This window comes from Actinomadura sp. NPDC000929, assembly GCF_040492065.1.
In the GTDB taxonomy this organism is placed as follows: domain Bacteria; phylum Actinomycetota; class Actinomycetes; order Streptosporangiales; family Streptosporangiaceae; genus Spirillospora; species Spirillospora verrucosospora.
This window is the reverse complement of sequence record NZ_JBEUPA010000012.1, coordinates 1-56,301: the sequence shown is the minus strand read 5'-3', so window position 1 is coordinate 56,301 and position 56,301 is coordinate 1. Positions and strand designations below refer to the sequence as shown.

The window sequence follows — 56,301 nt, the reverse complement described above, 5'->3', positions numbered from 1 at the left end:
GCTCGGGATCCGCACCGTGATCCGCGTCTGCCCGCTCTCCAGCTGCGGGACGACCTGGTCGATCGCCCGCCCGACCGAACCGCGCAGCTGGTCGTCGGCCCGTCCGACGAGGTACTGCCGCAGCACGGACGCGCCCGCCGCGCTCATCACCGTCATGCCGAGCGTGACCAGGACGAGCATCCCGGCGATCAGCTTGACGCGCAGCGACGTGCGGGACCACAGCCGCGCGAGGCCCCCCGCCGGGGCCGCGCCGGCGCCCCGCGCCGGGGGAGGGGCGGCCGCCGGAGGGACCCGCGTGGCCATCAGCCCGTTCTCGACGGCTCGCGCAGCACGTAGCCGACGCCGCGCAGCGTGTGGATCAGCCGGGGCTCGGTGTTGTCGACCTTGCGGCGCAGCGCGGAGACGTACGACTCGACGATGCCCGCGTCGCCGCGGAAGTCGTAGTTCCACACGTGGTCGAGGATCTGCGCCTTGGACACGACCCGGCCCGCGTTCGCCATGAAGTAGCGCAGCAGCTTGAACTCGGTCGGCGACAGCTGGACGGGCCGGCCGCCCCGCCACACCTCGTGGCTGTCCTCGTCCAGTTCGACGTCGGCGAAGACCATGCGCGGCGGCGGCTCGGTCACGCCGCCGCGGAACCGGCGCAGCACCGCCCGGATGCGGGCGATGACCTCCTCCAGGCTGAACGGCTTGGTGACGTAGTCGTCGCCGCCGATCGTCAGTCCCTTGATCCGGTCCTGGACGGCGTCCCGCGCGGTCAGGAACAGCACGGGGGTGTGGTTCCCGCCGGACCGCAGCCGCCGCGCGACGTCGAACCCGTCGATGTCGGGCAGCATCACGTCCAGCACGATCAGGTCGGGCCGGTGCCGGCGCGCCGACTGGACCGCGTCCGCGCCGTTGGTGGCGGTGATCACGTCGAATCCGGTGAAGCGCAGGCTGCCGGCGAGGAGCTCCAGGATGTTGGGCTCGTCCTCGACGACGAGCAGCGTCGCCTCAGCCGCCCTGCCGCCGTTCGCCGTACGTTCGACCACTGGCACAGTCCCCCTCCACATCATCGAGAGGTTGCCATCTCAACCTGAACGTCCCCTGAACGCGGGCAGGGTAAAGGTCGAGCGTCCGCGCCGGACGGGCGCCTACTCGCGGAGGGCGCGGATCGCCCGCATCGCCTTGCGCCGGGCGTCCCCGGACAGCACGTCGATGTAGACCGCGCCCGCCAGGTGCCCGCACTCGTGCTGGAGGCAGCGGGCGAAGTAGCCGGTCCCCTCGACGCGGACGGGCCTGCCCTTCACGTCCACGCCCTCGACGACGGCGTGGTGGTGGCGGGGGGTGTCGAAGCGCAGGCCGGGGACCGACAGGCAGCCCTCCGACTCGACCACCAGCTCGCCGTCGGCGGCCACCAGCCTCGGGTTGACGACGTGGCCGACGTGGCGGCGGCCCCGGTCGTCCTCGACGTCGTAGACGAAGATCTGCAGGCCGACGCCGATCTGGTTGCCGGCGAGGCCGGCGCCGTCCTCCTCGTACATGGTGACGAACATGTCGTCGACGAGGCGTTCCAGGGACGCGTCGAACGTCCGGACCGGGTCGCACTCGGTGCGCAGGACCGGGTCGCCGAGAAGCCTGACCGGGCGGGCGGTTCCGCGTGGATGGGTCCGTTTGCTCACGTCGAAGATCCTATAGAGGACGCCGGATCCCCGAGAACGCGAAGGGCGGTGCACCAGGCCTGCTCAGGGCCCGGCGCACCGCCCGGCGGCGTGCGTCGTCGCGCTGCTCGCTCCGCGACTCGGTCTCGCCCTACAACTCGATGGGGCCGCGCTGCTGCGGGGGGATGGGGGTGGTCGCGGGACCGCCGGAGTCGTCGGCCGGGCGGGCGGGCTTGGCCTGCGGCGGGGCCGGCGGCTTCGGGGCGTCGGCGGCCGGGGACGGCTCGGGCTTCTTGACCGGCGGCGCGGTCTGCGGCGGGCTCGCCTGCGGCGCCGCCGGCTGCGCCGGGGTCGTCTGAGCCGGGGCCGACGGCGCCGGACCGGCCGGTGCCGGGCTCGCCTGGGCGGGGCTCGCCGGTGCCGGAGCGGCGGGGGCGGGCTTGGCCGGGGCGGGCTTGGCGGCCGCGGGCTTGGCGGGAGCCTGCGGGGGCTTGGCTCCCGTCGTGGGCGCGGGCTGCGGCGGGGCCTGCTTGGCCTGGGCGCGGGGCGCGGGGCTCTGCCGGACGGCGTCCTCGACCATCTTCTCCAGCGGGCCGGCCTCGTTCTCGGCGGTCAGCAGCCGGTGCAGCGTGTCGCTGATCTCGGTGAGGCGCTGGAGGGCCTGGGTGTGGTTCTTGGTGAGCGCGGTGAGCCGCTGGGTCGCGCCCTCGTTGATCACGCTGGCGCGGCGCTCGGACGCGGTGAGGGTGCGCTCGGCCTCCAGCCGGGCGCTGGTCACCGTCTGTTCGGCCTCCTGCTTGGCGGACGACAGGACGCTGTCGGACTCCTTCTTGGCGGAGTCGAGCACGTGGTCGGCCTTCTCCTGCGCCTGGGCGAGGTTCCGTTCGGCGTGCGCGCGGGCCTCGTCGATGATCCGCTTGGACTCGTGCTCGGCGTCCTTGCGGATCTCGCCGCCCTTGGCCTCGGCCTCGGCCAGCTTTTCCCGGGCCTCGTCCTCGGCGAGGTTGATGATCTGCCGGAGCCGGTCGCTCAGGTCGTCGCCGGTCGGCTTGCGGGCCTCCCGGACCTCGGCCATCTCGCGGCGGATCCGCTCGACCTCGTCCTGCGCGCGGGCGAGCCGCGCCTCTAGTTCACGGTGCTTCTGCTGGGCGCGGGCGATGTAGTCGTCGACCTGGCGGCGGTTGTAGCCGCGCATGACGATCTCGAAGGACTCTTCTTGGAGGAGGTTCGGCAGGATTTCGGCTTCGTTGCTCATGATGCCTTGGGGGTCGTTGGCGGGGGTCGGCGCCCCGTCAGGGTCGGTTGAGTTGCGATCCTCACCCGCCGGTGAGCGGCCCACGGTGGGAAACGTCAGGACGACTCTTGTCCGGTCCACCCCATTCGCGCAACCGGAACGCACTTCTCGCTGTCGTTTCGTCACACGGGCGTGTGCGACAAACTATCCAATCTATGGAGAAATCGCTTCACCGGGGGCGGCTACCATCGGCGCCATGAGCTACCTGGGAGCGCTGGGCGAGGACCGGCCGGAGATCGACCCCACGGCGTGGGTCGCCCCCGGCGCGGTCGTGGTCGGACGGGTGACGCTGGGGCGCGCGTCCAGCGTCTGGTACGGCTCGGTGCTGCGCGGCGACGACGAGGAGATCGTCGTCGGCGAGGAGTGCAACATCCAGGATCTCAGCTGCCTGCACTCCGATCCCGGCATGCCGGCGGTCCTGGAGGACCGGGTCAGCCTCGGCCACAAGGCGATGGTGCACGGCGCCCACGTCGAGACCGGTTCGCTCATCGGCATCGGCGCCATCGTGCTCAACGGCGCCCGCATCGGATCCGGGACGCTCATCGCGGCCGGCGCGCTCGTCCCGCCCGGCAAGAAGATCCCGTCCGGGGTCCTCGTCGCGGGCACCCCCGGCAAGATCGTCCGGGAGTTGACCGACGACGACCGCGCCGTGCTGCGGTACACGCCCGAGGTCTACGTGCAGAAGGCCGAGCGGCACCGCACCGCCCAGTGGGACTGAACGGCGCGGTCCGAGGCGGCGGCGCGAGGCGGCGGCGCGGCCCGCGAGAACGGCGCGGCGCGGTCCGAAACGCGTGACGGGGTCGGCGCCAAAGTGCCGCGGCCTTACCCGGCACGGCTGTTTCCCTGCCTCTGATAATCCTTTGACCTGCGATAACGCGGAGAAAGGGGTGCTGGGGGGAGCCTCGGCCGGATTCTGCTGACTACGATGACCATCGTGGTGTGGGGACCGGGCTATGGCAGTGCTCCGCCGCCCAGCCCCCCGGCGGGGCACGATCCGTTCACGGTGGCAGAGCGCGACACGAGGGCGATGGTGGCCGCCGCGTGGTGGCCGTCGGCGCCTCCGCAGCAGCGCCATCACGCCATCGCCGGCCGCATGCTCGTCCTGCCGGACGGGACGTGGTGGCTGTTCGGCGCGTGGGCCCGCTGGTACCGGCTGCACCCGGCCGACGGCCAGTGGTACCTGTGCCCGCCGCCGCGCATCCCCTCCGTCCGCACGGCCGCGCGGCCCGCGCAGCAGGGGGCCGGCCAGGTCCCGGCGCTGCCGCCGCACGTCATCCCCGCCGGGCCCGACTTCTCCTACGACCCGCCGTCCGGGCTGCCCTTCGTCGCGCACGGGTTCGCCACCGAGTTGACCTCGCGGGTCCGCTCGACCGTCGAGTCCGCCGCCACGCTGGCGGCGCCCGACTACCCGCACTGGTGGCGGGAGTTCACGAGCGAGACGCCGTCCACCGTCGCCGTCGCCTGGGGCGTGATGCTCTGGTGCTCCGCCGCGCCCGCGTTCGACTCGCGGCTGGACGCCCAGATGCTCGACCTGTGGAAGCCCTACCGCGCCAGGCCCCTCCCCGACGTGGACGGCCCGCGCTGGCTCACCCCGCCCGCCCTGGAGTCGCTGGTCGCGCTCTACGCCGAGCGGCTGCGCGCCAGCCGGGTGGACGCCGCGGTGGTCGTCCTGCGGACGATGTGGGCCGTCGCCAGCGCGCTCCGCGACGACGTCCGGTTCCAGGTGAGGGCGGACGCGCTGCTCGCCATCCTCGGCGCCACCCTGTCCAACCCGACCGTCGACTACGGGGCGCTGCCCTACGGCGACCAGGCGATCGTCCAGCAGTGGCTGACGCGGTGCCCGCCGAACCTCGTGCCCGCGCTGAGGAACGAGAGCTCGCCGGGGGACAACTTCCGCCACGCCTTCTACACGCTCAGCGAGCTGATAGCCGAGCTGTCGGGCGATCCCGCCGAACCGGCCTACATCGAGCCCCGGCTCGTGGCCGCCGCCCTGCTCGCCGCCGATCTGGACGTCGTCCGCAAGGACATGGTCGGCACGATCGTGCCCTGGCTGGACCCGGAGATCCGCTACACCGTCCAGGCGGTGTCGCAGCAGAAGGGGCATCCGCTGCGCCGGCTGTGGCCGCAGGACATGCGGCTCCCGGAGCCGCTGCGGTCGGCCGCCGGGTCGGGGCCGGGAGCCGAGTCGCTGCTCGCCGCCATGTACGAGGTCGACCTGGCGTGGTGCCGGCTCGGCGGCATGCCCGCCCGTCCGCGCGGCTTCCCCGTCCCGACCGCGGTCGTCGCCGGGATCATCGGACGCAACCGGGCCCGTGCCACGGCCGCCGCGCCGACGGCCACGCCGCCGCCCAACCCGGCGCCGCCGCAGCCCGCGCCGTTCAACATGCCGGGCCAGCCCGGCCTCGCCCCTGGCGCGTCGCCGCAGGAGGCGTCCGGGGCGAACTTCGCGCCGTCCGAGCCCGACCGCCCGTTCGTCCAGCCGCCCGCGCAGCCCGGCTGGGAGAACGCCCCCGGCCCGGCCGCCGGGCACGCCCAGCCGCCCGCGCCCGGCCAGCAGGCGGCGTTCGCCTCCCCGCCCGCCCCGGGGTTCGCGTCCCCGGACCCGGTGATGGGCGGCCACTCGCCCGCCGAGGAGGACAAGGACGAGGGCAGCGTCGCGCCGCCGTACACCGAGCTGGGGTTCCAGCGCCCCGGGGCGGCGCCGCCCGCGCCCGCGCAGCACCAGGCGCCTCCGGCGCCGATGCAGAGCCCGGCGCCGCCCGCGCCCATGCAGAGTCCGGCGCCTCCGGCGCCGATGCAGAGCCAGCCCGCGCCTCCGCCCTCGCCGCCGGCTCAGCCCGCCGCGCCGGAGCCGGTCCAGCCGGGCCGTGCGCCGGTGCCCCCGCCGGAGCTCGGCGGCTTCTCTCCTCCGGAGGAGGAGCAGCAGGACGAGAACTTCGTGCCCCCGTACACGGTGCTGGGGTACCAGCCGGCGGGCTCCGCCCCGCCGCCCCAGCCGGGCGCGCAGCCGAACGTCCCGCCGGGCGTGCCGAACCCCGCGCCTCCCGTCCCCGAGCCGCAGGCGTTCGACCCGTACGCGACCCGCATGGAGGGCCAGGGCGGCCCCCCGCAGCAGCACCAGCAGGGCCCGCCGAATCCGCAGGGCCCGCCGAATCCGCAGGGCCCGCCGAATCCGCAGAGCCAGCCGGGGCAGCCTCCGGGGACGCGCATCCTCGGCCCGGGCGACCTCGAGGACGCCCCGCCCGGCCCCGTGCCGCCCGGCCCCGTGCCGCCCGGCCCGGGTGCGCCGGTTCCCGGGGGCGGGCCGGGGACGAAGGTCATGTCCGGCACGATGGTCGGCGGCTTCGACTTCCTGGACGACACGCCGTCGCCGGACCAGCCCGTCCACGAGATCCCGCCGCCGAGCGACCGCAGCACCCGCCGCGTCCTGGAGCGGTTCGGGTTCGGCTTCGTGTACGGCGAGCACGACGCGGCCGCGCTCCTCGGCGACCTGAAGGCGCGGGCCGAGCAGTGGAAGGCCGCGGCGGACGAGGACGTCGAGCAGACCCGCGTGGACGGCGCGCCCAGCTCGATCAGGTCCGGCGTGCCCGGCGTGCTGCTGGTCGGCGCCCCGCACTCGGGGCAGCGGCGGCTCGCCCGGATGATCGCGCTGACGCTGGCCAACGCGGGCCTCGGCGACGGGTCGATCCGCGCGCACGACGCCGAGGACGTCCGGAACGCGCCGCCGGAGGAGCTCGGGCGGCTGCTCGGGCGGCCGGGCCCGGTGATCCTCTTCGAGCGGCTGGACGTGGCGGTCGCCGGCGCGTCCGACCCGGCCGCGCTCGTCGGCGCGGTGCGCCGCGCCCGCCGCGACCCGGTGAACACCACGCCGGTGATCGCGACCTGTGAACCGCGCGCCTACAAGCGGCTGCTGCAGGACCACCCGAAGCTCGTGCAGTCGTTCCGCGTCCACCGGCTGCCCGACTTCGGCGACCTCGACAACCGGATGACGCTGCTGCACCTGCTGGCGGAGGAGCGGCGCGTCACGATCGGCGCGGCGGCCCTGGAGACGGTCCGCGCCGACCTGGAGCGGCTGCGCGGGCCCGGCGACCTGGTCAACGCGCGGCTGGTCGAGGCGTACCTGGACCAGGCGGCCCAGCGGAACATGGAGCGCGCCGGGGCGTCCCACGACCGGCTCGTGCTGACCCCCGACGACCTCGCGGGCGTCGCCGAGGGGATCGAGCCGGCGCTGCGCCCGCCCGGCGACATCGACGGCTACCTGCACCGGCTCGACCAGCTCACCGGCCTGGAGGACGTCAAGGCCGCCGTGGCGGAGCTGGCCGAGGAGGCGGGGCTCGCGGCCGACCGGGCCCGGTACGGGATGTCCGGCGGCGACGCGCGGCACCTGGTCTTCACCGGGCCGCCCGGCACCGGCAAGACGACCGTCGCCGGACTCGTCGGCGGCATCTACGCGGCGCTCGGGCTGCTGAACTCCGGGCACGTGGTCGCCTGCCGCCCCGTCCACCTGGCGGGACGCGACCGGGTCGACACCGAGAACCGGGTCGCGGGCATGGTCGAGCAGGCGCTCGGCGGCGTGCTGCTCATCCAGGAGGCGTACCTGCTCGACCGCTCCCCGGCCGTGGTGGCGGAGCTGCTGCGGCACATGAAGCGCGGCGCGGAGGGCCAGGGCAGGGCCAGGTTCATGGTGGTCTGCTCCAGCCCGGCGGCGGAGATGGAGGGCTTCCTCGCGGGGAACCCCGCCTTCCGCGCCGAGTTCGGGCGGACGCTGGAGTTCACCGGGATGGGCGACCGCGACATGGTCCAGCTCTTCCAGAGCTACGCCGAACGCGACCTCTACATGCTGGACGAGGAACTGCGCGTCGAGCTGCTCAACCGTTTCTCGCGCCTGCGGGACGACCCGCAGTTCGCCTACGCCCGGACGGTCCGCGCGCTGTTCGAGCAGACGGTGGCGCGGCAGGCGGCGCGGCTCGCCGGGGCCGACGTCAACGCCGCGACCGTGGCCCGGCTGACGGTCCGCGACCTGCCCGAATCGCCGCTGGAGCAGATGCTCGGCGGCTTCCACCAGGGGCCGGGGCAGGGCTTCCAGTAGGAGCGGTGACCGCCCGTTCGTCCCATGGGGCATGGGTCATGCGCATCAGACGGGCATCAGACGGGCATCACCTGGGAAGGCTAGCCAGTCCGGGGTGCGGCTCCCGAAACCGGTGCGTGCGGCCGTCCGGCGGCGCGTGCGGACCTCCCCCGGACGGACGGGGCCGAGGTGGCCCTCGAATGGCCCTCTTGGGTCATGTGCCCGCCGCGGCGAGACGCGTAGCCTCGACGACGGGTGTGGGGAACGAACGGAGGTGGACGCGGTGCGCCAGAACCTCGATCTGCGCGTCCACGACCGCGTCGCGCTCGACGAGATCGAACTCTATGCCGAGATGCTCGGTGCGGTGGCGGCGGCGGAGCGGCCGCTGACCGTGGCCGAGATCGACGTGGTACTGGGAGTGCGGTCCGGCGACGCCGGTCGACGTGAGCTGACGCCACGAGATTGAGCACCGTAACCGGGGACGCCGTTTCGGGGCGTCCCCGGTTCGTCATTTCAGCCCGCCGAAGCTCGCCGCCCAGGTCGCGGCACTGTAACGAATCTCACTCGCGGTCACCGCCGTCGGCGCGCTCGGAGCGCCCGCAGGGCCCGAAACGGCGAACGTTCCTCCAGATAGGGCCCTTCTCGCGGGGTATGTACCTCCTGATCTAGGGCAGTCTTGTAGGTGAGAGGATGGCGGACAGCAGCCGAAGCCGGGGCAAAGGTTCTTTTTACGGCTGGTTGCGCCTACGATCCTCAGCGGACTGTTCCGGCACATCAGGAGAACGACGTGCGCTTGCGTCTCACGCCGCGTGAGGACAGCTTCTACGACATGTTCGCCGACTCGGCGAACAACCTGGTCACCGGCGCCAGGCTGCTCGTGGAACTCATCAGCGACGGCGCCGACCGGGCGGCGATCGCGGAGAAGATGCGCGCCTGCGAACACGCAGGCGACGAAAACACCCATGCGATCATGCGACGGTTGAACGAAACGTTCATCACGCCCTTCGACCGTGAGGACATCTACCGGCTGGCCTCCACGATCGACGACGTCATGGACGAGATGGAGGAGGCCGCGGACCTCGTCGTCCTCTACAAGATCGACGAGTTCCCGAAGGGCATCGTCCACATGGTCGAGGTTCTGGAGCGCGCCGCCGAACTGACCGCCGAGGCCATGCCCCGGCTGCGGTCGATGAAGGAGCTCAACGAGTACTGGATCGAGATCAACCGGCTGGAGAACCAGGGCGACCAGGTCTACCGCAAGCTGCTGGCCCAGCTGTTCAGCGGTGAGTACGACACCCTGACCGTGCTGAAGCTCAAGCAGATCATCGACCGGCTGGAGGACGCCGCCGACGCCTTCGAGCATGTGGCGAACACGGTCGAGACCATCGCGGTCAAGGAATCATGAGCGCTGCCGAGGACCCCGGCGCCACCCTCACCCGAGAGTCCCCGGCCAACGCCGAGACGCTGGGGGAGCAGGCGACCCGCCGGGTATCCGGACGCGCCTGGCTGCTCCTGCTGGCGGGCGTGCTGGTCGTCATGATCGCGGGCGCGCTGGGCCTTCGCTCGGGCGCGCAGACGGCGGTGCTGATCCTCGTCGTCGTGGTGGCCCTGGTGTTCGACTACACCAACGGGTTCCACGACGCGGCCAACGCGATCGCCACGGCGGTCTCGACCCGGGCGCTCACCCCGCGGGTGGCGCTCGGCATGGCGGCCGCGATGAACATGATCGGTGCCCTGCTCGGCGTCGGCGTCGCCAAGACGATCAGCGAGGTGATCACGCCGCCGACCGGCCTGCACGGCCTCACCGTCGTCGCAGCGGGGGTACTGGGCGCGATCACCTGGAACCTGATCACCTGGTACTTCGGGCTGCCGTCGTCGTCCTCGCACGCGCTGATCGGCGGGGTCGTCGGCGCCGGGCTGGCCTCGCTGTCGGAGGTCAACTGGTCCAGCGTCATCGACAAGGTCGCGGTGCCGATGGTGCTGTCCCCGGTGGTCGGGTTCTGTCTCGCCTACCTGGTCATGGTCGCGATCCTGTGGATCTTCCGGCGGTCCAACCCGAGCAGGGTCGGCCGCCGGTTCCGCATCGCGCAGACGATGTCCGCGGCGTCCCTCGCGCTCGGCCACGGGCTGCAGGACGCCCAGAAGACGATGGGCATCATCGTCCTCGCGCTGGTCACGACCGGGCACTCGGACGGCAAGTCCGTGCCCTGGTGGGTGATCATCGCGTGTGCGGGCGCGCTGTCGGCCGGGACCTACGCGGGCGGCTGGCGCATCATGCGCACGCTGGGCCGCAAGGTGATCGAGGTCGATCCGCCGAAGGGGTTCGCCGCCGAAGCGACCGCCTCGGTCGTCCTGTACGCGACCGCCTTCATCTGGCACGCTCCAATCTCCACCACCCACACGATCACCTCGGCGATCATGGGGTCGGGCGCCACCAAGCGGCTCTCCGCGGTCCGCTGGGGCGTCGCCGGCAACATCCTCGTCGCGTGGGTGCTGACGATGCCCGCCGCCGCGGCGGTCGCGGCGATCGTCTACTACGTCGTCCACTTCTTCGGCGCGTGATCCCGGGGCCCTCGCCCCTGGTCGAACGCCGGACCGGCATGCGCGCGGCCCGTGCGCCCGGACGCCCTGAGCGTCCCGGCACACGGGCCGCGCCCGTGCTCACCGGCCCGGAAGGGTGCTCACTTGCCCGAGATGCGGTTCAGCGCGGGCGGGGAGACCGTCCCCTGGGCGGTGAAGTAGGCGACGAACGCGTCCAGGTCGATGGGGCCGAGGACCTGGTCCTTGCCCTGGGTGAAGACGGAGAAGCCGTCACCGCCGCCCAGGAGGAAGTTGTTCGCCGCGACCTTGTAGACGGCGGCGGGGTCGACCGGGGTCCCGTCGATGGTGATCGCCGAGACGCGGTCGCCGACGGGCTTGGCGCGGTCGATGGCGAAGTGCAGATTCGCCGACGGCTGGAGGATCTTCTCGCCCGCCGACGTCCACTGCTGTTCCAGCAGGGCGTCGATCTGCGCGCCGGTCAGCGACGTCACGCCCATCACGTTGCTGAACGGCTGCACGGCGAACGCCTCGCCGTAGGTGACGATCCCGTCCTCACTCTCCGAGCCGCTCTTCTTGTAGACGAGGTCGGTGCGCACGCCGCCCGGGTTCATCAGCGCGACCTGGGCGCCGAGGTCCCTGGTCCCGGCGAGCTGGCCGTCGGCGATGACGTCGCCGAGCGCGGTCTCGCCCGCGGCGGACGGGGCGCGGGTCAGATCAGCGGTGATCTTGCCGATGGGCTTGTCGGCGATCGTGGAGACCCGGTCCTTCCAGGTCTGCACGAACGTCTGCGTCGCCGGGTCCGGCGGGACGTCCCGCGTGACGACGTGGTTGTCGGCCCTGACCGAGGACCGCACGATGTCGCCGGTCCGCCGGTTCACCCTGAGGTTCACCTCGGTGATGACGCGGCCGAAGGACGAGCCGGAGGAGAACAGTCGCGGGTTGCCCGCCGGGTCCTGGACCGAGCAGAGGTACTGCTGGTGGGTGTGCCCCGACAGCACCATGTCGATCTCCGGGTCGGCCTGCTGCGCGATGCGCGTCCCGGCGCCCGGCACGACGCCGCACTCGTCCGGCCGCTCGCCCGACTTGACCTGGTCGCCCTCGTGCACGAGCACGACCATCGCGCGGACGCGGCGGCGCTTCAGCTCGCGCGCGGCCCGGTTCGCGGCGTCCACCTCGTCCTGGAACTTCAGGTCCTTGATGCCCTCGGCCGTGACGATGCTCGGGGTGGTCTTGGTGACGAGGCCGATGAAGCCGATCCGGACGCCGTTGACGCGGCGGATCGTCCAGGGCTTGACGGCGGGCCGGTCGTTCTTCTTCAGCAGGACGTTGGCGCCGAGGTAGTCGAACTTCGCGCCGCGCCACCGTCCCGCCGGGGAGCAGCCGTCGACGGGGTGGCAGCCGCCGTTCTGGATGCGCAGCAGCTCCTGGTAGCCCTCGTCGAACTCGTGGTTGCCGACCGCCGACGCGGTGACGCCGGCGTCGCCGAGGAACTGCACGGACGGTTCGTCGTGGTAGGCGGCCGAGATCAGGGGCGAGGCGCCGATCAGGTCGCCCTGCGCGACGGTGAGGGTGTCGCGGTCGCGCAGCCGCTTGAGGTGGGCGGCGACGTAGGCGGCGCCGCCCGCGGGCACGGCGTCGCCGTTCTCGTCGATGGCCGTCCCGGAGCTGCCGGACGGGGGTTCGAGGTTGCCGTGGAAGTCGTTCAGCGCGAGCAGCCGCACGGACGCGGTGGGCGCGGGGCGCGCGGCGGCGGGTTGCGCGGCCACGCCCACGACCGTCACCCCCGCCGCGGCGCAGGCCAGTAAGGTCCGTCGTCGAATCATTCTGAGGACGCTAGGTTCGCTCGGCATACGGTTCCCGGCGGCCCGATGACGTTTTCATGACGAATCGATCAGGAGCTGAGTCGATCATGGGGGAGGCGGATCGGGCGTCCGTGTGGCGGCCGGCGGCGTCGGCATAGGGTGTGGACCGTGAGTGAGCTGCGGGCGCGCGGGACGCTGGGGGACGACGAGGTGGCCGGGGCGCTGGAGTCGGCCAGGGCCGCGACCGAGGCCGACGGGGTGGGGCCGCTGTCGGAGCACGCTCTGCTGGCCCTGCGGGGCGGCCGGTCCGGGCTCGCGGTGACCGACGGCGGGACCGTCGTCGCCTACGCCCACTTCGATCCGGCGTCCGGGGAGGAACCCGCGGCGGGCGAGCTGGTCGTCCATCCGGAGCACCGGCGCCGGGGGTACGGGCGGGCGCTGCTGCGCGCCCTGAAGAACGAGGCCGGAGGGCCGCTGCGGGTGTGGGCGCACGGTGATCTCCCGGCGGCCGCCGCGCTCGCGTCCGCCGAGGGGATGGGGCGGGCCCGCGCGCTGTTCCAGATGCGGCGCCCGGCGGCCGATCCGCTGCCGGAGGCGCGCGTCGCCGGGGGCGTGACGATCCGCGCCTTCGAGCCGGGGCGGGACGAGGGCGCCTGGCTGGAGGTGAACGCCCGCGCGTTCGCCGACCACCCGGAGCAGGGCGCCTGGACGATGGACGACGTCCGCGAGCGCGAGGCCGAGGACTGGTTCGACCCGGGCGGCTTCTTCCTCGCCGAGCGGGACGGCCGGCTCGCCGGCTTCCACTGGACGAAGGTGCACCCGGGCGGCGTCGGCGAGGTCTACGTCGTGGGCGTCGACCCGTCCGCGCAGGGCCTCGGGCTCGGCCGCACGCTCACCCTGCGGGGCCTGCACCACCTGCGCGACATCGGCATGGACCAGATCATGCTTTACGTGGACGAGTCGAACACCGCGGCCGTCCGCCTGTACGAGTCACTGGGCTTCACCCGCCACGCCGTTGACGTCATGTACGCCGCCACCGCGTAGCGCCCGTCACCGTCTGGCGCCCGCCACCCCGTAGCGGTTCGGGCGCCGGATGAGGCCCGCTCCCCGGGGCGCTCCGCGGGGGTGCCCGGCCCGCCTCGTGAACGCCCGCGACCTCGGGAAATCCGTGGTTCCCCGGATGCCGGTCGGCCAACCCTCCCTGGAGGCGTCTCGACCGGGATTTTGGGGCGATGAGCTGCGATGTTAACCCGGTGTCCACGGCAAATCGGGGCATTCTTCGCAACTGTGCTCGTCTGCGTTCATTTGCCGTTCACCTGGATCGGGGCGGCTGGTCACCTCGCCTGCCTAGCGTCGCACTCGACGGCGAACCCGTCGTCCGGTCGACATGGGCCGGGGCGGCTCGGGGGACCCGCCCGACGAAACTCAAGGAGACCCTCCGGTGAAGAACGGTTCCCGACTCGCTGCTCTGGGCGGTGTGGTCGTAGCGGGGGCGCTGGCCCTCTCCGCCTGCGGGAGCGACAACAACACGACGGCGAGTTCGAGCGCCGCGCCGTCCGGCGACATCGACTGCGCGAAGGCCAGCGTCAACGCCGCCGGGTCGAGCGCGCAGAAGAACGCGATGGAGGAGTGGACGAAGCTCTACTCGTCCAAGTGCGCGGGCGCCAACCTGAACTACAACCCGAGCGGCTCGGGTGCGGGCATCCAGGCGTTCACGAGCGGTCAGGTGGCCTTCGCCGGCTCCGACTCGTCCCTCAAGCCCGAAGAGGCCGCCGCCGCGCAGAAGCGCTGCCAGGGGAGCAACGCGCTGAACCTGCCGATGGTCGTCGGCCCGATCGCGGTCGTGTACAACGTGCAGGGCGTGGACGGCCTGAAGGTCTCGCCCGAGACGCTCGCGAGCATCTTCTCCGGCAAGATCAAGACCTGGAACGATCCGGCGATCGCCAAGGAGAACGACGGCGCCAAGCTGCCGTCGCAGCCGATCAAGCCGATCTACCGGTCGGACGAGTCCGGCACCACCGAGAACTTCACGAACTACCTGCACACCACCGCGCCGAAGACCTGGACGTGGGAGAAGGCCAAGAAGTGGCCGAACTCCACCGGCCAGGGCGCGCCGAAGTCCGACGGCGTCACCAGCCAGGTGAAGAGCACCGCGGGCGCGATCTCCTACGTGGAGATGTCGTACGCGGAGAACAACAAGCTGCAGACCGCGCACGTCAAGAACGGCGCGGGCGAGTTCGCCGAGCTGTCGCCCGACAGCGCCTCCAAGGCCGTCGCCGGCGCGCAGGTCACCGGCACCGGCAACGACGTCGCGCTGAAGATCGACTACGCGACCAAGGAGCCGGGCGCCTACCCGATCGTCCTGGTCACCTACGAGATCGCGTGCGAGAAGGGGCTGCCCTCCGAGCAGGGCAAGTTCGTCAAGTCCTTCCTCACCTACACCTCCAGCGCGGACGGCCAGAAGATCCTGACCGACAAGGGCTACGCGCCGCTCCCCCAGAGCGTGCTGACCAAGGTCCAGGCGTCCGTCAAGGCCCTGTCCTGACAGCAGAAGACGGGAACCGCAGCCCCGCCGCCGAGCACATCGGCGGCGGGGCCGACGCGGGTTCCGGCGACATGATCGAAGGAGGACGTCCCGTGATGAGCGAGACCGGCGTCGGCGCGGCCGCCGGCGTCGACCGCCCTGCCGCCGCGAGGCGGATGAGCACCGGGCGCGCCGGAGACAAGATCTTCGTCTCGGCGGCCCGCGGCTCGGGCATCATCGTGCTGCTGATCATGGCCGCGATCGCGGTCTTCCTCGTGTGGAAGGCCGTTCCGGCGCTGCAGGACAACAAGGCGAACTTCCTGACCGCGGAGGAATGGAACCCGAACGCCGCGCCGCCGAGGTTCGGCATCGCGCAGCTCGCGTTCGGGACGGTCGTGTCGTCGCTGCTGGCGATGCTCATCGCGACGCCGGTCGCGGTCGGCATCGCGCTGTTCATCTCCTTCTACTCGCCGCGGCGGCTCGCCTCCGGGCTCGGGTACGTCGTGGACCTGCTCGCGGCGGTGCCGAGCATCGTCTACGGGCTCTGGGGCCTGGTCTTCCTGTCCCGGCACATGGAGGGGATCAGCGCGTTCCTGAACTCCGTCCTCGGCTGGATCCCGATCTTCGGGGGCGACTCTCCCGGCAAGAACTCGATCTTCACCGCCTCCGTGGTGCTCGCGATCATGATCCTGCCGATCATCTCGTCGATCTCGCGCGAGGTGTTCCTGCAGGTGCCGCGGGCCAACGTGGAGGCCGCGCTCGCGCTCGGCGCCACCCGCTGGGAGACGATCCGGATGGCGGTGCTGCCCTACGGACGCTCCGGCATGATCGGCGGCGCCATGCTCGGGCTCGGCCGCGCCATGGGCGAGACGATCGCGGTCGCGATGGTCCTCACCTTCGTGCCCGGGATCAACATCCACCTGCTGGAGAACGGCGGCGCCACGTTCGCCTCCAACATCGCCAACAGCTTCGCCGAGGCGTCCACCACCGGGCGCGGCGCCCTCATCGCCTCCGGCCTGGTGCTGTTCGTGATCACCCTGCTCGTGAACATGGCCGCCCGCGCGGTCGTCGCGCGCCGGAAGGAGTTCGTGTGACCACCGTCTCCACCAGCAAGCCCGCCCCCGGCGCCCGGCTGGGGCCGGTGTCCGCCGGGCGCAAGATCAAGGACCGGGCCGTCCAGGGCCTGGTCTACCTCGCGTTCGCGCTGGCGCTCATCCCCCTGGTGTCGGTCCTGTGGACCGTGGTCGTGAACGGCGCCAAGCGCCTCGACCTGACGTTCTTCCAGTTCTCGATGAACGCCGTCAGCGGCAGCGACGCCGGCGGCGGCGCCTACCACGCGATCATCGGCACGCTGGAGCAGGTGCTGATCACCAGCCTGATCGCCGTGCCGATCGCCGTGCTCACCGCCATCTACCTGGTGGAGTACGCCGGCAACGGGCGGCTCGGCAAGGTCATCAGCTTCACCGTGGACGTGATGACCGGCATCCCGTCGATCGTCGCGGGCCTGTTCGTGCTGGCGCTGTGGCTGCTGACGTTCGGCTTCGACTTCTCCGGACTCGCCGGATCCCTCGCCCTGACGATCCTGATGATCCCCACGGTGGTGCGGGCGACCGAGGAGATGCTCAAGCTCGTCCCGAACGACCTGCGCGAGGCGTCCTACGCGCTCGGGGTGCCGCGCTGGCGGACGATCTGCTTCGTCATCCTCCCGACCGCGATGACCGGCATCGTCACCGGCGTGATGCTCGCCGTCGCCCGCGTGATGGGCGAGACGGCGCCGCTGCTGCTCACGATCTTCTTCACCAAGGCGATCAACAACGACCCGTTCGACGGCGCGCAGGCCTCGCTGCCCACCTTCATCTGGGAGCAGGCCGCCGACCCCAACCAGAACTCGATCGACCGGGCCTGGACGGGGGCGCTCGTGCTGATCGGGATCATCATGCTGCTCAACCTGGTCGCCCGGCTCGTCGCGCGGCGCAAGGCGCCCGCGGGGCGCTGATCCCCCCTTGGTTCGACCGCCGCGCACGCGCGGAGCCCGCTGACCCAGAGAAAGGAACCCTGACCCCATGGCCAAGCGGATCGAGGTATCCGGGCTGCACGCCTACTACGGCGGCGTCCACGCCATCGAGGACATCTCGATGACGATCGAGCCGCGCTCGGTGACGGCGTTCATCGGGCCGTCGGGCTGCGGCAAGTCCACGTTCCTGCGCACCCTGAACCGGATGCACGAGGTCATCCCGGGCGCCCGCGTCGAGGGCAAGGTGATGCTGGACGAGGAGGACCTCTACGACTCGGCCGTCGACCCGGTCGCGGTGCGGCGCGTCGTCGGGATGGTGTTCCAGCGGCCCAACCCGTTCCCCACCATGTCGATCTACGACAACGTGGCGGCCGGGCTCAAGCTGAACGGCGTCCGCCGCAAGGGCCGGCTGGACGAGGTCGTCGAGGAGTCGCTGCGCGGGGCCAACCTGTGGAACGAGGTCAAGGACCGGCTCGCCAAGCCCGGCGCCGGCCTGTCGGGCGGGCAGCAGCAGCGGCTGTGCATCGCGCGGGCGATCGCCGTCCAGCCGCAGGTGCTGCTGATGGACGAGCCGTGCTCGGCCCTCGACCCGATCTCCACCCTCGCGATCGAGGACCTGATCGAGAAGCTGAAGACGCAGTACACGATCGTGATCGTCACGCACAACATGCAGCAGGCGGCCCGGGTCAGCGACCGCACCGCGTTCTTCAACATCGCGGGGACGGGCAAGCCCGGCAAGCTCATCGAGATCGACGACACCAGCAAGATCTTCGCGAACCCGGAGCAGAAGGCCACCGAGGACTACATCACCGGCCGCTTCGGCTGACCCCGGCCCGATCGGTCCCGGAGCCGGCCTTCGGCTCCGGGCTTTCCGCGCGTCTCGGAGCCTTCCCGGCCCGCTGGGACGCTCGGACTCCATCTCTCCGTTCGGCGGAGGCCATTTCTTCGCACTTCCAGGCGTCGCGAACGGTGCGGACGTCATCGGCGGGGCATTGCCCCTAGGGATCGATCGCCGCCCCGCACAGTCGGCGCGTGACGGGCGGGATCGCCGGTCGTCCCGACGCTTGGGTGGTGGAGAGATGCGCAGGCCCTCGGTGCTGGCCGCGTCCATGGTCGTGGTCGGCGCGGTGGCGCTGAGCTCTGGCTGCGGCGGCGAGGGAGTCGCGCCTTCCCCGCGCACCAGTGCGGCGGCGCGCAGCCCGATCGAGCACGTCGTCGTGATCTACGGGGAGAACGTCTCCTTCGACCACTACTTCGGGACGTATCCGAAGGCCGCCAACACCGACGGCACGCCGTTCCACGCCGCGCCGGGCACGCCGAAGGCCGACGGGCTGAGCGGACGCCTCCTGACGAGGAACCCCAACCGGTACGACCCGAGGCGGCTCGGTCCTTCCCAGGCCCTCACCTGCGACCAGGACCACGGCTACGCCGCCGAGCAGAAGGCGGTCAACGGCGGCCGCATGGACAGGTTCGTCGAGTTCACCGAGCGCGGTGAGTGCGGCGGCCGGCCGCACTTTTTCAGCGGGCCCGGCCTCGTCATGGACTACTACGACGGCAACACGGTCACCGCCATGTGGAACTACGCCCAGAACTATGCGATGAGCGACAACTCCTGGGATTCGGTGTTCGGGCCGTCCACCCCCGGCGCCCTCAATCTCGTCTCAGGGCAGACGCACGGCGGTTACGCGGTCGACCCGAAGACGCACGAGAAAGTCTCGGATCCGTCGGTCGTCTCGTCCCCGGACGGGGACGGCGTGGGCACGGTCATCAACGACCCTGATCCGGCGTTCGACGACTGCTCCGGCGACGGCCACGCGTCCGGCGGCGGCCTCACCGTCATGACCGGCCGCAATATCGGCGACCTCCTGAACGCGAAGCACGTGACGTGGGGCTGGTTCCAGGGCGGTTTCCGTCCGACCGGCACGAGGAACGGCTACAAGGTCTGCGGCGCCGCGCACGCCAACATCGGCAAGAGCCGGGTCGTCGACTACAGCCCGCACCACGAGCCGTTCCAGTACTACAGGTCGACGGCCAACGAGAAGCACCTGCCTCCGTCAGGGGTGGCTGCGATCGGCCACACCGACCAGGCCAACCACCAGTACGACCTGGCCGACTTCCATGCCGCCCTCGCCGCGCACCGCATGCCGGCCGTCTCCTTCCTCAAGGCCCCCGCCTACCAGGACGGCCACGCCGGCTACTCCGATCCTCTGGACGAGCAGAGGTTCGTCGCGTCCACCGTCAACGCGATCGAGAAGTCCCCCGAATGGGCCTCGACGGCGGTGATCCTCGCCTACGACGACTCCGACGGCTGGTACGACCACGTCCCTCCGCGCATCACGAACGGTTCGGCCGACCCCGCGCAGGACGGGCCGGCCTGCAAGAAGGCCGGGGCGGCCGGGGGCTACCAGGACCGGTGCGGGCCGAGCCAGCGGCTGCCCCTGATCGTGATCTCGCCGTACGCCAGGGTGAACCACGTCGACCACCGCCCTTCGGAGCAGGCGTCGATCCTGCGCTTCATCGAGGACAACTGGGGCGCCGGCCGTATCGGAGACGCCTCCTTCGACACCCGCGCCAATGCGTTGGACTCGATGTTCGACTTCTCCGGCGCGAGGGCGCCCCGCGTCCTCATCGACCCGGACACCGGAGCGGTCGCCGGGAGGCCCTGAACGCCCTCTGGCCGGCCAGTCAGGGCGAGACGGTGTCCAGGACCACCACCGGGATGTCGCGTTCGGAGGTGGCCTGGTAGGTGTCGTAGAGGGGGAAGACCGCGGTCATCCGGGCCCAGAGCGGTGGCTTCTCCTGCGGAGTGGCGGTGCGGGCCTGTGCGACGAAGGTGTCGGCTCCGAGCTGCACGGTCACCTGCGGGTGCGCGGTGAGGTTGAGGTACCAGGCGGGAGGCTGGGCGGCTCCGGCGTTCGAGGCCACCAGCAGGTGACGGTCCTGGTCCCGGCCGTAGATCAGCGCGGTGCGGCGCAGTTTGCCGGACCGGCGGCCTCGCGTGGTGAGCAGCAGCGTCGGCCAGCCCTGGTAGAGGTGTCCTTGGACGCCGCCGGTCTCCAGGTAGGCGCGGATGTGGTCGGCGACCCAGGGCGTGGGGCTGTCGAAGATCTCGTTCATCGCCACAACTCCTTCAGCTGTCATGAGCCCCCCATGCGTCAGCTGGCCGACTGGCTGTCATGCGAGCCGTCGAACGTCACCGGCATAGTCGACGGTCTGGAACGTCGCGGCTTGGTGACCCGTCAGCCCGCGCCGGGTGACCGTCGTGTCAAGCATGTGGTGCTCACCGAAGCCGGGGAGAGCAAACGCCGGCAGTTGCGGTCCAGGGCCCACGCGCTGGCTCGGAACTTCTTCGAGCTGCCCGGCTCCGACCAGAGGCACCTTCGTGACTTGCTCGCACGTGTTCTGACCGGGCCGCCGACGGGCGTGGACGCGGCATCCGGCTGACGCGTCACCGACCTGTGCGGTCGGGCGCGGGGGTGCTGGTGTTGTGGATCAGTTGCCGGAGCACCTTCAGGGCGGTGACGTAGTCGGCGTCGTCTATGCCCCGGTGGATGAGGTCGCGGATCGCGGGGGCGTGCTCCTTCCACTCGGTTCGGGTCCTCTCTCCCGCCTCGGTGATCCACAGGCGTCCGTCGCCGTCGCGGGTCGACCAGCCGTGCTCCAGGAGGACCTTCGACTCGGCCTCCAGGTCGTCCTCCGGCCTCAGGTAGGACTTCATGGCCTCCCGCAGTTCGGGGATGGTCATGCCGTGGCCGTCGGGCGAGAGGTCGTTCTTCGACAGGTTGCGGAGCAGCCAGAACTGCGGCTGCGTGAAGCCGAACTCGGCCTGCCGGGCTCGGGTGAACGCGATGAGGGCCTCGTAGGCCAATCCGGTCCAGTAGGCGGCCGGCTGGGCGGCCAGTTCGGCGTCGGAGACTTCTCCGGTCTTCATGTGCGGTGTCCCCCCATTGGTTGATCACTGGTATGGGAACCGTAGAACCTGAAGTTAAGTTGAGGTCAAGGCGTCGAGGGCCGTGCCGCGGCGGGAACGGCCGCGAGCGCGGTGGGAGCGCCGGGAACCAGTCCGGTTCCCCAAGCGTCGGACGGCCGGAAAACCTCCGACAGAAGGAGTGCCGTGTTCGACCAAGTCTCCACCGACGTGCCGCCGCCCGCCGAACTCTGGGCCCAGGGCGTCGTCAAAGCGATGATGGCCCCCTACCTCGACGACTGCTCCGGACAGGTCCACGTGGACGGCGGCTTCCTGCGCACCGAGGACATCGGGAACGGCTTCTGGGCCCTGCGCTGGGTGGAGGGCGGCCGGGCGCTGCTGTACGGCTACGACAACGAGGCCTCCGACACGCACATCCAGGACCTGCCCGTCGACCTGCTCGCCGGAGGCCCGGCGTGGCTGCCGTGGGAATGGCTCCAGAACCTTCTGGTGGACGAGGACTACTCCGTGGCCTTCCTGCGCTGGTGGGACGGCTCCTGGGGCGGCCCCCCGCTTCCCGAACACGTGGACGACGGGCTCGCCATCATCCTGGCCGACGGGGCCGAGCGCATGGACGAGTTCATCGACGAGGACGGATCCCCGTCGGCGCTGGCGTACCAGGACCTGATGCGCGCGGTGACCGCCGGGAACGTCGAGCGTCCCGCCGTCGAGGCGCTGCTCGCGGCGCTGGACGCGGGGGACGCCGACCCGCGCGAAGCGCTCGACGTGGCCGCCCGGGCGGGCGTCACCCGGGATGAGGAGCTGGTGGAGCTCCCCGCCGGCCGGGGCGAGCCGTCCGACCGGTGGGTCCCGGTCTTCTACCACGACCACCTGCCCACGGTGACGGCCATGGCGGAGCGCGAGGGCATCGAGATCGCCGAGCTTCCCGGCTCCGAGCCGCCCACCCTGAAGGCGCCGCCCCGATTCTGCTTCAACGGCGCGCCCGAGTCTTCCGGGTCCTGACCGGCCGGAGGTCAGGGGCGCGTGCTGGTCCTGTGGACGAGGGACCATGCCGCCGCCCGGGAGTCCGGCCGGCCCAGGACGATCCGCGCGCAGGACGCGCCCTGGTCGCGCAGGGACTGGGCGACCGTGGTCAGGCCCAGCGGTGCCGCGGCCGCCGCGTCGTCCCACCCGGTGATCGCCACGTCGCCGGGGACGGAGCGGCCGGCGGCGCGGACCGCGCGGAGGACTCCGGACGCCTGCTGGTCGCTCATCGCGGCGATCGCGTCCGGCGGCTCCGCCGAGGCCAGGAGGGCCGCGGCGACCCGCTCCGCCTCGGCGGCGTCGTTGCGTGCGCACACCGCGACGGTCACGTCCCGCCAGGCGATCCCGGCGTCCTCGGCCGCCTGCCGGTAGCCCTCCAGGCGGTCGCGCGTCACCGGGAAGGCGGCCTTGGGGAGGGCCGCGCCCTTGGTGATCATGGTGCGCCGGTCGCGGGAGAGCGGGAAGCTCACCACGGCGGGGCGCTCGGCGCCCGCCCAGGCGGCGGCGCCGACCGCGCGGGCCGCCGCGCGGTTGTCGATGCCCACCAGGGCCATGCCGCCGACCGCCGGGCCCCCGTGGACCACCGCGGGGCGCCTCGTCGCCCGGACCGCCGCCAGGACGGGGTCGTCGTCGGAGGTGGTCCAGACGATGAAGCCGTCGACGGCGGCGTCGGTGATCCGGGTGACGTCGTCGGCAGTGCCCGTGACGGGGACGAGGGTCATGCCGTACCCGTGCTCGCCGCAGACGCCGGCGACGCCCGCCATGAAGGACACCGCCTCCGGGTCCTCGAACGCGTAGCCCAGATGCTCGCCCATCACCACGCCGAGCGTGCGGTTGCTGCCTCGGCGCAGGGACCGGGCGCTCGGGTCGGGGCCGGCGTAGCCCAGTTCGGCCGCCGCGGCGAGGACCCTGGATCTGGCCTGGTCCGAGACGCGGTTCGGGCGGTTGTAGGTGTAGGAGGCGGTCATGACGGACACGCCTGCCCGTTCCGCCACCTGGGCCAGGGTCACGCGCTTCGCGCCTCCGGACGGCTCCATGAGACCTCATGCTAGTTGTGTATCGTTACACACATGGGTGTCGGGACCTCGTGGCGCGCGTTCGTGGGGTTCGCTGCGTTCGGGGCGTTCTGGGGGGTGTGGGGCGCGTCGGTGCCCCGCGTCCAGGACCAGGCGGGGATCGGGGACGGCGCGCTCGGCTTCGCGCTGCTGTTCGTGGGCGCGGGCGCCCTCCCGGCGATGCTGCTGACGGGGCGGGCGCTGGACCGGTGGGGGCCGGGAGTCGCGGGCGCCGCCCTCGCGGCGTTGGGCGGGGCCGGAGTCGTGGTGGCGTTCACCGCCGCGAACCTTGCCGGGCTGTGCGCCGGGCTCGCGATGGTGGGCGCCGCCAGCGGGGCGGCCGATGTGGGCATCAACGCGGTCGCCGGGGTGGCGGAGAGAGCCGCCGGCAAGGCGGTCATCACCCGGGCCCACGGTGTCTTCTCCGGTCTCGTGGTGCTCGCGAGCCTCGCCAGTGGGGCGGCGTCGCCCCTGCCGCTCGTGGTGCCGTTCGTGGCGGCGGGTGGCGCCTGCGTGGCCGCCGGGACGTGCCTGTGGGCGTTTCCCGGTGACTTCGTCGTCCGGCGTGAGGCGGCGGCGCCGTTGGGGCGGCACCGGATCGTCCCGCTGCTGCTCATCGGGGTTCTGGGCGCGCTTGCGTTCGCCGGCGAGAACGCGCACCAGAGCTGGAGCGCGGTCTTCGCCGACGACGAGCTGCACGCGGGCGGGCTCGGCGCCGTCGCGCCCGCCGTCTTCGCCGGGACGGTGGCGATCACGCGGTTCTCGGCGGGCGGGGCGAGGGCCGTCCGCGGGATCCTTCTCGCCGGGGCGGCCGGAGCCGCGGGCGGAGCCCTGGTCATCGCGGTCGCGTCCACGCCGGCGGTCGCCGGGGCCGGGCTCGCGACGGCCGCCGCCGGGACCGCCGTGCTGTTCCCGACGCTGCTCCGCCTGGTCGCGCGGAACGTCGGCGACGACCACCGGGGGCGCGCGACGTCGGTCGTCACGACCGTGTCCTATCTCGGGTTCCTCGCCGGGCCGGTCTATGTCGGGCTCTGGGCGGAGGCCGTCGGGCTGCGCGGCGCCATGGTCGCGGTCGCGGCGCTCGCGGTCGTCCTCTTCGCCCTGACCCCGGTGCTGCTCCGTCTGAGCGGCTTCGCCGGCGGGGAGCGGGGAGGTCAGGCGCGGGCGGGGGTCTTCTCCTCGGCGTCGCCCGGGCGGTGGTCGGGGACGAAGCGGTAGCCGACGTTGCGGACGGTGCCGATCAGGGACTCGTACTCGGCGCCGAGCTTGGCGCGCAGGCGGCGGACGTGGACGTCGACCGTGCGGGTGCCGCCGAAGTAGTCGTAGCCCCAGACCTCCTGGAGGAGCTGGGCCCGCGTGAAGACGCGGCCCGGGTGCTGGGCCAGGTACTTCAGCAGCTCGAACTCCTTGAACGTCAGGTCGAGGACGCGGCCGCGGAGCCGGGCGGTGTAGGTGGCCTCGTCGATCGTGAGGTCGCCGCTGCGGATCTCGCCGGGGACCTCGTCGGCCTCCGCGCCCGCCGCGGCCCGTCCGAGGGCCAGGCGGAGGCGCGCCTCGACCTCGGCGGGGCCCGCGGTCTGGAGTAGCACGTCGTCCAGGCCCCACTCGGAGCTCAGGGCGGCGAGACCGCCCTCGGTGACGATCGCGAGCAGCGGGCAGTCGAGTCCGGTGGTGCGCAGCAGGCGGCACAGGCCCTTGGCCTGGACCAGGTCGCGGCGGGCGTCCACCAGGACGACGTCGGCCGGCGGCGCGTCGATGAGCGCGGAGCCCTCGGCGGGCGCCACGCGCACGGAGTGCAGCAGAAGTCCCAGCGCCGGCAGGACCTCGTCAGAGGGCTCCAACGCGTTGGTCAGCAAGAGCAAGCTGCTCAATGCCGCCTCCCGTCCCTAAAAGACGTAGGACCCAGGCGGCCCACCCCCAAGACCGGCGCACGGCCGGCGGCTCGAAGACGAGGCGGCCATGCAGAGCCTTGCGGATGAACTCCATGGCCTCGTCGCCCGGATCCCTCACCCCTGAGCATAACCGAGGTGCCTCCGGCGGCCATGTCGCGGCCTGGCCGGACCGTGTCAGCGGGAACCGTGTCAGCGGGAGATGAGAGCCTGGAGGCATGGCCAAGGGAACGATGCGGTACTGGGCGGCCGCCAAGTCCGCCGCGGGGACGCACGAGGAGCCGTACGACGCGGCGACGCTGGAGGACGCGGTCGCCGCGGCCAGGGCCGGGCGCGGCGACGAGTTCGCCCGGGTCGTCGGGCGGAGTTCGTTCCTGGTCGACGGGGATCCGGTCGGGACGCGGCCGCACGCGTCGGTGACGCTGCCGGAGGGCGGGGTCGTGGAGGTGCTGCCGCCCTTCGCGGGCGGCTGAGCGGGCGGCTGAGCGGGGGCGGAGGAGGTGGCTGATCTCACACCGGGGTGATTTTCCCGGCTCAGAGGTCATTCTCCGGAGCGACCCTTTTTGGGTGGTTCGTTCACTATCGTGTGGCGAACGCATGCGCCAGGCCTAAGGAGAGACATGCGGAAAGTACTGCTGGTCCTGCTGATCCTCGTGGCCGCGGGGCTGGTCGCCGCGGACCGGCTGGGGGTCAGGATCGCGGAGGACAAGATCGGCGAGCAGGTGGCCGCGCAGTACAACCTCCAGGAGCGGCCGGACGTCACGATCCACGGCATCCCGTTCCTGACGCAGGCGGTCGGCGGCGAGTACAAGCACATCGAGGTGGGGATCGGCGACTGGACGCAGCAGGGCGTGACCGTCACCGGCGTCAAGGTCGACATGCGGGGCGTCGACGCGCCGCTGTCGGAGGTCACCAAGGGCAGCGCCGCGAACGTGACCGCGCGCACCGCGACCGCCTCGGCCGTCGTCCCCTACGACGTGATCCAGAAGCAGGCGCCCAAGGAGGTCAAGCGGATCGGGCCGAAGGGCGACGACCTGTCGGTGGACCTGACCGGCAACGTCCTCGGGTTCCCGGTGAACGGCACCGCGGTCGTGGAGGTCAGGCCGACCGCCAAGGGCATCGCGATCTCGCCCGTGTCGGTGGGGTCGAACGGCGCCGCGCAGATCCCGCTGGCGCTGGTGAAGCGGCAGCTCACGTGGGTGGTGCCCGTCTCCGACCTGCCCGTCGGGTCGCGGATCAGCAAGATCGAGCCGACGCCGGACGGGCTGCGCGTGGCGGCGACCGCCGAGAACGTCCGGCTGAACGATCTCCAGGCGCCCGCGCAGAAGTAATCCCGGAACCCGTGAACCGCGCCGGGGGAGCGTACGTGACAGTGGTGTGGGACCGACCGCCGACGAGGGGCTGCTGCGCGCCCTGTACAGCGAGCACGGGGGCGCCCTCCTCGGCTACGTCCTGCGGCTGACCGGCGGAGACCGAACCCAGGCAGAGGACGTCGTGCAGGAGACGCTGCTGCGCGCTTGGAAGCATCCGGAGGCCCTCGCGGGCCGCCCCGTCCGGCCGTGGCTGTTCACGGTCGCGCGGAACCTCGTCGTGGACGCGCACCGCGCCAGGCGGGCCCGGCCGCCGGAGACGGGCATCGACGAGCACGTCCTGATGACCGCCGACGGCTCCGACGACATCGACCGGGCGCTGGAGTCCTGGACGGTCGCCGAGGCGCTGGCCGGGCTCAGCCCGCCGCACCGGGCCGTCCTGGTCGAGACCTTCTACCGGGGCCGCTCCGTCGCGGAGGCGTCGGAGACGCTGGGCATCCCGCCGGGCACCGTGAAGTCCCGCACCTACTACGCGCTGCGGGCGCTCAGGCTCGCGCTGGAGGAGCGGGGGCTGGCGCCGTGAGCGGCTGCACGCGGGCGCGCACCGCGCTCGGGTCGTACGTGCTCGGCGCGCTCGATCCAGGCGAGCGCGCCGAACTGGAGGCCCACCTGCGGGACTGCCCCGCCTGCCGCGACGAGCTCGCCGGGATGGCCGGCCTGCCCGCGCTGCTCGGACGGGTCGACGAGGCGCAGCTGGAAGGGATCGCCGGACCGCCGCCCGAACTGCTGGACGGGCTGCTGGCCAGGGCGGCCGAGCGGCGGAGGGGACGGCTCGGACCGCTGGGGCGCCTGGCCGGCGGGCGGGCCGCGGGGTGGGCCCCGCTCGCCGCCGCGGCGTGCCTGCTGCTGGTCGTCGGGGGCCTGTTCGGCGGCCTGGTGTTCCCGTCGCGGACCGGCGGGACCGGCGGCGCGGGCGCCAAGCCGCCGCCGTCCACGGCGTCCCCCGCGCCGGGGGCGGCGGGGGAGCGGATCACCGCGGAGGACCCCAGGACCGCCGTGAAGGGCTACGTGGTGCTCCGCCGCAAGCCGTGGGGGACCGAGGTGGAGCTGCACCTGGCCGGCGTCCCGAAGGGGTCGCACTGCCGGCTGCAGGTGATCGCCCGGGACGGGCGCCGGGACGCCCTCGGCAGCTGGTACGTCCCGTACGACGAGGGCTACGGCGAGTACCGCGGGTCCACGATGTTCCCGCGCGGCCAGCTGTTCTCCTTCGAGATCGTCGGCCTGGACGGGCGGCCCCTCCTCACGATTCCCACGTGACCGGGAGCGGCCCGGCGGGCGGCGGGCGGTGAGAGAAGGCGGACCGCGGGAAGAAAAGCGCAGGCCCCGGGGTTGTCGCACGAGATGATCGGAGCATTGATCGCGGCGGGCGTCCTGCTCGCGGCCACGGCGTTCGGCCTGGTGAGGCGGCGCCGTGACGGCGTGCTGCGCGCCCGGCGAGGGGAGGGCGGGCAGGTGGGCGAGACCGTCGGCCCGGACGACATGGGCGCCGAACTCGGCGAGAAGGCCACGCTGCTGCAGTTCTCCAGCGCCTTCTGCGCGCCGTGCCGGGCCACCCGCCGGGTCCTCGGCGAGGTGAGCCGGATGGTGGAGGGCGTGGCCCATGTCGAGCTCGACGCGGAGGCGCACCTCGATCTCGTCCGGCGGCTGAACGTCGTGCGGACGCCGACCGTCCTCGTCCTGGACGGGGCCGGCCGCGTCGTCCGGCGCGCCGCGGGCGCGCCCCGCAAGCCCGATGTCATCGCCGCTCTGGGGGAGGTCATCACGTGAGTCACTCCCTGAGCCGCAGCCTCATGACCTGCGCTAAGACGAATGTCACTGTCTCGCAAGGCGAGACGGATGTGACAGCCCGTGGATTGTCGGCTTAACATCGTGTCCGTGCGTTACTGGACAGAGCAGATGCTCACGAAGCGCCGCGCGGTGGACTTCTGCCGCGTGGCCGCCTCGCTCTGTCGCATGGCCTGAGGCATCGAGCCCGTCCGCCCCCGAGCACCTTCTCCTTCTAGCTCGTACGCACGCTTCCACTCCGCCAGGAGATCCCCGATGCAGGTCGATCCACGCGGGCCGCGCTTCGGCGCCTCCGTCACCACGGCCGTCCTCGTCGTCGTCCTGGTGACCGGAAGCTGGGCACTGCTCGCCGCTCAGGCCGTCGTGTTCGCCATCGCGACCTCCTTCGGCCTTCGGTACGCCCCGTACGGACTGGTGTTCAAAGTGCTCATCCGTCCCCGTCTCGCCCCGCCCAGGGAACTGGAGGACGAGGCCGCGCCCCGCTTCGCGCAGGGTGTCGGGTTCGCCTTCGCCCTCCTGGGCACCGTCGGGTACGCGACGGGAACGACCTGGCTCGGCATCGGTGCCACCGCCCTCGCACTGGCGGCGGCGTTCCTGAACGCGGCGTTCGGGTTCTGCCTCGGCTGCGAGATGTATCCGCTCTTCCGCCGCATCACCGCGAAAGTCCGCTCCGAAGGGAAGGTTCCCGCATGAGCCGCTCAGACGTCCTGGTGGACACCGACTGGGTCGAGGCCCACCTTGACGACCCCGGGCTCGTGCTCGTCGAGGTCGACGAGGACGTGTCCGCCTACGACAAGGGCCACATCCGTGGCGCCGTGAAGATCGACTGGAAGACCGAGCTCCAGGACCCGGTCCGCCGCGACTTCGTCGACAGGACCGGCTTCGAGCAGCTGCTGTCGAGCAAGGGCATCGCGAACGACGACCTGGTCATCCTGTACGGCGGGAACAACAACTGGTTCGCGGCGTACGCGTACTGGTACTTCAAGCTGTACGGCCACGACAAGGTGAAGCTCCTCGACGGCGGCCGCAAGAAGTGGGAGCTGGACTCCCGCGAGCTGGTCACCGACGTCCCGAGCCGTCCCGCGACCCAGTACAAGGCCAAGGACCAGGACCTGACGATCCGCGCCTTCCGCGACGAGGTCGTCGACGCGATCGGCAAGCAGAACCTGATCGACGTCCGCTCGCCCGACGAGTTCAGCGGCAAGCTGCTCGCCCCGGCGCACCTGCCGCAGGAGCAGTCGCAGCGCGCCGGCCACGTGCCGACCGCGGCCAACATCCCGTGGTCGAAGGCGGCCAACGACGACGGCACGTTCAAGTCCGACGAGGAGCTCCGCGCCCTCTACACCGAGGCCGGGGTCGACCTGAACAAGGACACCATCGCCTACTGCCGCATCGGCGAGCGCTCCTCGCACACGTGGTTCGCGCTGCGCGAGCTGCTGGGCCTGGAGAACGTGAAGAACTACGACGGTTCGTGGACCGAGTACGGCTCGCTCGTCGGCGTGCCGATCGAGCTCGGCGCAGGCAAGTAAGTCCCGCAGCACCACACTTGGAGGAACCATGACCCAGGGCTGCGCAGCGCCCGAGCAGACGGCGCACCTTCCGGCGACCGTCGACCTGGCCAACGAGGCCGTCATCCAGGGGACCGTCACGCGTGACGGCGCCCCTGTGTCCAGCGCCTACGCCCGCCTCCTCGACTCGTCGGGCGAGTTCACCGCCGAGGTGGTGACGGGCGAGGAGGGCGTGTTCCGCTTCTTCGCCGCCGACGGCGACTGGACGGTCCGCGTCCTGGCGGCCGGCGGTGTGAGCGTCGACACCGGCGTCACCGCGAAGACCGGCGAGGTCGCCGGCCTCGAAGTCACGATCTGACCCGCGTCCGGATCCGCGAACCCCGCCGCCCCCTCGGGGCGGCGGGGTTCGTCGCGTCCGGGGGTCAGTTGCTGAACGTCAGCGTGTTGGTGACCTCGACGCCGAGTTCCCCGGCGGTGGCGAAGACGCTGCCGGTGCGGTCGCCCGTCGGGCCGCCGCTCGACCAGTACGACTGGGCGTAGACGACCGTGGAGCCCTGCGCCCAGGTCCGCGTCCAGTACGCGGGGTCGGCCTTCGGCTGCGGAAGCCCGCTGGCGTCCGACGGGGTCAGCAGCTTCGGCCAGCCCTCCTGGTTCGTGTAGCCCTTGACGATGGCCGCGTCCGTCGACGTGGCGAACTTCAGGATCGAGACCGAGGTGATGATCTGCCTGGACGGGCTGGCGTAGACGGCCGAGTACATGCTCCCCATGCACGGGTGCCGGCGCAGCGCCGGCAGCAGCACGGAGTTCGCGCGGGTGACGCACGACTCGGTGCGCGTCCCCGCCTGGGTGAACACGTTGCCCTTCGCCGTCGTGATCGTCCGCCTCAGGACGCCGGCGGGGTCGACCGCCCCGCCGCTGGAGTAGGTGGGCGAGGGCACGGTCGGCTCCGTCGAGGAGCCGTAGCTCGGGAGGCGCGTCGTGGACGGCAGCGTCACGGGCCGGGCCGGGTCGTCGTCATCGCCGCTGAAGACGAGGACGGCGAACGTCCCGGCGACGGCCACCACCAGCACCGCGCCGACGACGAGCAGCCACACGAGCGTGCTGCCGCCGCCGCGCCGCGGCGGGTACGGGGGTGGGAAGCCGGGGCCGCCGGGCATCGGCGGAGGGCCGGCGGGCGCGGCAGGCGGCGGGAATCCCGGCCGACCGGGCTGCTGGCCGGGCCAAGGTGGGGGGTTCATGGTCGCTCCGGGCGGTTCACGTGCGGGGTGCCGACTGAGGTCGGACCAGACTACGTGCGGTGAATGGTGATTTCGTGGCAGATTTCCCATATACAGATGGCCGCGCCGACACAACCGTTCCGCGGTGGGCATTCCGGGGACCGGAGAGATAGATCACACGCGGGTCCGGTTGCGGCGGGCGGCGAATCCCGGACTAGGTCCAGTCGCGGGTGAGTTCCAGGTCCCAGGGGACGAGGTTCCAGGGGCTGAGGGGCTCGGTGGCGAGCTCCTCGACGAGCCGCTCGTACTCGGCCTGCGCCGGGCCGCCGCCGCCCGACCAGAGCAGGCGTCCCTGCAGGTAGCAGGTCGCCATGTCGCGCCAGGACGTGTACCGCCGCTGGATGTCGAGCGCGAGCGGGAGCATCCGGTCCCAGCAGTACTCCTCGGTCAGCCAGCCGACGATGTGGCCCCACCGGAAGAGCATGAGCGCGCGCCCGTAGTCCCAGATCAGGAACCGTCCCACGTTGGCGCGCAGCGCGGGGTCGGCGAGGGCCTTCAGCCGGTGCAGCTCCTCCGCCGCGTGGTTGCGGTCGTTGAAGAGCTGGTGGAGGAACTGGGCCAGCTCGGCGCCCTCCTCGCTCGCGTCCGCGCCCGGCTCGTCGCGCAGCAGCGGCGGGACGAGCCGCGCGTACGAGTCGCCCTCGTCCCCGTACCGGACGCGGACCAGCTCGATCAGCCGCTCGACGAACGGGGGCTCCAGCCGGTCGCCGGCGATGAGGCCGTCGACCTCGCGCAGCAGCGACTCGTACTCCCGCTGCTCGGCGGGGGAGCGGCCGGCGAGGTGCGCGTCCTGGGTGAAGTCGGCGCGGTGCCCGTCCTGGACGAGCCAGTTGACGGCGCCGAGGAGCTGCTCCAGGTCGTAGGCGCCCCAGGGGTCCTGGAGCAGGTCCTGCGCCGCGCGGCGGTCGGCGGCCGCGGCGGACGCGCCGGGGGCGGCGCCGAGCCGGTCCACCCGGAACCCGTTGACGGCGCCGTAGGGGGCGCCGGCCGCGATGATCCAGCGCTGCACCGGGGTGAGGTCGCTGCCGCGGGCGAGGACGCCGTTCAGGTCGGGCGCGCGGATCAGATCCCAGAGCCGCCGCTGGAACTCCTCGGCCTGCCGCTCCTCGCTGCCGAAGAACCCGGCGAGCTGCTTGCGCAGCGCCGGGTGCCGGACGTAGAGGCGGCGGAAGAACCGGCCGTTCTTCCACACCAGGTGCTCGGGGCGCAGGTCGCCGAACGGGATCCGCGTGCGCCGGTGGACCATGGCCTGCTCGGCGAACCGCAGTTCGAGGTCCGACCAGAGCCCGGCGAGCGGGGTGAAGCGCAGCAGCAGGACGAACCCGCCCACCAGGGCGAGCAGGACGGCGCCGGGGGCCAGCGCCCACCGTGCCTGGTCCGGGAGCCCGGTCAGGGACAGGACGGCACCGGTCAGCAGCAGGCCCACGCCGCCCGCGCCGAGGCCGAGGAACCAGCCGGTCGTGAGGACGAGGGACCCCTCGATGCGGAGCACCGCCTCCTCGTCGTCGAACTCGAACGACCCCTCGGCGAGCGTCCCTTCGACGGCCCGCTCAAGCGCGTCGAGCTGACCGGCCTCTTCCATGGGCAGGACCGTACAGCATCCCTTACGTCTAGATCATCTACCCGGTGCCCCTTATGCGGCGGTCGGAACGCGGGCCCGGCTCTTTCCCGCGACGCCCGTGGCGCATGTCCAATCTGTGCTGAAATGTTCCGGATGCAGCGAGCCGTCGCGCCCCCGCCCGTGTACTACGCGGACAGCGCCCCGCCGCCACCGGAGCCGCCGGTGCGGGGGCGCCTGTGGCGCATGCTCGGCTGGGTGTCGATCGGGCTGTCGGTCGTGCTCGTGGCGGGCAGCCTCACCGCCTACGGGTTCTGGCGCCGGCTCGACGGGCAGATCGACCGGGAGAACGTCGACGGCCGGCTCGGCGAGCACCGGCCGCCCAAGCTGAACAACTCGCTGAACATCCTGATGATGGGCTCCGACAGCCGCGCCGGGGAGAACGCCCGCTACGGCACCGAGGCCGGGCAGCGCTCCGACACCACGATCCTGCTGCACATCTCGCCCGGCGGGCAGAGCGCCATCGGCGTCAGCTTCCCGCGCGACTCGATGGTGCAGATGCCGCCGTGCAAGCGCAAGAACGGCACGACGGTCCCGGCCCAGTTCGGAATGATCAACGCGGCGTTCTCCAACGGCGGCCCGGCCTGCACCTGGCGGACGATCGAGTCGCTCACCAAGATCCACATCGACCACTACGTCGAGGTCGACTTCGCCGGGTTCAAGCGGGTCGTGGACGCGCTCGGCGGCGTGGAGATCTGCGTCCCCCGGCGGATCGACGACCCCAAGGCCGAACTGCACCTCAGGGCCGGCCGGCAGACCGTCCGCGGCGACCAGGCCCTCGGCTACGTCCGCACCCGCTACGTCCTCGGCGACGGCTCCGACCTCGACCGGATCAAGCGGCAGCAGGCGTTCATGGCCTCCGTCGTCAAGAAGGCCACGGACAAGGGCATGCTCACCGACCCCGGCCGCACCTACGCCTTCCTGTCCGCCGCCACCAGGTCCATCAAGGCGGACGACGGGCTCACCCTGTCGGTGATGCAGAAGCTCGCCGCGTCCCTGGGCGGGATGAGCGCCGGCAAGGTCCGCTTCGTCACCGTGCCCGTGCAGGCGTTCCCGCAGGACAAGAACCGCGTCCAGTTCGCCCAGGCCGCCGCCGAGCCCCTGTTCCGGGCCATCCGCGAGGACAACAAGCTCCCCCAGCCGGAGCCCGTGCCCGCGAACAACACCGCCCGGCCCTTCCCCGCCGCGCAGGTCAGGCTCGGCGTGTTCAACGCATCCGGTACGGGCGGCCTCGCGCAGCGGACGGCGGACCAGCTCACCGATCGCGGCTTCCAGGTCGTCAAGGTCGGCACCGCCAAGAAGACCTTCGCCCACACCCAGATCCTCTACGGGGCGGGCGCCGAACGGCAGGCCGAGCGTGTGGCGATCGCGGTGCCCGGCCGCCGGCCGCACCCGTGGGCGTCGGCCAGGCCCGGCTACGTCTACCTGATCATCGGCCGGGACGGTCCCGGCCTGCGGACACTGACGCCGACGGTGCCGAAGGTGGCGGGCGAGATCCGCGCCGACCGCGATGTCTGCGGACAGGCCTGATCCGGCCGTCTTTGCCCGGTATCTTGGCCTGCGCAAACCATCAAACGTTTCAAAGCGTCCCACTCAGGACGGCGTCCCCCGACCCCCCGACCCGGCCCGCCGATCCCGGCCCCCGCACGGTGCTCGACAGCCGCCACGCTCCCCCCGGAACGGATGCATGCAGCCCGAACCCTTCACCCTGCTGATGACCGTCTACGGCGGTGATCGTGAAGAGCATGTCCGGGACGCCTTCCGCAGCGCCGTCCACCTCCAGACCCTCCGCCCGGACCAGGTCGTCCTCGTCCAGGACGGGCCCGTCCCGCCCGCGCTCGCCTCCGGCCTGCGCGACCTCGTGAGGATCAGCCCGGTCGAGGTCACGTTCGTCCACCTGGAGCACAACCGGGGCCTCGGCCCCGCCCTCGACGCCGGCCTGCACGCCGCCCGCCACGACATCGTCGCCCGCATGGACGCCGACGACTACTCGATGCCGCACCGCTTCCAGACGCAGGTCCCGCTGGTGCGCGCGGGCGCCGACCTCGTGGGCGCGGGCCTGCTGGAGTTCGGCACCGACATCACCGACATCGTCGGCCGCCGCATCCCGCCGAGCGACCCCGCCGACATCGCGCGCTACTCCCGCCTGCACGACCCGTTCAACCACCCCACGGTCGTCTACCGGCGCAGCGCCGTCGTCGCCGCGGGCGGCTACGGCGACCTGCCCCTGATGGAGGACTACTGGCTGTTCGCCCGCATGATCGCGGGCGGGGCGCGGATCGTGAACGTCGCCGAGCCCCTCGTGTACTACCGCGTCGGCGAGGGGGCCTACGAGCGGCGCGGCGGCCGCGACCTGCTGCGCTCCGAACTGCGGCTGCAGCGCGAGATGCTCCGCGAGGGCTTCATCTCCCAGCCCCAGTACTGGCGCAACGTCATGGTGCGCGGCGGCTACCGGCTCGTCCCCACCCTGATCCGCAAACCGTTCTACCGCGCGGTCGTCGCCCCTTACGGCGCCCGCCGCAACCGCCTGCGCGACCGCGACCGGGCCCGGCCGGGCCCCCGCCCGGCCATCCCCTACATTCCCCGCCACGCGCGCCCGGCGGGGGAGGGCGTGCCCGGCTATGACCCGGCCCGCCCCCGGACCACTGAGCCGCACTCCGACCACTAGCCCGCCGCGCCACTGAGCCCCGCCGCGACCGCCGGACCGCAGCGGGATCCCGGCGTCACCGGGCTGGCCGGCTCCACAGCAAGGGCTGCTCGCCCGAACGGGCGACGGTGCGGCCCACGCCGAGCACCGTGTCGTTGAACGGGGCGAGGCCTGTGATCTCCTGACGGCCCGGGCCTGCGAGGACGCCGCCGGGAACCTGCGCCTCCCAGGAAGCGCCGTCCGCCGACGTCCACGACACGACGTCCGAGACGCCGGCGCCGCCGGAGGTCCCGGCGACCGTGAAGCCCTTCGGCGTCGCCGTCAGGGCCGTGATCTGGACCGGGCCATCCGCGCCGGGTTCCGGAAGCCTGGTCTCGCGCCAGGTCTTCCCGCCATCGGTGGAGACGTAGCCGAGCACGGCCGCACCCGATGACCCCAACGCGTCACCGGTCGCGACCAGGACGTCGCCCTTGGCCGCGATCTGGGTGAACGAGCCCTGCTCCATCCCGGCCGGCAGCTGGAGCTGCTGGAGCCGCCACTTCTGGCCGTCGGGCGAGGTCCAGACCGCGGGCCGCCGCGCGCCGCGCGCCTTCGGGTCCAGCAGACCGCCGACCGCGACGAAGCCGAACCGCCCCCCGGCGGCCGCACGGACCCAGCGGTTGCCGTTCGGCATGGCGGTGAGGTCGTTGCGGCCCACGCCGCCGCCGCGCTGCCACGTCCTCAGGTCGGGGGAGTACCAGATCGCGCCGGACCCGCCGTCGTCGCCGACGACGACGTAACCGGCCGGGCCGGAGGCGGTGCCGTAGGTCGCGAGGCCCTGGGGGCCTCGCGACCCGAACACCGGGTCGTTGTCGACGGGCTTCCAGATGGCGCCGTCCGCGGAGGTCAGCACCAGCGGGGTGCGCGGCGCGCCGCCGCTGTCGCCGACGGCGACCCAGCCGGCGGCGCCGCTCGCCACGGAGGTGAGCCGCTGCAGCGCGGGGCGGGAGATCCCGCCGGCGAAACGGGCCCGGGTCCAGGCCGCGCCGTCGGCCGAGGTCCAGATGGCGGCGTCGCCGCCGGTGCTGCCGACCGCGACGGCCTGCGCGCCCTTGGCAGCGACCGCGGTCACCGCCTGGTCCTTGCGGAACGCGCCGGGAATCTTGAACGGGTCGACCGGGACCTCGGTGCCGCGCTGGTCCCGCACGGCCAGCAGCGCGTTCAGGTCGCCGTTGCCGGGGTCGCGGCCGACGAGCACGGTCTGCCCGCCGCCCGCGGCGGCCCCGAGCAGCGTGCGGCCCGACGCCTCGGTGAGCGTGCCGGCGTCCTGCCAGGACGCGCCGTTCGCCGAGCGGGAGACCAGCAGGTCGCGCTCGCGCCGCACGATCGCGGCGTAGCCGGACTCGGTCGCCAGCAACTCTTGGACCTGCTGGTAGCCGGACGACTTGAGCGTCCCCGCCTTCTTCCAGCCGGCGGCGTCAGCCGAGGTGTAGACCTGGCCGCGAGCCGACTTTCCGGATCCGATCTCCCGGACGGCCACCAGCCCCGCCTCGCCGCCGCCGACCGCCAGCCCGTGGGTGCCCTTCGGCGCCGGGATCTTGGCCGGCGCCCAGGTGCGGCCACCGTCGGTGGACCGCCACGCGCGGCGGAACGACGACGCGCCCGCCTTGGGGGTGTGCGCGCTTTGCAGCAGGACCGCGCCGCGGCTGGAGGCCGCCTGTTCCAGCACCACCTTGCCGCGGATCGCGATCCCGACCTGCTCGCCGGTCAGCGCGTCCCACGCGCGGCCGTCCGACGAGAGCCAGGTCGCGGGCACCGAGTCGCTGAAGTCCCCCTTGCGGGAGTGCTCGCCGATGGCGAGGTAGCCCTTGTCGGTGCGGATGACCCTCGTCACGCGGTTGCCGGGGCCGAAGACGTCCCCGGCCGCGTCCGGCTGGCGCTTCCAGGACCGGCCGTCCTCGCTCGTCCACACGACGCCGCCGCCGGGACGCGAGCCGATCGCCACCCAGCCGCCGGGGCCGCCCGCGACGAGCCTCGGGACCTCCGTGGCGCCGGGCTCACCGCCGTCCTCGCCCTCGACCTTCGCGGTCTGGAAGGTGCGGCCGCCGTCCGGGGACATCAGGAACACCCCGCGGTAGTTTCCGGGGTCGGCCTCGCCGCCCACCGCGACCACCGTGGAACCGGTCGCCGCGACACCGGTCAGCTCCTGGTCGCGGCCGTCGGAACGGCTCGCCGGATCGGCGGGGAACACCGCGCCGGCGAGCTTCGCGCCCTCGCCGCTCCCGTCGGAGCCGTCACCGGTTCCGAGGAGGACGTAGGCGCCGCCCGCCACGAGTCCGACGGCGACCACGCCGCCGACCACGCCCAGGACCCGTTTCTTGCCGGTCCCCTTGCGCTTGGGCTTGTCGGGCTTGCGCCACGGCTCCTCCATCTGCGGTGGGGGAGCGCTCGGAGGCAGCGCGGCCCCGAGCGGGGCGTTCGGCATGGGGTTGGAGGCGGGCAGGGGCGCATGACCCGCGGGGCCGCCGGCGCCGGGGATCTCCTGCGCCCACGGGAACGGCTGGGGGGCGGGCTGCGGTGACCGGCCGGGGATCTCCTGGGCGTAGGGGAAAGGCTCGGGAGCCGCCGCTCGCGGCGTGTCCGGGATCTCCTGGGCGTAGGGGAACGGCTCGGAGGCGGGAGGCGGCGGGGGAGGAGATTGGGAGGCGAAAGGCTGAGGAGCGGGGGGCTGAGGAGCGGGAGGTTGCTGTCCCGGAATCTGGGGGCCCGGTGGCTGCTGCGCAGAGTGCGGCAGGGCGGGGGGCTGCGGCGATGCCGCGAACGGTGGGGGCTGCGTTGGCTGCGGGGGTGGCGGAGGCTGCTCCTGGGGTTCGCCCGGCATCTGCTGAGCCCACGGGAACGACGCGGGCGGAGAAGGGGGCGGGGGCGGCGTCCCCTGCCGTCCGAACCCAGGGTCGGCGCGGGTCCGGTCGAGGCCCAGATCCTCGTTCGGATCGTCCTCCTCGATGTCGTCGATCTGCGCGTCGTCGATCTGCGCGTCGTCGATCTGCGCGTCGTCCTCGGCGTCATCGTCTCCGACGTCGTCGATGGCGGACTCGCCGTCCGGGTCGTCTTCCGGGTCGTCCTCCGGATCGTCCGCGGACTCGTCCACCCGGCGGCCGGGGGGCGTCGACTCGGCGAAGTCGGTCACCGTCACTTCGCCCGTGTCGTCTGACGGTTCGGCCGGCTTTCCAGACCGCCGCGGGAACGCCATGGTCTTCGTGGACTCGCCGACGTCGAGGTCGGTGACCGTCTCGTCCGCGAGGTCGCGAAACTGGCTGACGTCGATGTCGCCGACCGTCTTATCGGCGTCGCGGAACCGGCTGACATCGAGGTCGCTGACCGTCTTGTCGGCGAGATCCTCCTCGGGCAGGCCGTCCCTGTGCTCGTCGTCCGGGTTCCCCTTCGGAGTCACACCCGCCCTCCCCTGGCACTACGTGTTCTCGGTCCCGTGGACAACGGTCCCGACCGTGGCCGGAGTCGCGTCGCCAGGGACCATGTCGTCAGGGATCATATCGACGCATGGCCGCCGAAATGACCTCCTCGGTCGGGCGAGGCCGGTGCCGCACGCCGTCCCGCACACCCCGCAACAAGCCCCGGCGCAAGGTGGCCCTGTCCTGCGACCGGACATAGGTCCGCCCCCAGCGCCGGACGGTCGATCCGGCGTACAGCACCCGTTCGGCGGGCGCCAGCCCCCGGCTGCGCGTGAACAGCCAGAGCTTGTTGCGCACCTCGTAGTAGAAGCGGTCACCGGGATCGGCGTCGGTTCCGCCGAAGGTCCTGGTCTTGTGGACGACGACGCTCGCCGGGCAGTAGAGGCCCCGCCGCCCGCGCAGCAGCCGCGTGGTGAACTCGAAGTCGTCGTTCCAGAGGAAGTAGTCCGCCACCGGCAGTCCGCGTTCCCGGACGGCGGCGGCGTCGACGAGCACCGACACGAACGACGCCGACCGGACGGGTGTGCACCCGGCCTCCGCGGCGGCGGCCAGCTCCGCCCGGGACGCGCCGGGCTTGACGCGCGGAGTGTTCATCGGGTGGTCGCGGCCGTCGGTCCACACGACCCGGCTGGCGACCAGTGCCGGCTCCCCAGGGGCCCGCTCGCGCGCGTCGAGCAGCGCGGCGAGGGCCTCCGGCTCGGGCACGGTGTCGTCGTCCATCAGCCAGATCAGCCCGCCGCCGGCATCCGGGGCGGCCAGCACCCGGGCGATTCCCGCCGCGAAGCCTCCGGCGCCACCGGTGTTGACGTCCAGCTCGACCAGTTCGACGTGGGGATACCGGTCGCGGACGAAGGCGGGCGTCCCGTCGGACGAGGCGTTGTCGACCACGGTCACCGCGTCCGGTGGCCGGGTCTGGCGGGCGAGCGCGTCGAGCGACTCCGTCAGCAGCGCCCGCCGGTTGTAGGTGACGACGACCGCGGTCACTCGCGGGCCGCCCACGCCGGCGGTCATCGCACCCGGTCCCGGCGGGACAGGGCGGCACCGGCCTCGTCCGCCTCGTCGCCCGCCCCCTCCTCGGGGACGGGGGGAGGCTCGATGCCCTTGAGCCGCTCGACGAGATGCCAGTACCCGACCCGCATCTTCCAGACGGTCCCGCTGCGCTCGCTGAGATGGCGGGCCATCAGCTTCGGGAGCGCGGTGCGGTGCTGTTCTTGGCGCTCGTCCCGCAACGCGCCGATCTCCTGGCGGAGCACCTCGAGCCGGTCGAGGAGGCCGAGGACGGTATGGGCGGCCGCGTCGAGCAGTTCAGCCTCCCCGGGCGGGCCGGCGGCAGCCGCGTGCGCGGGCGTCTCGTCCGGAAGCAACTCGTCCAGATCACCGACGACGTCGTACCCCGCGCGGCGGACCGCGTCGACCAGTTCGCGGGCCTTCTCCCGCGCCCACGCGCGCCGGGCCGGAGGAAGCGGCACACGGCCGGGTTCGCCCCGCCCCGGAAGCACCTTCAGCGCGAGGACGTCGGTGACCAGCCGGTGGTACAGCCACATCGGCGCGTCCTCGTCGACGGCCGAGTTCACCCTCCGCAGCAGTTCGGTCTCCGTCCAGCTCAGCGAGCCGTTGGTGCGGACGTCCGTCAGGTCGGCCACCCCGGGATCGACGCCCAGCAGGCCCGCGAAGCGCTCCCAGAGCCACTCGCGGGGGGCGTCCGGGCCGGGCATGGTCAACACGTGCACGCGTTCGGGCGGGACGTGCGGGGCCCACCGCCCGAGCACCTCGGGGATGTCGTGTACCCGCCAGAACCACTGCGCTGCGCCCTCGTCGCGCGGGCCGTCGACGACCTCGTGCAGCCAGTGCTCGAAGTCGTAGTGGTACCGGTGCTTGACGTACTCCTGCCATTCGGACGGCAGCAGACCGGTCAGGTCGCGAGCGGAGTAGACGAGATGGACCTCGCAGGGGGCGAGGGACTCGACGGCCCGGCGGGCGCCCGCCTCGTCCACCGCGCAGAGCACCTCGTGCGAGACCACCGCCGCGCGGTGCCCGGACTCCTTCACCCGGTCGGCCAGCAGATCCCAGGCGCCGTCCCACGCGGGGCCCGGCTCGTCCGGCTCCGGCTCGATCCCGCGCAGGTCGCGAGTGGCGCGGACGTGGGCGGCGAACGACCCGCCGGGCAGCAGCACACCGGCCTCGGACAGTGCCGCGGCGCTGCTCCACAAAAGACCCTGAAGAAAGGTCGTGCCGCTCTTGGGGGCGCCGATGTGCAGGTAAACGGTCGGCGGGGAGCCGCCGGAGACCACTGCCACCAGGTGACTCCTCTGGGAGGTCGCATGGGGGACGCCCGCGGCGCCGTTCCGGATCACAGGAAGGGTACAACCGGCCAACGAGCACCATTCCCGCACAAGCGGAATGACAGCGCCGGTATCTTGGCCGCGCAGACCCCCGTCCCCGCGACCCCCGACCCTGAGACGGACCGTGAACGTTGATCTTGTAGTGGTGGGCTCCGGCTTCTTCGGGCTCACCGTCGCCGAACGCTGCGCCGCCGAGCTCGGGCTGCGGGTCCTCGTCCTCGACAGGCGCGACCACATCGGCGGCAACGCCTACAGCGAGGACGAGCCCGAGACCGGCATCGAGATCCACCGGTACGGCGCGCACCTGTTCCACACGTCCAACGAGCGCGTGTGGGAGTACGCCGGCAGGTTCACCAGGTTCACCGGTTACCAGCACCGAGTCTTCTCCACGTTCAAGGGGCGGGTCTACCCGCTGCCCATCAACCTCGGCACCATCTGCGAGTACTTCGGCAGGGTCTTCACTCCCGACGAGGCGCGCGCGTTGATCGCCGAGCAGGCGGGGGAGATCGCCGCCGGGCGCGAGCCGCGGAACCTGGAGGAGAAGGCGGTGTCGCTGATCGGGCGGCCGCTCTACGAGGCGTTCATCCGCGGCTACACCGCCAAGCAGTGGCAGACCGACCCGCTCGACCTGCCCGCGGAGATCATCACTCGGCTCCCGGTGCGGTACACCTTCGACAACCGGTACTTCAGCGACACCTACGAAGGGCTGCCGGTCGACGGCTACACCGCCTGGCTTGAACGGATGGCCGACCACCGCAACATCGAGGTCCGGCTGGGCACCGACTTCTTCGACCTGCGGGACGACATCGCCGGCAACGTCCCGGTCGTCTACACCGGACCCCTCGACCGGTACTTCGGCTTCGCCGAAGGGGAGCTCGGGTGGCGGACGCTCGACTTCGAGACGGAGGTCGTGGCGACGGGCGACTTCCAGGGCACCCCGGTGATGAACTACGCCGACGAGGACGTCCCGTACACCCGCATCCACGAGTTCCGGCACTTCCACCCGGAGCGGCGCCACTACCCCGACGACCGGACAGTGATCATGCGGGAGTTCTCCCGCGCCGCCGACCGGGGCGACGAGCCGTACTACCCCGTCAACACCGCCGAGGACCGGGCGCGCCTGCTCCGCTACCGGGAGATGGCCCGGCGCGAGGAGGGCGTGCTGTTCGGCGGGCGGCTCGGCACCTACCAGTACCTCGACATGCACATGGCGATCGCCGCGGCCCTGAGCGCGGTCGACAACAGGCTGCGGCCCCACTTCACCCGGGGCGAGCGGCTGACCAGCGGAGGAGTTGACCGATGACCGAGCGGGCCATCCAGCCCGGGCTCCCCGAGGAGCCCGCGGAACAGAAGAGGACGCGGGAGGCGGGCGCCCGGCCGGCCGAAGGCGTGCGGGTCCTGCACCGGGTCGTGATGCCCGCGGAGCGCGACTTCGACGTGCTGAAGCTGTACGTGGACGGCAACGCGGTGTTCGGCCGCCGCGCCGCCGATCTGGAGAGCGCCGGGGAGCGGGTGCTGGCCGAGCAGGACGGCGACACCGCCCGCACCGCCTACCGGCCCTCCTCCCAGAACGACAGCGCCGAGATCATCGGACGCCGCAGCATCGTCGTCCCGTCCGGGACGCGGGTGTCCTTCTGCAGCTACTTCAACGCCTTCCCCGCCGGGTACTGGCGCCGCTGGAGCACGGTGGAGGAGGTCCGGCTGCGCGTCCGCGTCCGCGGCGAGGCGACGCTCCTCATCTACCGCTCCACCGGCAAGGGCCACCTGGAACGCATCAAGTCGTTGCACATCGACTCGGACGCTCCGGTCGAGGAGACCGTCGACCTGCCGCTCGCCCCCTTCATCGACGGCGGTTGGTACTGGTTCGACATCATCGCCGACGGCCGCACCGCCGTCCTCGACGCCGCGGAGTGGTGCGCGGTCACCGAGCGGACCGAGCCCGGCACCGCGACCATCGGCATCACCACCTTCAACCGGCCGAAGTTCTGCGTCGAGCAGCTCACCGCGCTGGCCGCGGCGGGAGACGTCCTGGACGTCGTCGACCAGATCCTGGTGGTCGACCAGGGCACCGACCGCGTCGAGGACCACCCCGACTTCGCCGCGGCGAAGGAGGCCCTCGGCGACCGGCTGCGGATCATCGAGCAGGCCAACCTGGGCGGCTCGGGCGGTTTCGCCCGCGTCATGCACGAGACCGTCGAGTCGGGTATCAGCACGTACACCCTGCTCCTGGACGACGACGTCATCCTCGAGCCCGAGGGGATCCTGCGCTCGGTGACGTTCGCCGACCTGGCGCGCGGCCCGATGCTCGTCGGCGGCCACATGCTCGACCTGTACAACCGGTCGGTGCTGCACGTGTTCGGCGAGTCGATCGCGCGCTACCGCTGGTGGATGGTCCCGGCCGCGCACACCGGGATGTCCCACGACCTGGCCGCGCACCCGCTCCGGCACACTCCGTGGCTGCACCGCCGCGCCGACGTGGAGTACAACGCGTGGTGGATGTGCCTCATCCCGGTCGAGGTCATCAAGAAGATCGGGCTCTCGCTGCCGTTCTTCATCAAGTGGGACGACATCGAGTACGGGTTGCGGGCCAAGGCCGCGGGCTTCCCGACGGTCTCGCTGCCCGGCGCGGCGGTCTGGCACGTGCCGTGGCACTCCAAGGACGTCATGACCGACTGGCAGGCGTACTTCACCGAACGCAACAGGATCGTCACCGCGCTCATGTACTCCCCGTACGAGCGCGGCGGCAACATGCTCAAGGAAAGCCTGTTCATCACCATCAAGCACGCGCTCGCCATGCAGTACTCCACGGCCGAGCTCATGCTGCTCGCGCTGGAGGACGCGCTCAAGGGGCCCGAGGACCTGCACCCGTCGATCGTGACGAAGATGGGCGAGCTGCGTGAGCTGCGCTCCCGGTTCGTGGACGCCCAGGCCAAGGCGGACCTGGACGAGTTTCCCGCCGTCCGGCGCCGCAGGCCGCCGCGCAAGGGCCGCGACGTCGTTCCGCCGAAGAACCGGCGGGCGATGGTCCAGACGGCGCTGCTCGGCGCGGCTCGGCAGGTCAAGCCGGTCGGCTCGTACCCGAAGACCCATCCGGAGGCCCTCGTCCCCCACGTCGACCAGACCTGGTGGCTGCTGACCAAGTTCAACAGCGCCCTGGTCTCGTCCGCGGACGGCACGAAGGTGTCCTGGTACCAGCGCGACCCGCAGCGGTTCTGGTCGCTGATCCGGCGCGCGTCGGCGCTGCACGCCCGGATCGGCAAGGACTGGGCCCCGCTCAGCCGCCGGTACCGGGACGCCCTGCCGGGCCTGACCTCGCAGGAGGAGTGGCGGGAGACGTTCGAAAAGGCGCGGCGGCAGCCGTGACCGCTCGCGCGGGGGCGCCGGCGGTCCCGGACGATTCCGGCCTCGTCGAGCCGGGACGCGGCGGCGGCCTCGGCGAGGTCTTCCGGCGCCGCTACCTGCTGAAGCTCATCGTGCGGCGGGAGCTGCGCGCCCGCTACCAGGGGTCGCTGCTCGGCCTCGGCTGGTCGTACGTGCGGCCCGCCGCGCACTTCGCGGTCTTCTTCTTCGTGGCCGGGATCTTCCTGGGCATGAGCAGGCACGTCGAGCACTTCCCGATCTTCATGTTCTCGGCGCTCGTGCTCGTCTCGTTCTTCAACGAGACCCTGATCAACACGACTCACTCGGTGCTCGGCAACGCTCCGCTCGTCCGGAAGGTCTACCTCCCGCGGGAGCTGTTCCCGGTCGCGTCGCTGCTGGTGTCGTGCGTGCACCTGCTGCCGGGGCTGGCGATCGTGCTGACCGTGGCGGTGGCCTGGGGGTGGGCGCCCTCCGCCGCGGCGATCGGCTCGGCGCTGCTCGGGTTCGCGCTCGTCGCCGTGCTCGGCATCGGCCTCGGGCTGATCTGCTCGGCGCTGCACGTGTTCTACCGCGACACCGACAAGGTCGTGGACATCGCGACGCTGTTCGTCACCTGGTCGGTGCCGATGATCTATCCGTGGACGGTGGTGCGCGACACCGCTCCGGCCTGGGCGCTGGAGCTCTACCTGTCCAATCCCCTCGCCGTCGGGGTCCTGCTGTTCGAGCGGGCCTTCTGGTGGCCGACCACCGACGGCGCGTTCGCCTTCCCGCCCAGCCTCACCAGGGACGCCCTCGTCCTGCTGGGGCTGGCCGTCCTGCTGCTCGGCGCCGGCCAGCTCGTCTTCGCCCGGCTCCAGCGCCGCTTCGCCGAGGAGCTCTGATGGACGGGCCGCGCGCCGTCGTCGTCGACGGGGTCACCAAGAGGTTCACGCTGCGGCATGCCCGCTCGATCAAGAACATGACCGTCCGGGCGCTGCGCCGGGAGAGGCTTCGCGACCGGTTCACGGCGCTGGACGAGGTGTCGGTCGGCATCGGGGTCGGCGAGGCGGTCGCGCTGGTCGGCGTGAACGGCTCCGGCAAGAGCACCCTCCTGAAGATCATCTCTGGGGTGATGCCGCCGGACGAGGGCACGGTCCGGGTCCGCGGGCGCGTCGCCGGGCTGATCGAGGTCGGCGCCGGCCTGCATCCCGACCTCACAGGGCGGGAGAACGTCTTCCTCAACGGCGCCATCCTCGGCATGGACCGCGCCGAGACGCTCCGCAAGTTCGACCCGATCGTGGAGTTCGCCGACATCGGGCGCTTCCTCGACCAGCCCGTCCGGTTCTACTCCTCCGGCATGTTCATGCGGCTCGCCTTCTCCATCGCCGTGCACACCGACCCCGACGTGTTCCTCATCGACGAGGTCCTCGCCGTCGGGGACCCGCTGTTCCGCCGCAAGTGCATCGACCGCCTCCACGAGTACCGCGCGAGCGGCCGCACCATGGTGATCGTCGCGCACGACGCCAAGCTCCTGCGGCAGCTCTGCACGCGCGGCGTCTTCCTGGAGGACGGCCGCGTCGTGTGGGACGGGGACATCGACACCGCCGCCGACCTGCTCCTCAAGAAGCGGGAGGAGCGGCGCCGCGCGCGGGTGCCGAAGGCGCCGCCGACGGCCGAAACAAGTCCGTGACCCCGGCCGACGGCCGCCCGCGGCTGCGCGAACTGGACCTGCTCCGGTTCGTGGCGGCCGTCATGGTGATGTTCCACCACTATGTGGGGCGCATCGCCGGCTGGGGCGTGGAGAACCACCACGCCATGCCCGTCCTCGCGCCCGTCGCGCACTTCGGCGGCCTCGGCGCCGATCTCTTCTTCCTGATCAGCGGGTTCGTCATCCTGATGAGCGCGTGGGGCCGCGACGTCGGCGACTTCGCCGTCTCGCGGATCGTACGGGTCTTCCCCGGCTACTGGTTCGGCGTCACCTTCGCCCTGGTGCTCTTCCTCGCTCTCGGCGAGACGCCGATCGCGTCCCGCAGTCCGCTGGTCGCCTACCTCCCGAATATGACGATGCTGCAAGCCGGCATCGGTGTCCCGGACATGGAAGTCGTGTACTGGACGCTCTGGGTGGAACTGCATTTCTACGTACTCATCGCGTTGCTGGTCTGGCGGGGCGTCACCTACGGCCGCTCTGTGGCGTTCATGGCGGTCTGGCTGCTGCTCGCGGTGTTCGCCGAAGGCTCCCGCACCACCCTCCTCTCCTCCCTGCTGATGCCCGGCTGGGCCCCGTACTTCATCGCGGGCATGGCCTTCTTCCTCGTCCACAGGTTCGGCCCGAACCTTCTCCTGTGGCTCATCACGGCCGCCTGCTGGGCGCTCGCCGTCCATCACCGGACGACGGTCGTGAACCACGAGCTCCTCTGGCCGAACGTGTGGGATTCCGTCGTCACCGGCGCCGTCACCTTCATGTTCCTGCTCATGGCCATGGTCGCGACGCACCAGTTCGAGATGCTGCGGTGGCGGGGCTTCACGATCCTCGGTGCGCTCACCTACCCTCTCTACCTCGTCCACGAATCGCTCGGCAGGGCGCTGACGGAGCTGCTCGGCGCCCGCCTCGGCAGGTGGCCGCTGCTGGGCGTATGCTGCGCGGCGGCCCTCGTCTCGGCCTACCTGGTGCACCGGTTCGTCGAGGCGCCGTCGCAGCGCTGGATGCGGGCACGGCTGAAGGCGGCCCTCCACCGCCTCCGGTGGGAAGGCCCCGCGTCCGGCGACAGCGGCAGGGCCCTGCCCCCAGTCCCGCGGAGATCTCCCGATGACCACCCCGACCGCCGGTCCCGCCGCCGGCCCGGCCACGGCCCCCACCTCCGCGCCGCCGCGGCTGCGCGAGCTGGACCTGCTGCGCTTCGTCGCCGCCGGCGCGGTCATGCTGCACCACTTCGCCGGAGTGCGCAGCACCGTCTTCGCGGGGCGGGACGCCCAGAAGGTCTACCCCGAACTCGCCCCGGTCGCCCACTTCGGCTACCTCGGTGTCGAGCTCTTCTTCCTGATCAGCGGGTTCGTCATCCTGATGAGCGCGTGGGGGCGCTCGCCGGGCGACTTCGCCGTCTCGCGGATCGTGCGGGTCTATCCCGCGTACTGGTTCAGCGTCGTGCTCAGCGTCGTGCTGTACCTGCTCTGCGACTCCGCGGTGCCGTTCCGTCCCGACAACCCGGATCCCGTCCAGCGGCTTCTGCCCAACCTGACCTTGCTCCAGGAAGGTGTGGGCGTCGAACCGCTGGAGGTCGTCTTCTGGACGCTGTGGGTGGAGCTGCGCTTCTACGTGCTCATCGTGCTGTTCGCCTGCGTGGGCATCACCTACCGCCGCTGCGTCACCTTCATGGTGGTGTGGCTCCTCGCGAGCGTCTACGCCATGCAGGGGAACAGCGAGCTGCTGAAGACCGTGCTCTTCCCCGAGCATGCCCCGTTCTTCATCGCCGGAATGGCCTTCTTCCTCATCCACCGCTTCCGGTCCAACATCGCGCTCTGGCTGATCGTCGCGGCGTGCTGGGCGCTGTCGGCGCACTACCTCGTCCAGAACATCAACCCGCTGAACCGATGGGCGGGCGTCCACGAGACGGTGATCCCGGCCGTCGTCACCGCCCTCTACGCGATCATGGCGGTGGTCGCGCTCGGCGGGCTCAGCCGGCTGAGCTGGCGCGGCTTCACCTTCCTGGGCGCGCTGACCTACCCGCTGTACCTTCTCCACGAGATGGTGGCGCGGGCGATCGTCAAGGTGTTCTTCCCGCATCCGATACTCGACCGGCTGACGATCCTGCCGGTCATCACCGTGTCCTCCCTCGTGACGGCCTTTCTGGTGTACAAGCTCGTCGAGAGCCCTCTGCAGCGGGCGATGCGGCCCCGCCTGCTGGCCGCCGTGGCGCAGATCCAGCGGAACGGTGCGGCCCAGCCGCCCCCGCCGCCGGATCCGGCACCGGACGAGGGAGGCCGCCCGCGGCACGACGTCCCGGCGGCCCCTCCCGCGTCCGTGCCTTAGCCTGATCGTTACGGTCGGCGGCACGGGGGAGCGAGGCGGTCCACTGACCAGATCTGTTGTCCACGTGAGGCCGGCCGGAGGGAGCGTGATGCGCGGCGGCGAGCGGCTGCGACGATGGCGCACGGCTCCGTTTCCGACGGCGCTGCTGGTGGGCGCCCTCCTGCTGGCCGGGTGCGTCCAGGCCGCGTCGGGCGACGGCGGAACGGGGAAGAGAGCCCGGCCCACCAAGACCACCGCGGTTGCCAAGGCCCAGAAGAAGCCGCCGAATATCGTCTACATCCTCACCGACGACCTGTCGTGGGACCTAGTCGACTACATGCCGCACGTCAAGGCGCTCCAGCGACGCGGCATGACATTCTCGAACTACTTCGTCGCCGACACACTGTGCTGCCCGTCCCGCTCCACCATCCTCACCGGCAAGTACCCGCACAATACCGGCGTCCGCAGCAACGACCCGCCCACGGGCGGGTTCGACGTCTTCAACGAGCGGGGCAACGAGAAGGACACCTTCGCGGTCGCGCTGCAGAAGGCCGGCTACCGCACCGCGCTCATGGGCAAGTACCTCAACGGCTACGAGACCACGGACGAGCAGGGCTCGTCCCGCGCCTACATCCCTCCCGGCTGGACGGAGTGGCAGGTCACCGGCCTCGGCTACGCGAACTACAACTATCACCTGAACAGCAACGGAGCCCTCACCCATTACGGGCGCGCACCGAAGGACCACCTGAACACGGTGCTCACCGCCAAGGGCGTCGACTTCGTCAACCGGTCCGCCGACTCCAAGCAGCCGTTCCTGCTGGAGATGTCGACATTCTCCCCGCATGCTCCGGCGACCCCCGCGCCCGAGGACGCGCACAAGTTCGGCGGCGTCAGGGCGCCCCGCACCCCCGGCTTCAACGAGCCCGACATCGGCGACAAGCCCGGCTGGCTCCGGAAGTACCCGCGGATGCGCCCCCGCCAGATCCGCGCCGTCGACCAGGCGTTCCGCGAGCGGGTGCGCGCCGTCCAGTCGGTCGACCGGATGATCGGCGCCCTGGAGGCCGCGGTCAACGCGAAGGGCCAGGGGCAGGACACCTACTTCGTCTTCAACTCCGACAACGGCTACCACCTCGGGCAGCACCGCCTCGTCGAGGGGAAGCTGACCGCCTACGACACCGACATCCGCGTCCCGCTGGTCGTGGCGGGGCCGGGCGTCCCGGCCGGGGCGACCGAGAAGCGGTTCGCCCAGAACACCGACATCTGCCCGACGTTCCAGGAACTCGCCGGGCTCAGGCCGTCGGCGTCGGCGGACGGACGGTCTCTGGAGCCGCTGCTGCACGGCCGGTCCGTGCCCTCCTGGCGGACGGCCGCGTTCATCGAACATCTCGGGCCCAACTACAGCCACGACGACCCCGATCTCCCCAAGAGGTACGGGGGCAATCCGCCGACGTACTACGCCGTCCGTACGGCGAACGAGTTGTACGTCGAGTACGACAACGGCGACCGCGAGTACTACGACCTCGCCAAAGACCCCTGGGAACTGGGGAACCTGTGGGTGCAGGCGCCCGAGGCGCGGAAGGCCGAACTGAAGTCCCTGGTGGCCTCGTACCGCAGGTGCGCCGGAGTTAACTGCCGCGGGCTGTGATCAGGCCGGATCAGGGCCGGTCCGCCTCACACGGTGAGGCCCTGGCTCATCCAGCGCAGCACCTGCGGCAGGATGCGCTTCCATGTCTGGAAGTTGTGGCCGCCGCTGTCCAGCACCAGGGACGATGCCCGCATCGGCGGTCTGACCAGCGAGAGGAACCGCTGCGTCTCGTCCTTGTTCTTCTCCCCGACCTGGCTCGTCGTGACGAGCACGGAGATGGGCGGCTGCGGCCGGTGCTGGAGCCGCCAGAACAGGTCGTTCTCGTTCCGTACGGCCTGGCTGCCGCCGTAGAGGTCGCCCGTGGTGATGTCCTTGATCGCGCCGTAGTAGCCGGAGAGGGACGCGGCCTTGGAGAACACGTCCGAATGCCGCATGGCCAGCTTGAGGGAGCAGTAGCCCCCGGTCGAGAGGCCGAACACTCCCCATCCCCGGCGGTCGCCTGACACGCGGTAGGCGGAACGGACGGCCTCGGGCATGTCCTGGGTCAGGAAGGTCGCGGTCTGCGGCCCGCCCGGGATGTCCAGGCACTCGGTGTCGCGCCCTTTCACCATCGAGGGGCGCAGCATCACGTACACCATTGGCTGGACGCGCCCCGCCTTGGCCTCGTCGCGCGCCGTCTGCGGGACCCTGACCTGCGAGACGAGGTTGCGCTGTGCGCCGGGGTAACCGCTGAAGACAACCGAAACGGGAAAGTGGCGGCGCCCGCCCTGCTGGAAGTACTGCGGCGGAAGGTAGATGTAGGCGCGGGCGTGCAGGCCCGACCTGGGCCCTCGGATGTCGACGGTGTCCAGCCTGCCGTCGCGTTTCGGCGTGCCTCCCATGGACACCTCCGGCTTGCGCCGGATCAGCTTGGCCGCGACGTCGTCCCCGCCGCGGTCCTGGTTCTGGACGAGATGCCCGCCGACGCCCGCGGCCCCGGCCAGCTCGCCCCACGTCCCGTAGAAGCCGAAATGCCGGTTGATGACGGTGAGCACGGACAGGGTGACCAGTGCCTGGCAGAGGACGAGCGCGACGACGCGGGCGGCGAGCTTGCGGAAGCCCGGCCCCGCGAGACGCCCCCAGCCCCACACCGTCGCGGTCAGCACGGCGACCACGGCCGCGAACAACAGGCACGCCAGAGGCCAGCCGGTCAACGACACGCGGGCTCCTCACCTTGGGTCGGCGACTGCGACGACATCGGACATTACCGCCCTCCCTGATCAACGAGTGCGCCCCCCGGCCCCCCGCCGCGGGCCGAGAGGCCGGGATCCGGACAGTCGCGTGGGCCCACAGGTGGCCGGGTGTGGCCATTCCTGACGGGAGGCTTGTCCGATCTTCGTAGCAGGTGGGCGCCGTGACCGAATTTGCGATGGATATCGGACGTCGGGAGGGCTGTTCCATTGAACGTGGCGCGGGAACGCGGGAAGCTCTTTACCCTGTGCTGTGTAGGAAACCGACCGTAAGCAACCGAACCGGCCACCCCCAGGCGTTCCATACATTCCCGCGACTCCCAGGGGTCTCTCGACGTGACGGACATGGCGAGCGGGTCCGCGATGGCGCGGCTCACACAGGCCGACCGCGTCTACGTGGGCTGGCGCTACGCGCAGGTGCACCCCGACCCGGGGCCGCCCCCCGACCGGCCTGAGGCGCCGCCGCGGGCGCCGCTGCCGCCTCCCGCGCGGCGGCCCGGCGAGGACATGGCCGGGCGTCCGCTGCGCATCGCGTTCGCCGGCACGCTGGTGTTCGTCGGCCTGTTCCTCCTGTGCGGCGCCGCCGGGGTGATCCCGTGGGCGTTCGCCATCGTGGCGCTGCTGGCGTGCGGCGTCGTCCTCGCCATCACCGGCGGCGCGCTGTGGCGGGACGAACGCGGCGTCCGCGAACGGATCGCCCACGAGCGGGACGCTGAGGAGCGCGACCGGGCCGCACGCGAGCGGGCCCGCAGGAAGGCCGACGAGGCCTACACCAAGGAGCGGGCCGAGTGGGAGCGCCGCCAGTCGGCGTACGAGAGCCAGCGCGAGTGGTACCCGGTGGCCGTCCCGCCCGGGGTCGACCGGGTGGACGTCGTGGGCGGCACCCTCGCCGGATGGTCCGCGGCCGTCACGACGATGGGCGCGGCCAGGCTCGCCGTGGGCGCGCGGCTGACCGTGATCGACCTGTCCGAGGGGGCGGTCGCGCACGACCTCCTCCGGCTCGCGGCCGACCGCGGCGACGACCCGCTCGTCTGGGTCCTGCCCGCCGACCTCCCGCGCCTCGACGCCACCCGCGGCCTCAATCCCGAGGCGCTCGCCGACGTGCTGTCCCTGGTCGTCAGCGCGGGCGAGGAGGAGGGCGGCACCCGCGACCTGTCGTTCGACAACTCGATCCTGGAACGTCTCATCGAGGTCCTCGGCCCGGACACCACCATCCCCAAGATCACCGCCGCCCTGCGCGTCCTCGCCCAGGTCGGCGACCCCCGCGACGACCTGCGCAAGGGCCTGCTCACCGACGAGCAGCACGAGCGGATCGCGACCCTGTTCGGCCGCGACGCGACCGACCGCATCGTCGTCCGCCGCGCGTGGGCGCTGGAGGCGCAGCTCCGCAAGCTGGAGAAGCTCGCCACCGAGCCCGTCCGCCTGCCGCCCTCGCGCCTGCACGTGGTGTCGATGGACCGGCGCGCCGGCGTCCTCACCAACCGCATCCTCGGCACCTACGTGACGACCGCCCTCACGCACCGGATCCGCGAGGCCCCGCCCGGCGGCCGCTGGGACCACACGCTCTTCCTCTGCGGGGCCGAGAAGCTGCGCGGGGACGTCCTGGACCGCCTCATCGACGCCTGCGAGGCCACCGGCACCGGGCTCGTCCTGATGTACCGGTCGATCCCCGGCCACGTCCGCGAGCGCCTCGGCCGCCGCGGCCACGCCGCCGTCGGGTTCATGCGGCTCGGCAACCCCGAGGACGCCCGCGTCGCCGCCGAGCACATCGGCGCCGGGCAGCCGCTGCTCGTCGCCGAGATCACCGACTCGGCCGCCGAGACGCTGTTCGACGTGGCGGGCGAGTCCTACGCCAGCACGGTCGCCTACGCGCGCCCCCGCGGCGACGGCCTCACCGACCCCGTCTGGACGCCGCTGCCCGCCCCCGCCGCCGACGACTCCGTCCTGGTGGAGGGCATCAGCTCCGCGACCGCCTGGGGCCGCACGGTCGCCCGGCCGCGTCCCGACAAGCAAGGCTTCCGTGAACTCCTCATCGAACCCCTGCAACTCCAGGAGCTCCCGCCCACGGCCATGGTCTTCACCCACTCGGGCGCGACGGGCCGCCGCACCCTCCTGGTGGACGCGAACCCGGGCATCATCACGCTGCCGACCGCCCACTCGATGGAGTTCGAGGAGTACCTCCGCGAACAGCAGCAGACCCCGGAGCAGCCCGCCGAACCGGACCCGCCCGAGCCCTCGAAGCCCCCCGAAGCGCCGGCTCCGCAGCGCCTCCAGAAAGCCCGCCACGCCCTCCCCAGAGGCACGGCCCCCCGCCAGCCCCGCAAGGTCCCACCCCTGAAGCCCAACGGCCGCCACAAAGCCGACCCCCCGTCCACCCCCTGACCGGCGGTCGCGGCCGGTTCAGCGAGTCGCGAGGGCGGAGTCCACGGCGCTGCGCATTGCCACACGGGTGAGCAGGAGGACGGGCCCGTCCGGATCCTTGCTGTCCCGCACGGCCACCGCCCCGGCCACGTCCGCCAGCTCGACGCAGTTGCCACCGTTGGATGTGCTGTGGCTGCTCTTTCGCCACTTGGCGTTCGTCAGGTCCATTTCTCCTGAACCACCTTCCTGATCAGTGCGCAGGACATCTCACCTGTGAGCGTTCGCGCGCGGAGGTCCACCAGAGTCCGCGCCAACTCGGAGAGGTCTTCCGGATTGTCCGTAGTGATTGGGCGGATCGCCGTTTCGACATAGGCGACCTCGCTGCGGTCAGCCATCGTGGCAATCACGAAAGAACCCGAGTTCCCGTTGTGCTCGCCACTTGTCAAGACTACTTGAACCGTGACGTTAGGCAATAAACTCAGCGCGATCAGGTGCTCAAGTTGCTCCCTCATCGTCTCCGAGGTGCCGACCGGCCGGTAGAGCGCCTGTTCGTCCACCATGATCACCAGAATGGGCGGGACCGACTCGCCGTTGCCAGTGATGACCGTCTGGCGGCTGATCCGTGCCTCTACGGCCTGCTGGTTGCCATGGAGAATCGCCGAGGCATAGGCCGGGGTTTGCGCGAGACCGGGCATGACTGACTGCTCGTAGCAGACGAGCATCACCGCATCGGCTTCGATCACGGGCCAGTCGAACCAGATGGGCACGGGATGCCCGTCCTTGTTGAGGTCTTCCCAGAGGTTGACGAGCGCGCCTCCAGCCCCCAGGTAGTCGTCCATGGCCACCGCGAAGGCTCGGGTGGCGCGCCGCTTGCCAGCTTCGATCTTGCTGACTTGCGGCGCGCTGACCTTGGTCAAATGAGCAATGGTCTCCTGCTTCACCTTTTTGGCCTCTCGCATCAACCGCATCTGGCGACCGAAAGCGACGAGGGCGGGGGATTCGCGTGGACGTTGTCGACGGGGGGACATGGGGCCTGCCTCACCTTGGAACATGCCAAATTTGATTCAGCCATGCCAGCACCTGCCAAGTGTGTTTTGGCATGCAAATCGTAGCCTGGATAGTGGCTCACTGTGTGGCATTCGCTACAGACGGTGAGGAGATCGATCATGGGCGAGTCGGCATGTCACGGGAACGAGATCGTGGTGAAGAACGATCTTGCGGTCGTCGCCGAGGTGCGGCGGTTCGTTCGGCTGGTCGCCGGTCAGTGGGAGATGGACGACTTCGTCCCCTGCCTGGTGGCGAGCGAACTGGTGACCAACGCCCTCCGGTACGCGTCCGCGCCCGACGGTGACGTGACGTTCCGGGTCGGGCGCACGGACGACGGCGCGTTGTGGATGGAGGTGCAGGACGAGACCTACGATCTGCCCCGCGTCCAGCGCGCGGACACCATCAGCGAGACGGGCCGGGGAATGTTCATCGTGAACCAGTTCGCGCGCTGCTGGGGCGTCCGTCCCCTGGCCGGCAACGCGGGCAAGGTCGTCTTCGCAGTCGTCGACCCCTCATGACGGCGGAGGGGGCGCGCCCGGCGTCTGATCAGCAGCGGTTCCGCCGGTGGGGCAGCCCGATGATCAGCGCGGCCCCGACGGTCAGGTGCATGCCGAGCAGCACGAGCCGGCTGCTGGTGTCGGCGCCGCTGCCCAGCGGTCCCACCAGTGAGAGGGCCAGTGTGATCAGCGTGATGATCCGGAAGACCCGGGTGGGGTGGCGGACGGTGCGCTCCAGGAGGGCGAGCAACCCCCAGGCGGCCAGTCCGGCGGCCAGCGCGGCGCCGACGACGGCAGCCGGGCCGATGTGCTGGGTGGAGTCGCCCTGGTGGACGGTGAGGGCGCTGCCGGCCCAGGGATCATTGACGGCCCAGAGGAGCAGAGCGCCGGCCGCTGCGGCGGCGACGTTGATCGCGCGGCCCCTGCGCCGAGCGGTGGTGCAGGTCTTCGCGGTCTGCTGCGTGTCGTTGCTCATGCCGATGAGCATCGCGGCAGGGGCGGGAACGGCACATCACACCGCAGACCAGACCGAGCCGCTCGAAAGAGAAGCCGACCACCGACTTTGGAAGGGGGTCCGCGCCCGCCGCCCGCCGCGACGGCGCCGTCATTGTGGCGTTGGGAAGTGGGGGCGGTCGGGAGTTGGGAGCCATTCCGTTTGAGGGCGGTAGTGGTGTTGTGCGTGGGTGATGAAGCTGGGGAGGGACGGGTGGCGGTTGGCCTCGTGCCACATCAGGGACCAGGGGTAGGCCGGGGTGGGGTCGGTTATGGCGATCTGGACGACGTCCGGGTGGCCGGGGAACTGGGTCTTGTTTCCGAAGGTGATGAGGTCGGGGGAGGCGCCGATCCTCTCCATCATGTGGTCGTGGCCGAAGACCGGGCCTGATGTGTCGATGTGGACGCCGAACTCTGCGCTGAGGTGGCGGTAGTAGTCCGCCCACTCGCTTTCGGGGGTGTTGCCGGGCATCCATGCCGTCGAGCCTGAGAGTTCTCTCATCGGCACCTGGCGGTGCTCGGCGAGGCGGTGCCGGTGGCCGACCAGGATGGGGATGGGCTCCAGGGCGGCCGGGACGCGCCTGATCCCTGGTGGGAGAGGTGCGGTGACGCGGCCGAAGGCGGCGTCGATCGAGCCGTCGGTGAGGGCCGTCCAGCGTGAGCCGGCGCCGCGGGAGACGACGATGTCGACTTCGGCGTCGCCGGTCTCGTAGAAGGAACGGACGATCTCGATCGGGGCCGCGTTGTGGCCGAGCACGTCGATGCGCAGGGCGCGGTGGCGGGCGCGCAGCATCGCGGTGGCCTGGTCGGCGAGGCCGATCAGTGCTCGGGCCTGGGGGAGGAAGGCCGCACCGTCCTCGGTCGGCTCGGCGCCGGTGCGGGAGCGGTGCAGGAGGGGGACGCCGAGGGCCGCTTCGAGCTTGGCGATCCGCTTGGAGACCGCCTGCTGGGTCATGCCCAGGCGGTCC

52 protein-coding genes and 1 pseudogene (1 of these 53 only partly in view) are annotated in these 56,301 nt (G+C 71.8%); 34 read left to right on the top strand and 19 right to left on the bottom strand.

Annotation, left to right across the window (positions count from 1 at the left end):
- The 4 genes from ABWI04_RS07165 to ABWI04_RS07150 form a co-directional block, all read right to left on the bottom strand.
- Window positions 1-303, bottom strand: the 5' portion of a protein-coding gene (locus ABWI04_RS07165) for a sensor histidine kinase (RefSeq protein WP_353831823.1). 1,242 nt of this gene lie to the left of the window's left edge; 303 of the gene's 1,545 nt are visible here — the first part of the coding sequence; its start codon is at window positions 301-303; its stop codon lies beyond the left edge, outside the window.
- Entirely contained in the window at window positions 303-1,031 is a 729-nt protein-coding gene (locus tag ABWI04_RS07160) for a response regulator transcription factor (protein WP_353831822.1), read from the bottom strand. Before ABWI04_RS07160 ends, ABWI04_RS07165 begins: the two co-directional genes overlap by 1 nt.
- Window positions 1,032-1,133: 102 nt before the next feature.
- A complete protein-coding gene (gene def, locus ABWI04_RS07155; protein WP_345172751.1) occupies window positions 1,134-1,661 on the bottom strand; it encodes a peptide deformylase in 528 nt (175 codons plus the stop codon).
- Between the two features lie 130 nt (window positions 1,662-1,791).
- On the bottom strand, window positions 1,792-2,895 hold the full coding sequence (locus tag ABWI04_RS07150) for a DivIVA domain-containing protein (protein ID WP_353831821.1): 1,104 nt from the start codon (window positions 2,893-2,895) through the stop codon (window positions 1,792-1,794).
- 235 nt (window positions 2,896-3,130) lie between these two features.
- On the opposite strand from ABWI04_RS07150, the gene ABWI04_RS07145 reads away from it, so the two are divergent.
- From ABWI04_RS07145 to ABWI04_RS07125, 5 genes are all read left to right on the top strand, one after another.
- The gene (locus ABWI04_RS07145; RefSeq protein ID WP_345172755.1) at window positions 3,131-3,652 is read left to right on the top strand and encodes a gamma carbonic anhydrase family protein; all 522 of its coding nucleotides are present in this window, start codon (window positions 3,131-3,133) and stop codon (window positions 3,650-3,652) included.
- 285 nt (window positions 3,653-3,937) lie between these two features.
- Entirely contained in the window at window positions 3,938-8,023 is a 4,086-nt protein-coding gene (locus tag ABWI04_RS07140) for an AAA family ATPase (protein ID WP_353831820.1), read from the top strand.
- A gap of 253 nt (window positions 8,024-8,276) precedes the next feature.
- Window positions 8,277-8,468, top strand: a complete 192-nt coding sequence (locus ABWI04_RS07135; RefSeq protein WP_345172759.1) for a hypothetical protein — start codon at window positions 8,277-8,279, stop codon at window positions 8,466-8,468.
- 321 nt (window positions 8,469-8,789) lie between these two features.
- Window positions 8,790-9,407: a DUF47 domain-containing protein gene (locus tag ABWI04_RS07130; protein ID WP_179844413.1), complete on the top strand. Its 618-nt coding sequence runs from the start codon at window positions 8,790-8,792 to the stop codon at window positions 9,405-9,407.
- Between the two features lie 131 nt (window positions 9,408-9,538).
- Window positions 9,539-10,564 (top strand): inorganic phosphate transporter, encoded by a 1,026-nt coding sequence (locus ABWI04_RS07125; RefSeq protein WP_378191145.1) that lies wholly within the window; start codon window positions 9,539-9,541, stop codon window positions 10,562-10,564.
- 119 nt (window positions 10,565-10,683) lie between these two features.
- On the opposite strand, the gene ABWI04_RS07120 is transcribed toward ABWI04_RS07125, so the two are convergent.
- Window positions 10,684-12,366, bottom strand: a complete 1,683-nt coding sequence (locus ABWI04_RS07120) for a bifunctional metallophosphatase/5'-nucleotidase (protein WP_353831819.1) — start codon at window positions 12,364-12,366, stop codon at window positions 10,684-10,686.
- A gap of 156 nt (window positions 12,367-12,522) precedes the next feature.
- Here ABWI04_RS07120 and mshD point away from each other — a divergent pair, with 156 nt between their 5' ends.
- From mshD to ABWI04_RS07090, 6 genes are all read left to right on the top strand, one after another.
- Entirely contained in the window at window positions 12,523-13,389 is an 867-nt protein-coding gene (mshD, locus tag ABWI04_RS07115; RefSeq protein ID WP_353831854.1) for a mycothiol synthase, read from the top strand.
- Window positions 13,390-13,786: 397 nt separating this feature from the next.
- Window positions 13,787-14,890, top strand: coding sequence for a phosphate ABC transporter substrate-binding protein PstS (gene pstS / locus ABWI04_RS07110; protein WP_345172765.1), 1,104 nt, complete (start codon window positions 13,787-13,789; stop codon window positions 14,888-14,890).
- A 95-nt stretch (window positions 14,891-14,985) separates the two neighbouring features.
- Window positions 14,986-15,963, top strand: a complete 978-nt coding sequence (gene pstC, locus ABWI04_RS07105) for a phosphate ABC transporter permease subunit PstC (protein WP_378191007.1) — start codon at window positions 14,986-14,988, stop codon at window positions 15,961-15,963.
- Window positions 15,960-16,865, top strand: a complete 906-nt coding sequence (pstA, locus tag ABWI04_RS07100; RefSeq protein WP_353831818.1) for a phosphate ABC transporter permease PstA — start codon at window positions 15,960-15,962, stop codon at window positions 16,863-16,865. The genes pstC and pstA overlap by 4 nt, the downstream gene beginning before the upstream one ends.
- A gap of 67 nt (window positions 16,866-16,932) precedes the next feature.
- A complete protein-coding gene (gene pstB, locus ABWI04_RS07095; protein WP_185031461.1) occupies window positions 16,933-17,709 on the top strand; it encodes a phosphate ABC transporter ATP-binding protein PstB in 777 nt (258 codons plus the stop codon).
- 253 nt (window positions 17,710-17,962) lie between these two features.
- On the top strand, window positions 17,963-19,549 hold the full coding sequence (locus tag ABWI04_RS07090; RefSeq protein WP_353831817.1) for a phospholipase C: 1,587 nt from the start codon (window positions 17,963-17,965) through the stop codon (window positions 19,547-19,549).
- Between the two features lie 19 nt (window positions 19,550-19,568).
- Here the strand turns inward: ABWI04_RS07090 and ABWI04_RS07085 are convergent, their stop codons facing one another.
- Complete coding sequence (locus tag ABWI04_RS07085) at window positions 19,569-20,000, bottom strand: nitroreductase family deazaflavin-dependent oxidoreductase (protein ID WP_353831816.1); 432 nt, start codon at window positions 19,998-20,000, stop codon at window positions 19,569-19,571.
- Window positions 20,001-20,033: 33 nt separating this feature from the next.
- On the opposite strand from ABWI04_RS07085, the gene ABWI04_RS07080 reads away from it, so the two are divergent.
- Window positions 20,034-20,327, top strand: a complete 294-nt coding sequence (locus ABWI04_RS07080; RefSeq protein ID WP_353831815.1) for a MarR family winged helix-turn-helix transcriptional regulator — start codon at window positions 20,034-20,036, stop codon at window positions 20,325-20,327.
- A 4-nt stretch (window positions 20,328-20,331) separates the two neighbouring features.
- On the opposite strand, the gene ABWI04_RS07075 is transcribed toward ABWI04_RS07080, so the two are convergent.
- Window positions 20,332-20,814: a winged helix DNA-binding protein gene (locus tag ABWI04_RS07075; RefSeq protein WP_353831814.1), complete on the bottom strand. Its 483-nt coding sequence runs from the start codon at window positions 20,812-20,814 to the stop codon at window positions 20,332-20,334.
- A gap of 183 nt (window positions 20,815-20,997) precedes the next feature.
- On the opposite strand from ABWI04_RS07075, the gene ABWI04_RS07070 reads away from it, so the two are divergent.
- Window positions 20,998-21,813 carry a hypothetical protein gene (locus ABWI04_RS07070; RefSeq protein ID WP_345172782.1) on the top strand — a complete coding sequence of 272 codons (816 nt, stop codon included), beginning with the start codon at window positions 20,998-21,000 and terminating at the stop codon, window positions 21,811-21,813.
- 11 nt (window positions 21,814-21,824) lie between these two features.
- On the opposite strand, the gene ABWI04_RS07065 is transcribed toward ABWI04_RS07070, so the two are convergent.
- Complete coding sequence (locus ABWI04_RS07065) at window positions 21,825-22,871, bottom strand: LacI family DNA-binding transcriptional regulator (protein WP_345172784.1); 1,047 nt, start codon at window positions 22,869-22,871, stop codon at window positions 21,825-21,827.
- A gap of 33 nt (window positions 22,872-22,904) precedes the next feature.
- On the opposite strand from ABWI04_RS07065, the gene ABWI04_RS07060 reads away from it, so the two are divergent.
- Window positions 22,905-24,107: an MFS transporter gene (locus ABWI04_RS07060; RefSeq protein WP_353831813.1), complete on the top strand. Its 1,203-nt coding sequence runs from the start codon at window positions 22,905-22,907 to the stop codon at window positions 24,105-24,107.
- Here ABWI04_RS07060 and ABWI04_RS07055 read toward each other — a convergent pair.
- Window positions 24,044-24,760: a winged helix-turn-helix transcriptional regulator gene (locus tag ABWI04_RS07055; protein WP_345172786.1), complete on the bottom strand. Its 717-nt coding sequence runs from the start codon at window positions 24,758-24,760 to the stop codon at window positions 24,044-24,046. The two genes, ABWI04_RS07060 and ABWI04_RS07055, sit on opposite strands and share 64 nt — an antisense overlap.
- A 236-nt stretch (window positions 24,761-24,996) precedes the next feature.
- Here ABWI04_RS07055 and ABWI04_RS07050 point away from each other — a divergent pair, with 236 nt between their 5' ends.
- From ABWI04_RS07050 to ABWI04_RS07010, 9 genes are all read left to right on the top strand, one after another.
- Window positions 24,997-25,251 (top strand): MoaD/ThiS family protein, encoded by a 255-nt coding sequence (locus tag ABWI04_RS07050; protein WP_345172788.1) that lies wholly within the window; start codon window positions 24,997-24,999, stop codon window positions 25,249-25,251.
- 147 nt (window positions 25,252-25,398) lie between these two features.
- The gene (locus ABWI04_RS07045; RefSeq protein WP_345172791.1) at window positions 25,399-26,109 is read left to right on the top strand and encodes an LmeA family phospholipid-binding protein; all 711 of its coding nucleotides are present in this window, start codon (window positions 25,399-25,401) and stop codon (window positions 26,107-26,109) included.
- 46 nt (window positions 26,110-26,155) lie between these two features.
- Window positions 26,156-26,671 carry a sigma-70 family RNA polymerase sigma factor gene (locus ABWI04_RS07040; protein WP_345172792.1) on the top strand — a complete coding sequence of 172 codons (516 nt, stop codon included), beginning with the start codon at window positions 26,156-26,158 and terminating at the stop codon, window positions 26,669-26,671.
- Window positions 26,668-27,405 carry an anti-sigma factor family protein gene (locus tag ABWI04_RS07035; protein WP_345172795.1) on the top strand — a complete coding sequence of 246 codons (738 nt, stop codon included), beginning with the start codon at window positions 26,668-26,670 and terminating at the stop codon, window positions 27,403-27,405. The genes ABWI04_RS07040 and ABWI04_RS07035 overlap by 4 nt, the downstream gene beginning before the upstream one ends.
- Window positions 27,406-27,489: 84 nt before the next feature.
- A complete protein-coding gene (locus ABWI04_RS07030; protein WP_345172797.1) occupies window positions 27,490-27,915 on the top strand; it encodes a TlpA family protein disulfide reductase in 426 nt (141 codons plus the stop codon).
- Between the two features lie 129 nt (window positions 27,916-28,044).
- Window positions 28,045-28,110, top strand: coding sequence for a putative leader peptide (locus ABWI04_RS07025; protein WP_353819285.1), 66 nt, complete (start codon window positions 28,045-28,047; stop codon window positions 28,108-28,110).
- Between the two features lie 78 nt (window positions 28,111-28,188).
- Complete coding sequence (locus ABWI04_RS07020) at window positions 28,189-28,626, top strand: DUF4395 domain-containing protein (RefSeq protein WP_345172799.1); 438 nt, start codon at window positions 28,189-28,191, stop codon at window positions 28,624-28,626.
- A complete protein-coding gene (locus ABWI04_RS07015) occupies window positions 28,623-29,462 on the top strand; it encodes a sulfurtransferase (RefSeq protein ID WP_345172801.1) in 840 nt (279 codons plus the stop codon). The genes ABWI04_RS07020 and ABWI04_RS07015 overlap by 4 nt, the downstream gene beginning before the upstream one ends.
- 28 nt (window positions 29,463-29,490) lie before the next feature.
- Window positions 29,491-29,799 carry a DUF1416 domain-containing protein gene (locus ABWI04_RS07010; protein WP_185031495.1) on the top strand — a complete coding sequence of 103 codons (309 nt, stop codon included), beginning with the start codon at window positions 29,491-29,493 and terminating at the stop codon, window positions 29,797-29,799.
- Between the two features lie 64 nt (window positions 29,800-29,863).
- Here ABWI04_RS07010 and ABWI04_RS07005 read toward each other — a convergent pair whose 3' ends face one another.
- Window positions 29,864-30,679: a hypothetical protein gene (locus ABWI04_RS07005; protein ID WP_353831812.1), complete on the bottom strand. Its 816-nt coding sequence runs from the start codon at window positions 30,677-30,679 to the stop codon at window positions 29,864-29,866.
- A 193-nt stretch (window positions 30,680-30,872) separates the two neighbouring features.
- A complete protein-coding gene (locus ABWI04_RS07000) occupies window positions 30,873-32,300 on the bottom strand; it encodes a DUF1266 domain-containing protein (RefSeq protein WP_353831811.1) in 1,428 nt (475 codons plus the stop codon).
- Window positions 32,301-32,432: 132 nt separating this feature from the next.
- On the opposite strand from ABWI04_RS07000, the gene ABWI04_RS06995 reads away from it, so the two are divergent.
- Window positions 32,433-33,866: an LCP family protein gene (locus tag ABWI04_RS06995; protein WP_353831810.1), complete on the top strand. Its 1,434-nt coding sequence runs from the start codon at window positions 32,433-32,435 to the stop codon at window positions 33,864-33,866.
- Window positions 33,867-34,023: 157 nt separating this feature from the next.
- Window positions 34,024-35,004 (top strand): glycosyltransferase, encoded by a 981-nt coding sequence (locus tag ABWI04_RS06990; protein WP_353831809.1) that lies wholly within the window; start codon window positions 34,024-34,026, stop codon window positions 35,002-35,004.
- 55 nt (window positions 35,005-35,059) lie between these two features.
- Here the strand turns inward: ABWI04_RS06990 and ABWI04_RS06985 are convergent, their stop codons facing one another.
- The 3 genes from ABWI04_RS06985 to ABWI04_RS06975 form a co-directional block, all read right to left on the bottom strand.
- Entirely contained in the window at window positions 35,060-38,416 is a 3,357-nt protein-coding gene (locus ABWI04_RS06985) for a sialidase family protein (RefSeq protein WP_353831808.1), read from the bottom strand.
- 88 nt (window positions 38,417-38,504) lie between these two features.
- On the bottom strand, window positions 38,505-39,446 hold the full coding sequence (locus ABWI04_RS06980) for a glycosyltransferase (RefSeq protein ID WP_353831807.1): 942 nt from the start codon (window positions 39,444-39,446) through the stop codon (window positions 38,505-38,507).
- Window positions 39,443-40,732 carry a hypothetical protein gene (locus ABWI04_RS06975; RefSeq protein WP_353831806.1) on the bottom strand — a complete coding sequence of 430 codons (1,290 nt, stop codon included), beginning with the start codon at window positions 40,730-40,732 and terminating at the stop codon, window positions 39,443-39,445. The genes ABWI04_RS06980 and ABWI04_RS06975 overlap by 4 nt, the downstream gene beginning before the upstream one ends.
- Window positions 40,733-40,901: 169 nt before the next feature.
- Here ABWI04_RS06975 and glf point away from each other — a divergent pair, with 169 nt between their 5' ends.
- The 7 genes and pseudogenes from glf (at window position 40,902) to ABWI04_RS06940 (ending at window position 49,767) form a co-directional block, all read left to right on the top strand.
- Window positions 40,902-42,080: a UDP-galactopyranose mutase gene (gene glf / locus ABWI04_RS06970; RefSeq protein WP_353831805.1), complete on the top strand. Its 1,179-nt coding sequence runs from the start codon at window positions 40,902-40,904 to the stop codon at window positions 42,078-42,080.
- Window positions 42,077-44,140: a glycosyltransferase gene (locus tag ABWI04_RS06965; protein WP_353831804.1), complete on the top strand. Its 2,064-nt coding sequence runs from the start codon at window positions 42,077-42,079 to the stop codon at window positions 44,138-44,140. Before glf ends, ABWI04_RS06965 begins: the two co-directional genes overlap by 4 nt.
- Window positions 44,137-45,018 carry an ABC transporter permease gene (locus ABWI04_RS06960; RefSeq protein WP_353831803.1) on the top strand — a complete coding sequence of 294 codons (882 nt, stop codon included), beginning with the start codon at window positions 44,137-44,139 and terminating at the stop codon, window positions 45,016-45,018. Before ABWI04_RS06965 ends, ABWI04_RS06960 begins: the two co-directional genes overlap by 4 nt.
- Window positions 45,018-45,806, top strand: a complete 789-nt coding sequence (locus ABWI04_RS06955; protein WP_353831802.1) for an ABC transporter ATP-binding protein — start codon at window positions 45,018-45,020, stop codon at window positions 45,804-45,806. The genes ABWI04_RS06960 and ABWI04_RS06955 overlap by 1 nt, the downstream gene beginning before the upstream one ends.
- 62 nt (window positions 45,807-45,868) lie before the next feature.
- Window positions 45,869-46,729, top strand: a pseudogene (locus ABWI04_RS06950) (acyltransferase family protein); the annotation flags it as partial.
- A gap of 193 nt (window positions 46,730-46,922) precedes the next feature.
- On the top strand, window positions 46,923-48,143 hold the full coding sequence (locus tag ABWI04_RS06945) for an acyltransferase family protein (RefSeq protein ID WP_353831801.1): 1,221 nt from the start codon (window positions 46,923-46,925) through the stop codon (window positions 48,141-48,143).
- A gap of 88 nt (window positions 48,144-48,231) precedes the next feature.
- Window positions 48,232-49,767 carry a sulfatase family protein gene (locus tag ABWI04_RS06940; RefSeq protein WP_353831800.1) on the top strand — a complete coding sequence of 512 codons (1,536 nt, stop codon included), beginning with the start codon at window positions 48,232-48,234 and terminating at the stop codon, window positions 49,765-49,767.
- 26 nt (window positions 49,768-49,793) lie between these two features.
- On the opposite strand, the gene ABWI04_RS06935 is transcribed toward ABWI04_RS06940, so the two are convergent.
- Entirely contained in the window at window positions 49,794-50,900 is a 1,107-nt protein-coding gene (locus tag ABWI04_RS06935) for an alpha/beta hydrolase (protein ID WP_353831799.1), read from the bottom strand.
- Between the two features lie 381 nt (window positions 50,901-51,281).
- On the opposite strand from ABWI04_RS06935, the gene ABWI04_RS06930 reads away from it, so the two are divergent.
- Window positions 51,282-53,318: a hypothetical protein gene (locus ABWI04_RS06930; RefSeq protein ID WP_353831798.1), complete on the top strand. Its 2,037-nt coding sequence runs from the start codon at window positions 51,282-51,284 to the stop codon at window positions 53,316-53,318.
- 18 nt (window positions 53,319-53,336) lie between these two features.
- Here the strand turns inward: ABWI04_RS06930 and ABWI04_RS06925 are convergent, their stop codons facing one another.
- Complete coding sequence (locus ABWI04_RS06925) at window positions 53,337-53,525, bottom strand: DUF397 domain-containing protein (protein ID WP_353831797.1); 189 nt, start codon at window positions 53,523-53,525, stop codon at window positions 53,337-53,339.
- On the bottom strand, window positions 53,516-54,325 hold the full coding sequence (locus tag ABWI04_RS06920) for a helix-turn-helix domain-containing protein (RefSeq protein WP_353831796.1): 810 nt from the start codon (window positions 54,323-54,325) through the stop codon (window positions 53,516-53,518). The genes ABWI04_RS06925 and ABWI04_RS06920 overlap by 10 nt, the downstream gene beginning before the upstream one ends.
- Window positions 54,326-54,463: 138 nt before the next feature.
- Here ABWI04_RS06920 and ABWI04_RS06915 point away from each other — a divergent pair, with 138 nt between their 5' ends.
- Window positions 54,464-54,862 carry an ATP-binding protein gene (locus ABWI04_RS06915; protein ID WP_353831795.1) on the top strand — a complete coding sequence of 133 codons (399 nt, stop codon included), beginning with the start codon at window positions 54,464-54,466 and terminating at the stop codon, window positions 54,860-54,862.
- Window positions 54,863-54,890: 28 nt separating this feature from the next.
- Here the strand turns inward: ABWI04_RS06915 and ABWI04_RS06910 are convergent, their stop codons facing one another.
- Both ABWI04_RS06910 and ABWI04_RS06905 read right to left on the bottom strand, forming a co-directional pair.
- Window positions 54,891-55,316, bottom strand: a complete 426-nt coding sequence (locus ABWI04_RS06910) for a DUF6069 family protein (RefSeq protein ID WP_353831794.1) — start codon at window positions 55,314-55,316, stop codon at window positions 54,891-54,893.
- Between the two features lie 129 nt (window positions 55,317-55,445).
- Window positions 55,446-56,301, bottom strand: an 856-nt coding sequence (locus ABWI04_RS06905) for a LysR family transcriptional regulator (protein ID WP_353831793.1), incomplete at its 5' end; no start/stop codon positions are given.

What these genes read in the sequence shown, in the direction of transcription:
- ABWI04_RS07150 (WP_353831821.1), bottom strand. Translation starts at nt 2,895, where the DNA reads ATGAGCAACGAAGCCGAAATCCTGCCGAACCTCCTCCAAGAAGAGTCC.
- ABWI04_RS07145 (WP_345172755.1), top strand. Translation starts at nt 3,131, where the DNA reads ATGAGCTACCTGGGAGCGCTGGGCGAGGACCGGCCGGAGATCGACCCC.
- ABWI04_RS07125 (WP_378191145.1), top strand. Translation starts at nt 9,539, where the DNA reads ATGATCGCGGGCGCGCTGGGCCTTCGCTCGGGCGCGCAGACGGCGGTG.
- ABWI04_RS07120 (WP_353831819.1), bottom strand. Translation starts at nt 12,366, where the DNA reads ATGATTCGACGACGGACCTTACTGGCCTGCGCCGCGGCGGGGGTGACG.
- pstC (WP_378191007.1), top strand. Translation starts at nt 14,986, where the DNA reads ATGAGCGAGACCGGCGTCGGCGCGGCCGCCGGCGTCGACCGCCCTGCC.
- pstB (WP_185031461.1), top strand. Translation starts at nt 16,933, where the DNA reads ATGGCCAAGCGGATCGAGGTATCCGGGCTGCACGCCTACTACGGCGGC.
- ABWI04_RS07090 (WP_353831817.1), top strand. Translation starts at nt 17,963, where the DNA reads ATGCGCAGGCCCTCGGTGCTGGCCGCGTCCATGGTCGTGGTCGGCGCG.
- ABWI04_RS07085 (WP_353831816.1), bottom strand. Translation starts at nt 20,000, where the DNA reads ATGAACGAGATCTTCGACAGCCCCACGCCCTGGGTCGCCGACCACATC.
- ABWI04_RS07080 (WP_353831815.1), top strand. Translation starts at nt 20,034, where the DNA reads ATGCGTCAGCTGGCCGACTGGCTGTCATGCGAGCCGTCGAACGTCACC.
- ABWI04_RS07075 (WP_353831814.1), bottom strand. Translation starts at nt 20,814, where the DNA reads ATGAAGACCGGAGAAGTCTCCGACGCCGAACTGGCCGCCCAGCCGGCC.
- ABWI04_RS07065 (WP_345172784.1), bottom strand. Translation starts at nt 22,871, where the DNA reads ATGGAGCCGTCCGGAGGCGCGAAGCGCGTGACCCTGGCCCAGGTGGCG.
- ABWI04_RS07060 (WP_353831813.1), top strand. Translation starts at nt 22,905, where the DNA reads ATGGGTGTCGGGACCTCGTGGCGCGCGTTCGTGGGGTTCGCTGCGTTC.
- ABWI04_RS07050 (WP_345172788.1), top strand. Translation starts at nt 24,997, where the DNA reads ATGGCCAAGGGAACGATGCGGTACTGGGCGGCCGCCAAGTCCGCCGCG.
- ABWI04_RS07045 (WP_345172791.1), top strand. Translation starts at nt 25,399, where the DNA reads ATGCGGAAAGTACTGCTGGTCCTGCTGATCCTCGTGGCCGCGGGGCTG.
- ABWI04_RS07030 (WP_345172797.1), top strand. Translation starts at nt 27,490, where the DNA reads ATGATCGGAGCATTGATCGCGGCGGGCGTCCTGCTCGCGGCCACGGCG.
- ABWI04_RS07020 (WP_345172799.1), top strand. Translation starts at nt 28,189, where the DNA reads ATGCAGGTCGATCCACGCGGGCCGCGCTTCGGCGCCTCCGTCACCACG.
- ABWI04_RS07015 (WP_345172801.1), top strand. Translation starts at nt 28,623, where the DNA reads ATGAGCCGCTCAGACGTCCTGGTGGACACCGACTGGGTCGAGGCCCAC.
- ABWI04_RS07010 (WP_185031495.1), top strand. Translation starts at nt 29,491, where the DNA reads ATGACCCAGGGCTGCGCAGCGCCCGAGCAGACGGCGCACCTTCCGGCG.
- ABWI04_RS07005 (WP_353831812.1), bottom strand. Translation starts at nt 30,679, where the DNA reads ATGAACCCCCCACCTTGGCCCGGCCAGCAGCCCGGTCGGCCGGGATTC.
- ABWI04_RS07000 (WP_353831811.1), bottom strand. Translation starts at nt 32,300, where the DNA reads ATGGAAGAGGCCGGTCAGCTCGACGCGCTTGAGCGGGCCGTCGAAGGG.
- ABWI04_RS06995 (WP_353831810.1), top strand. Translation starts at nt 32,433, where the DNA reads ATGCAGCGAGCCGTCGCGCCCCCGCCCGTGTACTACGCGGACAGCGCC.
- ABWI04_RS06990 (WP_353831809.1), top strand. Translation starts at nt 34,024, where the DNA reads ATGCAGCCCGAACCCTTCACCCTGCTGATGACCGTCTACGGCGGTGAT.
- ABWI04_RS06980 (WP_353831807.1), bottom strand. Translation starts at nt 39,446, where the DNA reads ATGACCGCCGGCGTGGGCGGCCCGCGAGTGACCGCGGTCGTCGTCACC.
- ABWI04_RS06965 (WP_353831804.1), top strand. Translation starts at nt 42,077, where the DNA reads ATGACCGAGCGGGCCATCCAGCCCGGGCTCCCCGAGGAGCCCGCGGAA.
- ABWI04_RS06955 (WP_353831802.1), top strand. Translation starts at nt 45,018, where the DNA reads ATGGACGGGCCGCGCGCCGTCGTCGTCGACGGGGTCACCAAGAGGTTC.
- ABWI04_RS06945 (WP_353831801.1), top strand. Translation starts at nt 46,923, where the DNA reads ATGACCACCCCGACCGCCGGTCCCGCCGCCGGCCCGGCCACGGCCCCC.
- ABWI04_RS06940 (WP_353831800.1), top strand. Translation starts at nt 48,232, where the DNA reads ATGCGCGGCGGCGAGCGGCTGCGACGATGGCGCACGGCTCCGTTTCCG.
- ABWI04_RS06930 (WP_353831798.1), top strand. Translation starts at nt 51,282, where the DNA reads ATGGCGAGCGGGTCCGCGATGGCGCGGCTCACACAGGCCGACCGCGTC.
- ABWI04_RS06925 (WP_353831797.1), bottom strand. Translation starts at nt 53,525, where the DNA reads ATGGACCTGACGAACGCCAAGTGGCGAAAGAGCAGCCACAGCACATCC.
- ABWI04_RS06920 (WP_353831796.1), bottom strand. Translation starts at nt 54,325, where the DNA reads ATGTCCCCCCGTCGACAACGTCCACGCGAATCCCCCGCCCTCGTCGCT.
- ABWI04_RS06915 (WP_353831795.1), top strand. Translation starts at nt 54,464, where the DNA reads ATGGGCGAGTCGGCATGTCACGGGAACGAGATCGTGGTGAAGAACGAT.
- ABWI04_RS06910 (WP_353831794.1), bottom strand. Translation starts at nt 55,316, where the DNA reads ATGAGCAACGACACGCAGCAGACCGCGAAGACCTGCACCACCGCTCGG.